The sequence below is a fragment of the Ectobacillus ponti genome (assembly GCF_024294785.1).
Taxonomy (GTDB): domain Bacteria; phylum Bacillota; class Bacilli; order Bacillales; family Bacillaceae_G; genus Ectobacillus; species Ectobacillus ponti.
In genome coordinates this window covers 55733-104952 of the sequence record NZ_JANCLT010000014.1, presented here as the reverse complement: position 1 = coordinate 104952, position 49220 = coordinate 55733, and the positions used below count along the sequence as shown (strand labels likewise).

The 49220-nt window shown below is 50.6% G+C and carries 48 protein-coding genes (1 of these 48 cut by a window edge); 10 read left to right on the top strand and 38 right to left on the bottom strand.

Annotation, left to right across the window (positions count from 1 at the left end):
• Positions 1–147: 147 nt before the first annotated feature.
• From NK662_RS19985 to NK662_RS19975, 4 genes are all read left to right on the top strand, one after another.
• Positions 148–1401: a YopA family protein gene (locus NK662_RS19985; RefSeq protein ID WP_254760724.1), complete on the top strand. Its 1254-nt coding sequence runs from the start codon at positions 148–150 to the stop codon at positions 1399–1401.
• Positions 1402–1779: 378 nt separating this feature from the next.
• On the top strand, positions 1780–2988 hold the full coding sequence (locus tag NK662_RS19980) for an IS256 family transposase (protein WP_254760723.1): 1209 nt from the start codon (positions 1780–1782) through the stop codon (positions 2986–2988).
• A 79-nt stretch (positions 2989–3067) separates the two neighbouring features.
• A complete protein-coding gene (locus tag NK662_RS23800; protein ID WP_368736084.1) occupies positions 3068–3364 on the top strand; it encodes a tyrosine-type recombinase/integrase in 297 nt (98 codons plus the stop codon).
• A 23-nt stretch (positions 3365–3387) separates the two neighbouring features.
• On the top strand, positions 3388–3708 hold the full coding sequence (locus tag NK662_RS19975; protein WP_254760722.1) for a hypothetical protein: 321 nt from the start codon (positions 3388–3390) through the stop codon (positions 3706–3708).
• A gap of 49 nt (positions 3709–3757) precedes the next feature.
• Here NK662_RS19975 and NK662_RS19970 read toward each other — a convergent pair whose 3' ends face one another.
• Complete coding sequence (locus tag NK662_RS19970) at positions 3758–4663, bottom strand: tyrosine-type recombinase/integrase (protein ID WP_254760721.1); 906 nt, start codon at positions 4661–4663, stop codon at positions 3758–3760.
• Between the two features lie 826 nt (positions 4664–5489).
• Between NK662_RS19970 and NK662_RS19965 the strand changes: the two genes are divergently transcribed.
• Entirely contained in the window at positions 5490–6188 is a 699-nt protein-coding gene (locus NK662_RS19965; RefSeq protein ID WP_254760720.1) for a hypothetical protein, read from the top strand.
• 27 nt (positions 6189–6215) lie between these two features.
• Here NK662_RS19965 and rbsK read toward each other — a convergent pair whose 3' ends face one another.
• From rbsK to NK662_RS19950, 3 genes are all read right to left on the bottom strand, one after another.
• Complete coding sequence (gene rbsK, locus NK662_RS19960) at positions 6216–7106, bottom strand: ribokinase (protein WP_254760719.1); 891 nt, start codon at positions 7104–7106, stop codon at positions 6216–6218.
• Positions 7103–7780: a YwaF family protein gene (locus tag NK662_RS19955; protein ID WP_279665315.1), complete on the bottom strand. Its 678-nt coding sequence runs from the start codon at positions 7778–7780 to the stop codon at positions 7103–7105. The genes rbsK and NK662_RS19955 overlap by 4 nt, the downstream gene beginning before the upstream one ends.
• A 189-nt stretch (positions 7781–7969) precedes the next feature.
• Positions 7970–8266 (bottom strand): ArsR/SmtB family transcription factor, encoded by a 297-nt coding sequence (locus NK662_RS19950; RefSeq protein WP_254760718.1) that lies wholly within the window; start codon positions 8264–8266, stop codon positions 7970–7972.
• 233 nt (positions 8267–8499) lie between these two features.
• Between NK662_RS19950 and NK662_RS19945 the strand changes: the two genes are divergently transcribed.
• Positions 8500–8937: a hypothetical protein gene (locus NK662_RS19945; protein WP_254760717.1), complete on the top strand. Its 438-nt coding sequence runs from the start codon at positions 8500–8502 to the stop codon at positions 8935–8937.
• 107 nt (positions 8938–9044) lie between these two features.
• Complete coding sequence (locus tag NK662_RS19940; protein ID WP_254760716.1) at positions 9045–10298, top strand: cysteine desulfurase-like protein; 1254 nt, start codon at positions 9045–9047, stop codon at positions 10296–10298.
• A 32-nt stretch (positions 10299–10330) separates the two neighbouring features.
• Here the strand turns inward: NK662_RS19940 and NK662_RS19935 are convergent, their stop codons facing one another.
• The 11 genes from NK662_RS19935 to NK662_RS19885 form a co-directional block, all read right to left on the bottom strand.
• Positions 10331–10945: an NUDIX hydrolase gene (locus NK662_RS19935; protein ID WP_254760715.1), complete on the bottom strand. Its 615-nt coding sequence runs from the start codon at positions 10943–10945 to the stop codon at positions 10331–10333.
• Positions 10946–11047: 102 nt separating this feature from the next.
• On the bottom strand, positions 11048–11194 hold the full coding sequence (locus NK662_RS19930; protein WP_254760714.1) for a YjcZ family sporulation protein: 147 nt from the start codon (positions 11192–11194) through the stop codon (positions 11048–11050).
• Positions 11195–11305: 111 nt separating this feature from the next.
• Complete coding sequence (locus tag NK662_RS19925; RefSeq protein WP_254760713.1) at positions 11306–12352, bottom strand: M42 family metallopeptidase; 1047 nt, start codon at positions 12350–12352, stop codon at positions 11306–11308.
• Between the two features lie 80 nt (positions 12353–12432).
• Positions 12433–13230 (bottom strand): VOC family protein, encoded by a 798-nt coding sequence (locus NK662_RS19920; RefSeq protein WP_254760712.1) that lies wholly within the window; start codon positions 13228–13230, stop codon positions 12433–12435.
• A gap of 16 nt (positions 13231–13246) precedes the next feature.
• The gene (locus tag NK662_RS19915; RefSeq protein ID WP_254760711.1) at positions 13247–13435 is read right to left on the bottom strand and encodes a DUF5370 family protein; all 189 of its coding nucleotides are present in this window, start codon (positions 13433–13435) and stop codon (positions 13247–13249) included.
• 51 nt (positions 13436–13486) lie between these two features.
• Entirely contained in the window at positions 13487–14308 is an 822-nt protein-coding gene (locus NK662_RS19910) for a cobalamin-binding protein (protein WP_254760710.1), read from the bottom strand.
• Entirely contained in the window at positions 14305–14850 is a 546-nt protein-coding gene (locus NK662_RS19905) for a histidine phosphatase family protein (protein ID WP_254760709.1), read from the bottom strand. Before NK662_RS19905 ends, NK662_RS19910 begins: the two co-directional genes overlap by 4 nt.
• Positions 14851–14946: 96 nt before the next feature.
• A complete protein-coding gene (locus NK662_RS19900; protein WP_254760708.1) occupies positions 14947–15543 on the bottom strand; it encodes a YhcN/YlaJ family sporulation lipoprotein in 597 nt (198 codons plus the stop codon).
• A 13-nt stretch (positions 15544–15556) separates the two neighbouring features.
• Positions 15557–16897, bottom strand: a complete 1341-nt coding sequence (gene ypeB, locus NK662_RS19895; RefSeq protein ID WP_254760707.1) for a germination protein YpeB — start codon at positions 16895–16897, stop codon at positions 15557–15559.
• Positions 16898–16915: 18 nt separating this feature from the next.
• Positions 16916–17755: a spore cortex-lytic enzyme gene (sleB, locus tag NK662_RS19890; protein WP_254760706.1), complete on the bottom strand. Its 840-nt coding sequence runs from the start codon at positions 17753–17755 to the stop codon at positions 16916–16918.
• Positions 17756–17942: 187 nt separating this feature from the next.
• The gene (locus tag NK662_RS19885; RefSeq protein ID WP_254760705.1) at positions 17943–18836 is read right to left on the bottom strand and encodes a glucosaminidase domain-containing protein; all 894 of its coding nucleotides are present in this window, start codon (positions 18834–18836) and stop codon (positions 17943–17945) included.
• A gap of 218 nt (positions 18837–19054) precedes the next feature.
• Between NK662_RS19885 and NK662_RS19880 the strand changes: the two genes are divergently transcribed.
• Positions 19055–19234, top strand: coding sequence for an aspartyl-phosphate phosphatase Spo0E family protein (locus NK662_RS19880; protein ID WP_254760704.1), 180 nt, complete (start codon positions 19055–19057; stop codon positions 19232–19234).
• Between the two features lie 33 nt (positions 19235–19267).
• Here NK662_RS19880 and NK662_RS19875 read toward each other — a convergent pair whose 3' ends face one another.
• From NK662_RS19875 to NK662_RS19865, 3 genes are read right to left on the bottom strand one after another with little or no spacing between them, the layout of a single operon-like run.
• A complete protein-coding gene (locus tag NK662_RS19875) occupies positions 19268–20164 on the bottom strand; it encodes a serine hydrolase domain-containing protein (RefSeq protein WP_254760703.1) in 897 nt (298 codons plus the stop codon).
• Positions 20165–20220: 56 nt separating this feature from the next.
• On the bottom strand, positions 20221–22032 hold the full coding sequence (locus tag NK662_RS19870; protein WP_254760702.1) for an ABC transporter ATP-binding protein: 1812 nt from the start codon (positions 22030–22032) through the stop codon (positions 20221–20223).
• Entirely contained in the window at positions 22029–23777 is a 1749-nt protein-coding gene (locus NK662_RS19865) for an ABC transporter ATP-binding protein (RefSeq protein WP_254760701.1), read from the bottom strand. The genes NK662_RS19870 and NK662_RS19865 overlap by 4 nt, the downstream gene beginning before the upstream one ends.
• A 492-nt stretch (positions 23778–24269) precedes the next feature.
• Here NK662_RS19865 and NK662_RS19860 point away from each other — a divergent pair, with 492 nt between their 5' ends.
• On the top strand, positions 24270–24566 hold the full coding sequence (locus NK662_RS19860) for a hypothetical protein (protein WP_254760700.1): 297 nt from the start codon (positions 24270–24272) through the stop codon (positions 24564–24566).
• 51 nt (positions 24567–24617) lie between these two features.
• Here the strand turns inward: NK662_RS19860 and NK662_RS19855 are convergent, their stop codons facing one another.
• The 3 genes from NK662_RS19855 to hmpA all read right to left on the bottom strand — a co-directional run bounded on the left by NK662_RS19855 (position 24618) and on the right by hmpA (position 29271).
• The gene (locus tag NK662_RS19855) at positions 24618–25562 is read right to left on the bottom strand and encodes an aldo/keto reductase family protein (protein WP_254760699.1); all 945 of its coding nucleotides are present in this window, start codon (positions 25560–25562) and stop codon (positions 24618–24620) included.
• A gap of 141 nt (positions 25563–25703) precedes the next feature.
• Positions 25704–27809 carry an ATP-dependent Clp protease ATP-binding subunit gene (locus tag NK662_RS19850; protein ID WP_254760698.1) on the bottom strand — a complete coding sequence of 702 codons (2106 nt, stop codon included), beginning with the start codon at positions 27807–27809 and terminating at the stop codon, positions 25704–25706.
• A 187-nt stretch (positions 27810–27996) separates the two neighbouring features.
• On the bottom strand, positions 27997–29271 hold the full coding sequence (hmpA, locus tag NK662_RS19845; protein WP_254760697.1) for an NO-inducible flavohemoprotein: 1275 nt from the start codon (positions 29269–29271) through the stop codon (positions 27997–27999).
• 143 nt (positions 29272–29414) lie between these two features.
• On the opposite strand from hmpA, the gene NK662_RS19840 reads away from it, so the two are divergent.
• On the top strand, positions 29415–29699 hold the full coding sequence (locus NK662_RS19840; RefSeq protein WP_254760696.1) for a hypothetical protein: 285 nt from the start codon (positions 29415–29417) through the stop codon (positions 29697–29699).
• A 44-nt stretch (positions 29700–29743) separates the two neighbouring features.
• Here NK662_RS19840 and NK662_RS19835 read toward each other — a convergent pair whose 3' ends face one another.
• The 17 genes from NK662_RS19835 to NK662_RS19755 form a co-directional block, all read right to left on the bottom strand.
• Positions 29744–32041: a thiamine pyrophosphate-dependent enzyme gene (locus NK662_RS19835; protein ID WP_254760695.1), complete on the bottom strand. Its 2298-nt coding sequence runs from the start codon at positions 32039–32041 to the stop codon at positions 29744–29746.
• Positions 32041–33051 (bottom strand): 2-oxoacid:acceptor oxidoreductase family protein, encoded by a 1011-nt coding sequence (locus NK662_RS19830; protein WP_254760694.1) that lies wholly within the window; start codon positions 33049–33051, stop codon positions 32041–32043. Before NK662_RS19830 ends, NK662_RS19835 begins: the two co-directional genes overlap by 1 nt.
• Before the next feature lie 246 nt (positions 33052–33297).
• Positions 33298–33870, bottom strand: a complete 573-nt coding sequence (locus NK662_RS19825) for a cysteine hydrolase family protein (RefSeq protein ID WP_254760693.1) — start codon at positions 33868–33870, stop codon at positions 33298–33300.
• 19 nt (positions 33871–33889) lie between these two features.
• Positions 33890–34819: a PD-(D/E)XK nuclease family protein gene (locus NK662_RS19820; protein ID WP_254760692.1), complete on the bottom strand. Its 930-nt coding sequence runs from the start codon at positions 34817–34819 to the stop codon at positions 33890–33892.
• 109 nt (positions 34820–34928) lie between these two features.
• Positions 34929–35294: a carboxymuconolactone decarboxylase family protein gene (locus NK662_RS19815; protein WP_254760691.1), complete on the bottom strand. Its 366-nt coding sequence runs from the start codon at positions 35292–35294 to the stop codon at positions 34929–34931.
• Positions 35295–35422: 128 nt separating this feature from the next.
• On the bottom strand, positions 35423–37573 hold the full coding sequence (locus NK662_RS19810; protein WP_254760690.1) for a PAS domain S-box protein: 2151 nt from the start codon (positions 37571–37573) through the stop codon (positions 35423–35425).
• Positions 37574–37703: 130 nt separating this feature from the next.
• Positions 37704–40376 carry a tetratricopeptide repeat protein gene (locus NK662_RS19805; RefSeq protein WP_254760689.1) on the bottom strand — a complete coding sequence of 891 codons (2673 nt, stop codon included), beginning with the start codon at positions 40374–40376 and terminating at the stop codon, positions 37704–37706.
• Positions 40377–40542: 166 nt separating this feature from the next.
• Positions 40543–40995, bottom strand: a complete 453-nt coding sequence (locus NK662_RS19800) for a hypothetical protein (protein ID WP_254760688.1) — start codon at positions 40993–40995, stop codon at positions 40543–40545.
• A gap of 118 nt (positions 40996–41113) precedes the next feature.
• The gene (locus tag NK662_RS19795) at positions 41114–42520 is read right to left on the bottom strand and encodes a sigma-54 interaction domain-containing protein (RefSeq protein WP_306470935.1); all 1407 of its coding nucleotides are present in this window, start codon (positions 42518–42520) and stop codon (positions 41114–41116) included.
• A gap of 32 nt (positions 42521–42552) precedes the next feature.
• Positions 42553–43407: a putative beta-lysine N-acetyltransferase gene (ablB, locus tag NK662_RS19790; protein WP_254760686.1), complete on the bottom strand. Its 855-nt coding sequence runs from the start codon at positions 43405–43407 to the stop codon at positions 42553–42555.
• Positions 43394–44683: a peptidase gene (locus tag NK662_RS19785; protein WP_254760685.1), complete on the bottom strand. Its 1290-nt coding sequence runs from the start codon at positions 44681–44683 to the stop codon at positions 43394–43396. The genes ablB and NK662_RS19785 overlap by 14 nt, the downstream gene beginning before the upstream one ends.
• A gap of 11 nt (positions 44684–44694) precedes the next feature.
• The gene (locus NK662_RS19780; RefSeq protein WP_254760684.1) at positions 44695–45357 is read right to left on the bottom strand and encodes a 3-oxoacid CoA-transferase subunit B; all 663 of its coding nucleotides are present in this window, start codon (positions 45355–45357) and stop codon (positions 44695–44697) included.
• Positions 45342–46010, bottom strand: coding sequence for a CoA transferase subunit A (locus tag NK662_RS19775; protein ID WP_368736083.1), 669 nt, complete (start codon positions 46008–46010; stop codon positions 45342–45344). Before NK662_RS19775 ends, NK662_RS19780 begins: the two co-directional genes overlap by 16 nt.
• 25 nt (positions 46011–46035) lie before the next feature.
• Positions 46036–47352 (bottom strand): aspartate aminotransferase family protein, encoded by a 1317-nt coding sequence (locus NK662_RS19770; protein ID WP_254760683.1) that lies wholly within the window; start codon positions 47350–47352, stop codon positions 46036–46038.
• 223 nt (positions 47353–47575) lie between these two features.
• On the bottom strand, positions 47576–48454 hold the full coding sequence (locus NK662_RS19765) for an alpha/beta hydrolase (protein ID WP_254760682.1): 879 nt from the start codon (positions 48452–48454) through the stop codon (positions 47576–47578).
• A gap of 101 nt (positions 48455–48555) precedes the next feature.
• On the bottom strand, positions 48556–48855 hold the full coding sequence (locus NK662_RS19760) for a YxcD family protein (protein WP_254760681.1): 300 nt from the start codon (positions 48853–48855) through the stop codon (positions 48556–48558).
• Positions 48843–49220, bottom strand: partial view of a hypothetical protein gene (locus NK662_RS19755; protein ID WP_254760680.1) — the 3' portion only. 42 nt of this gene lie beyond the right edge of the window; 378 of the gene's 420 nt are visible here — the last part of the coding sequence; its start codon lies beyond the right edge, outside the window — the gene reads right to left on this strand; the stop codon is at positions 48843–48845. The genes NK662_RS19760 and NK662_RS19755 overlap by 13 nt, the downstream gene beginning before the upstream one ends.

Below are 49220 nucleotides of genomic sequence, written 5' to 3'. Positions count from 1 at the left end.
TGGCAAGCCTTTTTTTATGCACTCGTACTATGTACAAATCCCTTGCAATAGTCTGTACTTTTATTTTGCATTAAACATGCTATAGAATCACCTATTTCAAAAGGAACAACTAATCAAGAAGTACAGATTTATAAGGGCGATTATACTTTGGAACAAGAAGATAAAAAATTTTATGTAAATGGGAGAGTATATTTAAATTGGTTACCGGCACCTAGCATAAACTTTGAGGCCGAGATGGTAGATGACGTCAATATTGACATGGTTATAAACAAGATTTTGGGTGGGAGTTATAGATTAACTACACGTGATGGATATAGCTGTTCTGTTATGGTGACCAATATAAAATATGGAGACAAGTTCGCCGTTACAGGAATTGTTTTAAACTTTATAGAAAGGCCTGGGAGCGAGACGCATCAGCTAGTGTTCTCTGTAGTGAATTTTATTAATGATTTTGGTTCGCCGATACAACATGAGAGAACGATGTATCTTGGTCGAAGTTGGTTTAAATATGGTGCTTTTAGAATAGTCTTAGACAAGCAACCTGACTATAAAACTAAGTACGATGAATTGACTAAAACAGGCGGGTATGCAATTACTCATGCAGGTATGATAGAGCATATTGAGGGAGAACTCTTTAGTTATGACGAAGTGGCAGACCTTTTAGAGTCTCTAATGTGGTTGTTGTCATTTGCCAGTGGCAGGAAAGTTGGAATTTGTTCTGTGCATGGGTATATCGGTGAAGAGTTAGTATTAGAGAGGTATCAAGCACCAATCATATTTAAGTGGAAAAAAGTGAACAACTGGTTTCCAAAAACTGATCCCGATAGTTATTTGCAACTACAAAATGTGTATCCTTCGCTAGTGAAGCAGCTAAAAGATGACCTGTGGGGAGACGTTCTAAAGCGAACACTTTCATGGTATTTTGACAGTAACGATGCTAGATACGTGGAGAATAAAATAGTAGCAGTTCAAATAGCATTAGAAACGCTTGCTTGGACCTTTTTGGTTGAAGAGCATGAAATTGTAGCCAGAAGTGTCTTTGATAAAAAACTAAGAGCATCAGATAAGTTGGTGCGATTGCTGCACGAGCTTTCTATCCCTCAAGTCCTACCGGATACTGGCACTTTTGCTGCAGCTCAGAAGTTTTATGAAAATGGGCCTCATCTACTTACGGACTTTAGAAATGAAATAGTTCACCCCTCTAAGAAGGCTAAGAAGAATGGTCAAACGATAGCAGTGCCTAAGCATCGTGTTCTTGAATTAGGAAAGCAATACCTGGAGTTGAGTATATTGAGAATTTTAAATTACAAAGGCAAATATCAAAATTTGTTGAAAGAGGTACAAATGGTTGGCGAGACTGTGGAAAATGTGCCTTGGTGTTCTAAAAAGAGTGAAACATAAACCCTGTTTAAAATTTAATGTTGACAATTCTCTAGTATTAGGGGGAACTCCATTGTTTATGGGTTCCCCCTTTAGTTCAATAGGCAAAGCCACTTTTAGAAATTACTTTATGATGCTTAGTAAAATATATCTTTGGAGTAAGAGATTTTTTAATTGCGGTCAAAACACACAATAAGAAGTAGCTGCTAAATACCTGACCATATAAATGGAACTCCCAATTGTTGAGTCGCTTGAGGCAGCATAGAAGCTACAATTGTCTGCAATTAGTGTATTAATGGGTACGCCGAGCAGGACAACAGTCAGGCCGATGGTGTTCTTAGAGAATGTAAAAAATTTTGTGTAAATGGCTAGACTGACTACCAAAGGACCTGGTCGTTTATGCAAAATGCAAGAAAGCAGTTAGTAGAGGATTTGGCAAGAGAATGTCGTACGGTTGAGGACATTCAAGCGATGATGAAGAGCTTATTTCGCGACACCATTCAACAGGTGTTTGAGGCTGAGATGGAGGACCATCTTGGCTATGGGAAGCACAGTAGTGAAGGTACCCGCTCAGGCAACAGCCGGAATGGCTACAGTAAGAAAACAGTGAAAACAAAGTTTGGTAACGCAGATTTACAAGTTCCTAGAGATCGGAATGGTGAGTATGAACCACAGATTATCAAGAAATATGAGACGACTGTAAACGGCTTGGAGGACCAGATTATTGGTCTGTACGCCAAGGGTATGTCCACCCGAGACATTGAGGATCACATGAAGGACCTGTATGGCATTGATGTGTCTCCCACACTGGTAAGCAAGGTGACAGATAAAGTCATGCCGGCCATCACGGAGTGGCAGTCCCGTCCGTTGGACGCTGTGTACCCAATTGTTTTTCTGGATTCCATTCACTTCAAGGTCCGCAAGGATAACCGCATCATCAATAAGGCTGCGTACAGCGTTCTTGGCATCTCTCTGTCCGGCCACAAGGAGATTCTCGGCATCTGGATTGGGGAGAACGAGAGTGCTTCCTTCTGGCTGAGTGTGTGTACAGACCTCAAGAACAGAGGGATACAGGACATCCTAATCGCCTGTAAGGACGGGCTTTCTGGCTTCTCTGAGGCCATTCATGCCGTGTTCCCGCGTACAAGCATCCAGCTCTGTGTTATTCACCAAATCCGGAACTGGCTGAAGTACGTTGTGTTTAAAGACCAGAAGGCTGTCTATCAGGCACTTACTCTGGAGGAAGCTGAATTAGCCTTCTCGCGGTTCTCTGACAAGTGGGGAAGCAAGTATCCTCTTGTCATCCGTTCTTGGGGGAATAACTGGACTGAGCTGACTTCCTTCTTCAGCTGCCCAGCTGAAATTCGAAAGCTTATCTATACAACTAACACCATTGAGGGGTACCACCGCCAGCTGAGAAAGGTGACCAAAACGAAGACTGCCTATCCATCAGATGACGCTCTCCGTAAAATCATCTATCTCGCTACTGTGGAAATTTCGAAGAAATGGACTATGCCTTTGCGGAGCTGGAAACAATGTATATCGCAATTGGCCATCTTTTTCGAGGGGCGCTTGGACAAGGGCTTGGACAAGGAATTATTGTCCTAATGTTTGGCTAGTCCGGCTTGACAGGGAGCCTCTGGGGGCATGCCCCCCTCTCCCAATCAAGCCGGGTCTCATTATATAGCTGGAAAACCATTTACACAAAAATATTTACGCTCCCCTTCTAGAGGAATTGAAAAGCCATATAGAAACGTATGACTTGCAGAGCGAAGACCGTTTGCTATATAGATTAAAAGGAGAGCCGCTTCAAAACAAGCAGCTAAACCGAATTGTAGATCGTGTTTGCACTGAATTCGGTTGGGATGGGAAAGATGTACAGAAACTGACTCCTCATGGTTTTCGGTACACGATTGCCACATTGATGCATGAGCGAGGAGAAGAGGCTTCAACTATTCAGAAACTACTAGGCAGAAACTACTAGGTCATGAGGTGTCTGCAAATGGTATGAGTGCAAGCATCAAGCACTATATCTTAAAATCAAAAAAGGACATCCATCTTATCCGAAAGCAATTAAACCGGTTGGAGACTGAATTAATAGAATACCGGCTATCGGAGACACAGCGTAAGACTACCGAACAACATTCAGTCGATTTGCCAGCTTCATGTCCAGTGGAACCTACGGTGGCATCCGAAGCTCTTGCAGCATTAGCAAGCGCCGCTAAAAATAATCCAGCGCTTCTAAATGCGGTGGGTCAAGATGTTCAGAGTGCAATTATCAGCTATTGGATTTCGCAGGGAGAGCTAGAAGCAGGTGAACTGGCTTGAACATACATAGACAGACACCAGCCGGATTTGCTGGTGTCTTAATTGTTATTTAGATTTTAAATGTGCCTATGGCTTTTCGCTTCTGTTCAAAGTCAATGTGTGTGTACACCTGTGTGGAGCTGAGGTTTTCATGGCCGAGCAGTTCCTGCAGAAGACGCAAGTCCACATTTTCTTTATTTTCCTGCAACAGCAACGTCGCAAACGTGTGCCGCAAATGGTGCAAAGAGAAGCGGGTAGGAGGGAGACCAGCCTTTTCTAGGATATTCTTGAATAGCACGTGCAGCCCGCGAGGATTCATCACTTTTTTATTCTTGCTCAAAAATACGGGCTGCGATGAATGTTTTTGATATTCATCCAGCGTTTCCATATATGTCTGGAAAAGAGGAAGCACAATTGGGTGAAGAGGGAGGAGGCGCTCCTTTTTTCCTTTTCCTTTAATGCGGATCGTCTGATTGTCTAAATTGAGCTGGTCCCAGTTTAAATCGACGAGCTCTTGACGGCGCATGCCAGTAGTTGCTAAGAGCTTAAAAATGAGCTCATTGCGGAGAGCAAGCGGACGTGTGTCACTTTCCAAGAAACGAAAGAGCTTTTGCAGTTCTTCTAGGGTCATATATACAGGCAGATTTTGTTCAATTTTCGGAACTTCAATTCCAACTGTGAAGTCCTGGTCGATGAAGCGTTCACGGACACAGAAGCGACTTAGTGCTTTTAGACAGGAAATGCGGCGCTGCATTGTTCGTGGACTTGCGCCAGCTTCACGAACTTGCTCTTGTACGAAGCGACGGATGTTCACTGGGCGAATTTCTTCAATTTCCATCATGCTGCGGCGGCTATTGCGCAGGAACCCTTCAAACAGCATGAGATCGTATGCATAGGCACGAATGGTGTTTTCGGCGTAGTTTCGTTCAACTTCGAGGTACATGAGGAACTCATCGATCGTTTCTGTAATTAACATAGGTAGACAACCTCCAAATTATTTTATTATAGTGTCGGACCAGGATTTTACCGGTCGACCTTGCAAGTTATCAGTCATGTCCTATACGTTACAGATGCGTCCTCATTTATTATCGTCACATTGCAGACCGCGATGTTCCCATAAGTTTTTTTATGGGAAGTGGGGGAAGCCAGTTATGGCGCGGTCTCCCGTTTACTAGTTAACATAATACTTATTATAGGAAGTCGAAGAGGAAATCTTATTCAGTCTCAAATCTATAGTTTACTACATGTTTTGAGACGGGAGAGACGAGGAATTCTACCAGGTCGCTATAGACTGGACACGTTTTTTCCATTTACAGATTTTCCTTTGCTTTTTGCAGCCAGCCAATCACAATTCGCAGACATACATATTGGATTCTTGTGGATCTTTGTTCCAATCTTTGCAAGAACCGCAGCTGCTTGTCCATTTCTTGCAGATTCTCTGTTGTATCTTGCTGTAAAGTGGTATATAATAGAAATAATATTAAATGACTGAAATTCCTCGTTAAGGAGTGAAAATACATGAATATTACGATTTATTTTGGAAGTCACGAAGACAAAGAAGTTCGGACAATGGATTGCTATATTGATGTTGAAGATGCTGAGGAAGTCGCACCAGCCTCCTAAGTGATGATACATAAGGGCCTCTTCCCTGCCCTGCTTGAAAAAAGATGTCTCATATGAGACATCTTTTTTCTTGGAAAGATTTACTTTTTCTTGATTTCATAGTAAGATAACTTTAGAACAAATGTTCGATACCTCTCCCCTTTTTGGTTGGGATGTACATATAGGAAGGACGGTTTGTCATGGCAGTACAAAAGCGCAGAGGAAAAGCAAAGCAAGCCCCTACGATCTCCAATACTGGATTTATCGGCTCTGTCTTCGTCGATACGTCAGAGCTGCGCCGGAAGCAATATTACTTCTCACGCAAGAAGCTGCATGTGGCCCATCATGTGCTGGACGGCCTGGCGCAAGCGGCAAGTCATTTGTTTGTCAGCCACGGAGTCTTGGCTTACCTGTCTTGTGTCTATATGGAAGATCAGCAGAAAATCGGATTTGTGCTTTCTTCCAAGCCCTTTCAGCCGCAGGAAGGCAGGGCTTATTTCAAGAACTATCTGCTGGAGCGGAACTTCTACGCGGGAGCTGCAGAGGTTGATTTTGAGGAAGTATTCAACACCGGATTTCTTGGTGTGGTGTTCGCTGATTTATCAGGTATGCTGCGCTATACGTTTGATATTGAAATGAATATTTTGGTGAAGCTGATGAAGGATATGATGATTCCGGTAAAAGAACTGTTTTTGCGGAATCGGATTACAGCGTACCTATCCAGTGTAGAGCTGGAGGATCAGGAAAAGCTTGGTTTCGTTCTGTCAGTCAAACCGTATGACGAGAAGGCGGAAGCAGAGCTGTATTTTCAGGAGTACTTACGGGAGCGCGGTTTTTACCTCGAGGAGGAAGATGAATTGGAGCAAATTGTCATACGCCGAAAAATCGAGCTGCTGTGAGAAACCGGGACATGTGTCCCGGTTTTTTTATGTGTGCAGCAATAGCTGGACCTCCCTGTCTGTCGGCATGCCGCTTTGCGCTCCGTGCTTTGTGATGGAAAGCGCGGCTGCGGCATTGGCATACATAATTGCTTCAGGCAAAGCTGCCCCGCGCGCGAGCATGACAGCCAAAGCGCCATTAAAGGTGTCGCCGGCACCGGTTGTATCCACGGCTTCGACTGTAAATCCGGGCTGATGCTGTATGATGCCGTCCTGCGCATAGGAGACCCCGTCTTTTCCCTTCGTCATAACAATCTTTCCGGGATAGTCCAGCAGTGATTGCTCGGCCGCTTGCGGAATCACAATGGGAAGCTCATGCTGATTTGGTGTCAGCAATGAGATACGGGCCAGGTCTTCCTTTGACAGCGAAACAGCGGGAGCCGGATTGAGAATAACAGATACACCATGCTGATACGCCAGGTCCATAGCCGCACGCACGCTGTCCAAAGGAATCTCCAGCTGCATCAGAACGATGTCCGCTTGACGAATGACACCCGCAGCTGTTTGTATATGTGCGGGTGTCATTCCGTGATTGGCCCCCGGCACGACAATAATCCGGTTCTCCCCGCCCTCCTCCAGCAAAATGGTTGCCACACCGGTGCTTTGCTTTGGCAAGCGGGAGATATGGGAAGTGTGGACGCCCTGCCTCTCCATATTTTGTACGGCTGCTTCTCCGAAGGCATCCTGCCCGACACACCCAATCATATGTACAGATGCACCCAATCTGGCGCATGCCACTGCCTGGTTCGCGCCCTTGCCGCCATGAAAGGTGGCGAAGCTGTCTCCCATCCGTGTTTCTCCCGCTTGCGGCAGCTGCTTCACTCCCGTTACGAGATCCATATTAACGCTGCCGACTACAACAATGTTCGGTTTCTTCACGATGCATCCCCCTTTGGTTGTTTTTCTCGAAACAGCAGCCAAAGCACAAAAAACATACCGGCTGCCACAAACTCCAGACTCAGCATATACCATGGATGCGGCCCGAGCCAATCCAGCAAGCTTTGACTGGACGGCTTGCGCATCAGAAACATGTAATTCCCATCCGTCATCCAGTTGACCAGCCACACAACAGGAAGCAGCATATTCAAAACCAGCATCGTCCTCCAAAGCGCCCGCAGCGTTGGCCGATACCCCTTCACCCATGTGAAATAGAGAGACGTCCATATAATCATAAGGTGCACGAAGAAAAAGTGCAGATAGCGAAAATGCGGAAAGCCAAAGGATAAGACCGGTGTCAGCACAGCTTGCAAGGCGCCTGCAATGCCGATGAAAAAGACAAGATCATATAGAAAACGATTTCCTGTCAAGAGAAGGACTGCGCTCAACAGAATGCTGAGGCTGCATAATTCCAGCGGCAGCGCGTGGTCCACACTCCAAAAGCCGTTGGATACCAGCCATGCATGATAGCCTCCTTCTGCTGCCAGCAGCAAAAAGCCACATACCTGTTCCCAACGGTAAAGCGTCATGCTTCTCCATTGCCTCCTATAATGGAAAATCAGCCAACTCCCGATTACACCTGCGGCTATGGCCGCCCAATGGCTCATATGAAACATGTGAAACGGATAATCATCCGCATTCCCTCCAAACCAAGACAAGCTTCCCGTCACCTCTCCCCTGTTTATGCGCTGTATGTATGTCTCTCTTTTATCATACTGTATAATCTCCAAACTTATAAAGGACGAGAGCACAAAAAGGGAGACCACACCGATACATATCAATGAGGGTCTCCCATGAAAACAGAATTATCTTGCCGCTGCGCCAAAAGCTTCAATCATGCTTTGTGCACGGGGGTCTACCACTTCGTAGTAGATCTCCAAGCCATTGCGCGTTCCGCTGATAACCCGGTGCTGCTTCAGTTTAGCCAAATGCTGGCTGATTGTGGATTGCGGCATTTCAAAGCCTTCGTACAGGCTGGTCACGTTTGTTGGACCGCTTTCCAGCATAACCTTAATGAGAGCCAGCCGAACTGGATGTGCCAATACCTTTAGAATTTCAGCACCCTCAACAAATTCTTCTACATACAATGCGCACGGTTTCATAATCGTAACATCCTCCCAGGGGGCTTTCTCTCCTTCATTATAATGAAAAGTTCCTTATATTTAAATTAATAAATTGTCAAAACACCAAATATAGACTGCTAAATTTTTTCCAATTTTCGTCGTGCGCAATTCCGCGAGAGAGATTTCGTCTAAATGGAGGCAGACAAGCATATGGTAGAAGGAGGACTGTCCTTCTCCTCTAGGGACTCATATCAAAAGGAGGAATGAAACAATTGAAGCAATCAGAAACAATCGTCAGCAAACGTCTGCGCCAGCTGAAAGTACTTGTTGTGCTGCTGCTTTTGCTTACAGCAGCCCGGGTGGGATACATGAAGCTGCTGTATACGAGCGAATTTGCTGTAAAGCAAAAGCAAACCATTGAGGCATCGGGCACTTCTATTTTGGCAAACTTCAGGAACGCCCCCAACCTGGCCGGATTTCATGCCGTCACCAGAGAAGAAATCATTCAAAACAGCAAGGATGATCCGAGTCTTCTGTCTGTCTTGGCTGCAGTCAATCAATTTTGCCAAAAAGGATGTGAAGGCGCACCTATGCTGTTTTTTAAGGAACACACAGCAATTGTCCTGTATCAGAATAAGGATGGCGAACAGCATGCGGCCCAGCTGCAAAAAAGCCAAAATGAATGGGTGAATGCCGGCAAGGCAGACTAAAGAATATCCGCTGCCCTCTTGCCTATCCCAACTTCTTCCTTCTATAATATATACAGAATATTCTTTCGTCTTCAGTCACCACCTGTATGGAAAAAGGAGAGGTGTGTATGTATCCAATTGAAGCTGTACGACGGCAATTCCCCGCTTTAACACGTACATATAATGGAAAGCCGGCTGCCTATATGGATGGCCCGGGCGGTTCACAGGTGGTACAAGGAGTCATTGATGCGATGGTCTCTTACATGTCCCGCGGCGGCGCCAATTTGCACGGGGAATTTCCGACAAGCCGGGAAACAGAACAGCATATTGCAGATGCGAGACAAGCCATTGCCGATTTGGTGGGAGCCAAGCCGCAGGAGGTTGCGTTTGGCCAAAACTCCACCTCGCTGATGTTTGCCATTGCCCGCTCCCTCAGCAAGTCTTGGAATCAAGGGGATAATATCGTTACAACGGAAATCGACCATCGCTCGAATGTCGATTCCTGGGCTACAGCAGCTGCGGACCGCGGGACAGATGTGCGGATGATCTCGGTGGATACAGACATCATGATGCTGGATACAACCAATTTGCAGGAGCTGATCGACTCCCGCACACGGCTTGTATGTGTGACACTTGCCTCCAATGCGGTTGGCACGATCACGAACCTCTCCCCCATCGTCCGGCGGGCCCGGGAAGTAGGGGCGTTGGTGGCAGTCGATGCCGTTCATGCCGTACCACACTTTTGCGTAGACCGTGATGCGTTGGATGCCGATATTGTATTGTGCTCTGCTTACAAGTTCTTTGGTCCGCATGTAGGTATTGCTGTCATCCGCGAGACATTGTTTCAATCGCTGCCGGTCTATAAGCTGCAGCCGGCTCCAGTCTATATTCCCGACAAACTGGAAACCGGAACGCAAAACCACGAAGCCATTTCGGCGCTCCCCGCAGCTGTAGACTTTATCGCAAGCCTGGGCGAAGGCGATTCCCGCCGCGAGCGGCTGTACAGTGCCTTCAGACGGATTGAAGCATATGAAAACCAGCTTGCCCAGAAGCTGCGCCAGGCGTTGGCCGAACTCCCTCAAGTGCAGGTGTATCAAGCGCCGGAGGATACAGCCAAAACACCGACTGTCGCGTTCCGTATTAAACAGGCACCTCCTGAAGAGGTATGCCGATGGATGGCGGAGAACCATTCTATTTTTATCGCCAGCGGAGACTTCTATGCATCGACACTGGCCGAGAAGCTCGGTATTGGGCAGAACGGCGGCTGGATTCGGGCGGGGCTGGCTCCTTACAGCACAGAAGCAGAAATTGACCGGCTGATTGCTGCAGTAAAGGCATATATCCACTCGTTCCAACCGGAAGCTGCATCTTCCTCTCTATAACGAAAAACCCGGTGCTTCACAGCGCCGGGTTTTTATGTATGAATAATTTCCAAAAAGTGCTGTAAAATACGGGCCGTCAGACCCCAGATCACTTTGTCTTCATAGTGGTAAAAGTACTCCTCCATTGAACGTGTTTGCCAGTTATAGTTTTCTCCGCCCGGAATGAGATGGAACGGAAAGCCCGGTTCCGGAACCGGCTTCAGGTGCAAAAGGTGCACGTCCGGCTGTGTCTGTTGAAAATGCGAAAGGGGTACGGTAAACACCTCCTCCACCTCACCGGGATTTGGCGTCATGCCTTCTGCCTGCACTTGTCCCACAAAGGGGTAAATGATGGTGCCGGAAGCAGACACAAGATAGTCCAGCGGCAGAACGTGAGTCACACAGCCTGCGGTGATGCCAAGCTCTTCTGTTGTTTCCCGGATGGCTGTATACCGCTCATCGGGATCGCTGCGGTCAACCTTCCCGCCCGGAAAACAAATTTCTCCCGGCTGCCGGCGCATCCGGCGCGCCCGTACTTCAAATAAGATATGTACCTCTCCCTCACGCTCTACCAGCGGAAGAAGTATGGCAAAATGCGGAGTCCGCCGGCTGCCCAATACAGCAGGGGTATGCTGTTGCAGTTTCTGATACATGCTCTCCAGGTTCATCTGTATGCCTCTCCTTCCATAGGGAATACGGGAAAGAGCCCCTGCCTTTACAGAGACTCTCATAGTTTTTAAATTAGTCGCTATCGCCTGCACCAATTATAATCAACAAGCGCCGCCATAGCCGATAAAGCTGGCACCGATAATAATCAGCAAGATAAACAGGACAACGAGAAGCGCGAATCCGCCATAAGCGCCGCCGAATCCACCGCCGTAACCATATCCATAGCCAGGGTATCCATAACCATACATAACTTTCTGCCTCCTTTATATTCCGCGATGCCTAACTAAAGCTGCTGCACGGATGATGTATACTATGGCAGATTCTTTGGCAAGGTGTCAGACCCCTGAAAAAATAGGCTGTTATCCGCTTACAAGCTCACTCTGGACATAATACCACAGCAAGGCTGCCGTATGCTCCAGTGATTGCACATGCGTACGTTCAAAAGCATGTGACGCATCAATGCCCGGACCGATCAGACCGTGCATCACATCATAGCCGGCCCGGATGGCGGCAGACGCATCTGAGCTGTAATACGGGTAAATATCAACGCGGTAATCAATCCCGTGCTGCTTCGCCAAGGAAACCAGATACTGCCTCAGTTGATAATGATACGGTCCGCTGGAGTCCTTGGCGCAAATGGACACGCTGTGCTCATTTGTCGCCTGCGTATCGCCGATGGCTCCCATATCCACCGCCAGGTATTCCACCGTTTCTGCCGGAATGTTGGAGTTGCCGCCATAGCCAATCTCTTCGTTATTAGAAATGAGGAAATGGGTGGTATAAGGAAGTGCCGTGCCTTCTTCCTTCAGCTTTTTTGCTAAATACAGAAGGATGCCCACACTGGCCTTGTCATCCAAATGCCTCGATTTGATAAAGCCGCTGTCAGATACAGAAAAACGCGGCGCAAAGGAAACAAAGTCACCGACCGAAATGCCAAGCTGCTCCGTTTCAGCTTTGGAGGCAGACATAGCGTCGATGCGGACTTCTATATTCTCTTCATCACGCTTCGCATCTCCGGCATTTTTGTACACATGCACCGAGGTTTGATGCATGAGGATGGTGCCTGTATAGGTCTTTCCATCAGCCGCATGGATGGTGCAATACTCCCCTTCCACTGAGTTCCAGCGGAATCCGCCGACTGTAGTCAGACGCAGACGGCCGTTTCCTTTGATTTCTTTCACCATAGCCCCCAGCGTATCCACGTGGGCCGTCAGTAAACGATGCTTGCGGGTGTCTGTGCCGGGAATCGTAGCCAACAATGCGCCTTTGCGCGTACGCTCATACGAAATGCCGTGCTGCTCCATGAAAGCAGCCACATATGCGATCGCTTCCTCTGTATAGCCGGACGGACTTGGAATGGAGACAAGCTCCTGTATGTATTGGACAATTTCTGTTGTTTGAATCAATCTGCTCTCTCCTATCTGTTCAAATCTCTACTTCTCTATGTTAGCGCCTCTGGCGGCTGTTCTCAAGGAAAAAGCCTGTTTCACCATATGTAGGTGCTGCCGTATATCTGTGCCTGCCCCGGTATATTTTTCCCTTGATATCGAACAAGAAACGGGCGCTCCCCCCGGGTTTCCAGGGCCTGTTGTGCCAACCCGTCCCCGCTTGGCTTACAAAAGAGAATGTTTAGATTGGCAAAGGAAACAGCACGGCAAACACCTTGCAGATCGTCGGACTGGAACGCTTCTGTTGCTTCTGCATCAAACCAATGCGCCCACAAATCCGCAATCTCAAGAGATCGGACAGCATATACAACAGACTCGATGCCGGTGACCCCGTTTGGATGCGGTGCAAGAAGGCCTCGCCGCATTAAATCCTCCTGCCGCTCTGTATCTGCTTGCTTCCAATCAATGAAAAACGGCAGCGGCACTTCTGTTTCTGCACTGTCCACAAACAGCATGCTCCACTGAATCATTGAACCGTCCGGCCGCCTCCGCATGCCTGGCGCGATGCTCTGTATGGACAGGCCGCGCTGCTGTAAAAGGCTGGCGGTCTCTTCCGCTGACGATGTGCGGAGGGCAATCTGACAAAGCCCCTCTCCATATTCCCGGTCTTGCACAAGCTGGCGGATCAGGGCATTTTCAGATTGCTCTGCAACAGGCCCATGCTCAATTCCAATCCATTCTATATAGGTCAGATCCATGTAGCACAGGCTGTTCCATGTTCCCCAATTCGTATGGCTGCCGCCGCCGGCCGTATGAAAGCCAAGCTGCCGCATATGCTCCGCGGCCGATGCCGGCGTTGTCTCGATATAATGGACAAGATGGTCGACATTCCACATCCTCCGGCTCCCCCCTTTACTGATGCGCTTCTACGTAAGAAGACACAAGCTCCCCGATTTGCTCCGGGTCTGGCTGCTGTCCTTGAAAGTCAAAAGACAGCTCTTCGATAAACTCCCCGTTCCTGTATACATGCAGCGCCCCCCGTTGCAGCAGAACGCTGTATTCCATATCAAACCGATAGCCGCCTTGCTCAATTGCACCCATATGCACCCTCCTTATTCGGTATATGGACTAGTATGCCTTGCGGGCATCTGGTCATGCCCGCAGCAGGGAAAGCAAGGGATCTTCTCCTGTCGGTGGCGGAAATACGCCTGGATGAAGCAAATAAGCAAGCTGCTGCAACCCAAGCAATAAACGCGGTGATGGCCGGCAATAGAGAGCTTCCTCCAGAATATGGACACGTCCGCTCTGCAGGGCAGGCAGTTCCAGCCAATTCTGCCGTTTTTTCAGAACAGCCGGCTGGACCTTGTCTTGTCTCACTCCTACCCAGGCGAGGCAAATGTGATCAGGATTTCGCCGGCGCACCTCATCCCAATCCGTTTGTACACTGGCTTCCGGACAATCGGCAAAGATATTTTCTGCCCCGGCCAGCCTGCTCATTTCTGTCAGCCAGTTCGCACGTCCCGGCGTAAATACCGGCTTTGGCCACCATTCCCAGTACAGGCGGGGCTTTGACGCCAAAGCAGCCGCTGTTTCCCGGTACATACGAAGAAACGCATGATAAGCGGCAGCCGCTTGGTTTGCTTCCGTTTCCCGCCCGGTTGCCGTCCCAACCCGCAGCAAATCCTCTCCGATTTCCGCAAATGAATGAGGGTTTAACACCAAGTGGGGAATTCCTCGCTGCTCCAGCTCCCGGACGTTGCGCTCCATGCCGGGCACACTTAAGGATGCCAATACCAAATCCGGCTGCAGCCGCTCGACGTGATGCATATCAATGGACAAGTCCGGGCCCACCCGGGGCAGCTGCCTTACCCCCTCGGGCCAATCTGAATAATTGTCCACCCCAACGAGATGTTCACAAGCACCTATATAGACAAGCAGCTCTGTATTACTCGGACACAAAGAAACAATCCTCATGCTTCTCTCCAGATGCGCTGGACCGAAGTCCCGCTCTGCCCCATTTGAATTTCATAGACATCAGGATTCGACAAACTGCGCCATGCCTCAAATCCGGACACACCATCAAAATGCCGCAGCAAAAGCGCCATCAGATTTCCGTGTGTGACCACCGCAGCTGTTTGCCACTCTCTTTGAAGCAGTGCAGCAACAGCCGAAGCTGCCCGGTCCATCGCGGCTTGACTGGATTCTCCGCCAGGCAACGCCAAATGAAAATCCTGAAAAGTCTGTTCCAGTCTAACCAGCCAGTCCTCCAGAGGTCCGGCGCACAAAATCCGTTCCTCCAAGCGGGCATCTGTATGAATGGCAGCACTCCTTGCATTGGCATATGGAGCAATAGACTGCACCGTACGCACAAACGGACTGGATAAAATGACATCGATAGGTTTTGCAAGCAGAAAATCCGCCAATTGCTGCGCCTGTTGCCGGCCAAGAGCCGTAAGTTCCGCCTCGGCCTCTTGGCCGGAAGCCTGGCAATGGCGGATCAGGTAGATGGTTCTCATGAAGATGGCCTCCTCTCGCTTGTTTTCCCTTATGTATTCTGGATACCACACAGGCTTTCCTCTTTTTCGCATGCAAAAGCCCGGCTGATGCCGGGCTTAGCGGTTCATATGGTAATTAGACTGCTTCTCTTGCTCGTTGCGCAGCTGTGTTTTTTCGTCAGAGTCCAACTGATTGTCATATTGCTTCGGCAGCTTCTCATCCGGATTTTGCAGAATATCGTTTGGAAGCTGGGGCATGACCCTTCCCACAATAGCCGCCAGCTCATTCAGAATGCCGGAAACCGGCCGGCCATGGCGGATTTCGGTTCCCATTTGCCGCAGGCGTTGGACTGTATCCGGATCCGCGATGACAACGGCCTTTGCGCCGCGGGGGTCCGTTTTCATCGTTTCAGCTACTGTATACTTGATGACCTCCACCCGGGAACGCTCCAGCCGATCCTTGACGTCAATGCCCACCACTGCATACGGGCCAATGACAAGCGCGGTGGCATCCTGTACGTTCGGCACACTCTTGGCAAGCTGGACAAGATGGCGGGACGTGCTGTGATCAGCTTGATATGTTTTGTTTTTCATAACCGTATCATTTACAGAAATGAGCTTTTTGCTTGTATCTGACTGCGCTGTTTCCTTTTCCCTTGTACTGCAGGCTGCCAACAGGCATAACAGCAGCAAAGCAACCCAGGCACCTCTCATCACAGTCCCCTCCTTAATCATATACCGGCTCTACGTTCTGCAATTTCTTTACCTTTTCCTCCATGCCGGTTGCTGCATTGATGAAGATTTGATACGTGTTGCTTTTGAATGTCCCCATAAACTCATAGCACAGTACTTCCTTCTTGAGGTCATTCACAATAATGGCTTTCCGTTCTTCCTGGATTTGAACATTTTGATTGATTTTCTTTCTCGCTTCTTCGACAGAAATAGCCGGCTTTGGAATTTGCCGCACCTGGTAAGAAGAGAGATAATCTCTCGCAGAAAAGCCAATCATGGATCCATCGTCCAAAGCTATCTTCATTTGAATGGATTCAGGATACACCCGGACACCATCCTGATTTGTCACGAAAGTCAATGCAGCGGCAGAGTCATACTGGGAGCTGTCATACAGCTCCATATGCTGAAAACCATGCTCTTTTAAAAACTGTGCTCCTTTATCGGCCGCTTCACTCAGGCTCAGCTTTCGCTCCCCGATTTCACGGTTGTTGATTACAAAAATGGGGTATCCGCCTTTTGCGGCAACGTCCATATACGTGTCACTCTTCGTCTGCGGATGATGGATGCGGAGACTGTAAAAGCGATTGTTGGCCCCTTTGCCGCTTTTCTCTGCCGTGATGCGCTCTCCGGTACGCAAGCCCAAGAAGCTGAGGGCCTTCTCTTTCGCCTGCTCCTCGGTAATAAAATCTCCTTTGAGGCGGGAGAAGCCTTGCTTCGGTTTCTCCAGGCTGGTGGCGGTCGGGCCGAAATCTGTTTCGGCATAGGCTTCCACATTCCGTTCTACCGTGCGAAATCCATCAATGATGGTATTGTCTGCCGGGCGTTTGTTGGTGGACAAGGCAAGCTCCACATCCATCCAGCGCAAATTATTCTTGATGACAAGATGCTGCACGCGGCGCATCTCTTTTTGAATTTCGCTTGCATGCTGATACAGTTGCTGCAGCTTTTGGTATTCCGCATCGCTTAACGGTTCCTTGTCGAGATCCCGGATCGCGGTGCGGTAGCTGAAGTCTCCAATTTTGGAGAGAAAATCTTCTGTCTTGTTGAACGGCAGAATCGTTAGTGGCAGCTGCCCCACATCCGAGTGTGCTTTTGAGGTGAGGCGCCATACTTCTGCAAGCGCCGGCGATAAGGACGTACGGGAGTTCATGGCCAATGTCGTGCCAATTTTGTCCTGCAGCAGATCTAAGTTATAGGTTAAATCATGAAAGGCGCGCTGATAGTTGTTTTCCGCCCGAATGAGGACAGCATTCTTCTCTTGATGCTCCCGATACCCCCAGTATGCGGTGCTGATGACCACAATGGACAGGATACCGACCAGTAAGGATCGTATCATAGCATGCTCTCCTCTCCTTTATTTGCAAAAGATGTGCTTGCCGATCTTCTTAATTTGCGGACGGCTCCAAATCCACTTGCTGGTGGCGGTAGCCGGATTGAAGTAATAGGTGGCTCCCTGGCTTGGATCCCAGCCATTCATCGCATCTGTAACAGCCTTTCTGGCAGAATCATTTGGCGTCAGATTAATTTGGCCGTCAGCGACGCAGGTAAATGCCAGCGGTTCGTAAATCACACCCGCGATGGTATTGGGAAAGGAAGGGCTGCTGATACGGTTCAAAATCACCGCCGCTATGGCAACCTGTCCTTCGTAAGGCTCCCCTCGCGCTTCTCCGTAAACTGCACGTGCCAGCAGTTGCAAGTCGCTTTGCGAAAAGCCATTGGGCACATTTGCGGCAGTTGGTTTGACGGATTGACTCGGGGAAGCTTGTTTTGCAGGTGCACTGCCGCCCCCTTTGCCTTTTACTTGGCTGGCCAAGGAACGGCCGCCGTAATACGTGAAATCATTGCCCTGGCGAATTTGCCCCTTTACCCAAGCCGCATCATATTTAGAGGCATTCGTCAGCTTTTGCTTCGTTGTCGCCCCGGCCACACCATCAACAGGCAGGCCAAACTTGCTTTGGAAATTCCGCAGCGCCCAATATGTGCTCCAGCCGAAGGCACCGTCGATCTTGCCGCTATAAAAGCCGATATATTGAAGGCGTGCCTGCAGTTCAATGACATCATCCCCGGTTGCCCCTTTCCGGATGGCGGCCGCCGAGAATGCCATCGTGTTCCCAGCCTGCCCCGGGCTGCTCCATACAGCTGCTGCAAGCAAGATACTGCAAAGCAGCATTCTGCAGAATGTGTTACAAAACATACTGAAACCTCCCTGAATCTTTCCGTAATGTCACTTATATTCTTTGTAAATGTTTCCGTTTTATGTAAGGGGAGGGGACGTTGGGAGATATTGAAGGGGGTGAGACAGGAATTCTTCGTTTCGTTGTTCAGTCCTAAAAAAACACCTCCCCGTTATAGGAGAGGTGTTTGGGCGAAGCAGATCCCATTTACGTCGGGATGAACCGGACGTACTGCGTACCGGCTGAACACCACTGATTGCCCCCCAGATTGTACCAGCCATTGCTGCTGGTAAACACGACATAACGTTCACCAGGACGCAGGATACGAATAATGTCAAATTGTGTGCCGGGACCGCGGCGCAGATTTAAGTCCGTGAGAATTTCAACAATACCTATGCTCTTGGGGGCGGAGGGGGCGGGCGGAGAGGGGGAAAAGGATACATAAGCAGCGCCGGCTGAACACCACTGGTCTCCTCCAAGATTGTACCAGCCATGAACCGGACTTCCATACACCTTCCATCTTGTGCCCTTTGCCAGTGTGCGCAATACAGGATACTGCAACCCGGGGCCGCTGCGCAGATTCAACGCATCAACCAGTACAGTAACAACCCCTGTCTCCTGCTGTGTTGCAGGCCCTGCAGATACACGCGGCGCATCATAGCGGGACAGTTGATATTGTTCAATCAATCTGATGAGGTTGTCTGGATAAGCTGGATCGGTTGTGTATCCGGCAGTTTGCATCTTCCGCGCCGCTGTCTTGTAGTCTGCCTCTCCGATGATTGCCTGATAGCGCGGTGCTTGGAGGAACTTGGCATGGTCCTCTATGCTTTCCTGCCAGGAGTTGTACTTGCGAAATACCGCTGTATCCTGATAAGGCTGCCCATCCCGATAGTCTGTTGTTTCAATAGTAAAGCTGCCTGCCGGACCTGTCCCCTTAATTCCAAACAAATTATTTGCTTGCGTGGCCAAAACAGAGCGGCCCCATCCGCTTTCCAAAATCGCCTGCGCGATGGTCAAGGAAGCGAGGATGCCGTATTTGTTCTGGTTCTCCACAGCAAAAGGAGCGATCCGGTCAATAAATGCCTGTGTCTCTGTTGCCATGCCATCCCTCCATCTCTGGTATTCCTTCCTCACCATCTTATGAGTGCGGCAGGATATGTAGGCCTATCCCTTCTGCCGCAGAACCAATCAAAATAGGGCGTTCAAGTACTTTACATGTTAAACTTTGTCTTTTTTGGATTTTATCTTGTTGTATATATATGAATATGTTAACTTTATATAGGGAAAAACAGATTTTTGAAATTAGGGGATTCGGAAAGATGAAGGATGAAAACTTAAGCTTTTTGTATGAGGAGATTGAGCGGCTGCGCGAAAGCATGCATGAAACAGCCAAAAGAAACGGACTGTTTCATGAGGAGACAGTCCGGATCAGCCAAATCTTGGACTATCTCATTGTGCAATATCAGAGGCGTATCTATCACATTCCATTTGATTCGTAAAGGCAGCCTGCATCCTGCAGCTGCCTTTTGTATTTACGAAAAGCTGTCCAGCAGCATTCGCAGCACAGCAATCCCCCGGCGCGGCATATGGCCGCATGTGACAGCAGCCAGCTCCAGTTCCGGGACAAGCAAAACGTACTGTCCCCCATAGCCCAGCGCAAAATAGGTGTGAAAACGCACATCGAAGGCTTCCTTGCGAAGGACCCACCAGTGATACCCATAAGACCCGATATGGCGGTAGGTCGTATAGTGCGGCTGCCATGCTTCCGCAATCCAATTCGCAGACAGCAGTTGCGTTCCTTCCCATTGCCCACCGTGCAGATACAGCAAACCCAGCTTCAGGAGATCCTCCGCCCGCAGCTGCAGGTGAAACCCGCCGATCGGAATGCCCTGCGGGTCTGTCCCCCATTTATACTCCCTAATGCCCATTGGATGGAACAGATGCTGCTCGGCAAAAGCAGCCGTGGACATGCCGGTTGCTTGCTGGAGTACAGCGCTTAATAGATGCGAAGAACCGGAGTTGTAGTTCATCCGTGTGCCCGGCTTGTCAGCAAGCGGCTGGCGGAGAATGTATTGGATCCAATCCGCCGACTTTGTCAGCTCTGACGGGTACGTGACGCCCCGGCCAAATTCCGGCCAACGCTCCCCGGTTGTCATGGTCAGCAGATGATATAGGGTGAGCTGCTGCTTTTCAGGAGGGAGCGGAAAAAAGAAACGAAGCGGTGTATGCACACCGGAAATGGCCCCTTGGTCCATGGCCATCCCGATTAATGTTGCCATAACGCTTTTGGTGATGGAATTCAGCTTGAAGAGACGGGACCGGTCTCCCTCCTCGCGATAATAATCCAGTGTGGTCTGTCCCCGTTGATGCACCAGCAAAGCGTGCAGCTTCTCCCGTTGCAAGCGGCGTTGCAAGGCCGTTATGTTCATCTAATCCCTCCCTCCATAGCTTACCCATACATAAAAAAGAGCGGAAGCATCCGCTCTTACATTTGCATGGCTGAGAACTGCGCTTGCACCAGCCGGTAGTATTCCCCTTGCTGCCGGAGCAGCTCTTCATGACTCCCCTGTTCGAGCAACCGCCCCTGCTGCAGGACAAAGATACGATCTGCATCTCTGATAGTGGACAAGCGGTGGGCAATGATGATGGCGGTTCTGCCTTGCAGCAGCGTACGCAAGGCTTGTTGAATCTGCTGCTCTGTCTCGGTATCGATGCTGGCCGTGGCTTCATCCAGGATGATGATGCGCGGGTCGGCCAGCAGCGCCCGGGCGAAGGACAGCAGCTGCCGTTCCCCGACGGAGAGGATATTGCCGCGCTCCTCCACCTCTGTGTGATATCCGTTTTTCAGCTTATGGATGAAGCTGTCGGCTCCCACTGTCCGGGCTGCTTTCATCACCTCTTCATCCGTTGCATCCGGACGTCCGAAGCGGATATTCTCCATAATCGTGCCGGAGAAGATAAACGTATCCTGCAGGACGATGCTGATGCGCGAACGCAGGCTTTCTACCGTTACATCCTTTACGTCCCGCCCGTCAATCCGGATGGTGCCGTCCGTCACATCATAAAAACGGGTGATCAGGTTCGCGATGGAGGTTTTGCCGGAGCCTGTATGTCCAACCAAAGCCGCAGTTTGCCCCTGTTGGATGGTGAGCGAAAGATCGTCAAGCGCCGTGCGCGTCCCATCATAGGAAAACGTAACATGGTCAAATTCGATGTGGCCCTGAATATCCGGCAAGGCAATGGCGTTCTCGCTGTTGGCCACAAGCGGCTTCTCATCGAGAAACTCGAAAATCCGTTCAGAAGAAGCCATGCCGATCAGCAGCTGATTGTATACCTGCCCGAGGCGGGAAATCGGCTCCCAGAACATACCAAGATAAAAAGCAAAAGAAACAAATACACCGAGCGTCAGCCTCTCGTCTTGGATCAATACTGCCCCGAACCAGATCAGGATGACGGTGCCGATTGTATTGGACAGCTCTACAAACGGGCGGAATATCGCATTTTTTTGCGTGGCGTTGCGCCAGCTCTCATAGTTTTCCTGATTGATGCCATCAAAAAACAGCATGTTTTCCTGCTCTTGCGTGAAGGATTGGGTGATGCGGATGCCCTGAATGCTCTCATTCAGATGTGAATTCAGCTTCGCCTGCTTCATCCGTACCAGCTGCCAGGCCAAACGGATCTTCTTCCGCAGGCTGGTGGAGATCAAAAACATGAGAGGCAGTACGAGAATGATCGCCACCGTCAGCGACGGGCTCAAGGTGAATAGAATGAACACAATCCCGACCAGCAGCAGCAGATCCATCAGCAAATTGATGACACCGCTTGTGAACAGCTCCTGCAGGGAATTGATATCATTCATAATCCGCACCAGAATGGACCCGGCGGAGCGGGACTCGAAGAAACGGTGCGACAATCTTTGTATATGGCGGAATAGATGCTTGCGCAGGTCGTAAATAATATTTTGTCCCAGTTGATTCATATACCGGATGCGGAAGGAGTTTGCAAGATAAGAGACAAGATACAGAATGCCAATGACAATCACCAGCTGCGTCAGCAGCGCTCCATCCTTGTTCCGCACCGCATAGTCCAGCGTATATTTTCCGATTAAAATCGGAGTCACGAGCCGGATGATGGTCGTGATGGTGACCATAAGGAAAGCAGCCGGAAGCAGGCTTTTTCGATAGGGCTTAATATAGCCAAGCAGACGCATCATCTGTTTCCAGTTGAACGGCATATCAATCACGGCATCTGTTTTATAGTAAAAGCGGTCTAAAATATGTTGTTTTTCCTGCTTCAATACAATCCCTCCTTCGCTTCTATTGCCTGGTCGCGGTACTGCAGATCAAAAATCCGTTTGTATGCTCCCCTAAGCGCCAGCAGCTCCTCGTGTGTTCCCCGCTCCACAATACGGCCTTCGTCAAACACCAAAATTTCATCCGCATGACGCAGGGAGGAAATACGGTGGGCGATGATGAAGGTGGTCCGGTCCTGCATCACTTCGCGCAGAGCAAGCTGGATGCGGTGCTCGGTTTCCATGTCCACCGCACTCGTAGCATCGTCGAGCACAAGGATGCTTGGATCCAGCAGAAGCGCCCGGGCAATGGCCAAGCGTTGCTTTTGCCCGCCTGACAAGCCGAGGCCGCGTTCACCAAGCATGGTGTTGTAGCCGTCCGGCAGCGCCATAATAAAGTCATGTGCCTGGGCCCGCTTTGCAGCTTCAATGATTTTCCGCATCGGAATGTCGGGACGCCCATAAGCAATATTCGCTTTAATCGTGGTCGAAAACAGGAACGTTTCCTGCAGCACAAAGCCGATATGATAGCGGAGCTGCTCCAGGGAATAGCGGGAGATGTCCTGATCGTCAATCAGGATTTGGCCGGAAGTTGGCTCGTAAAAGCGGGTAATCAGCTGCGTCAAGCTTGTTTTGCCGGAGCCTGTTGCCCCGATCAAGCCAATGATATGCCCCTGTTCCGCCTGAAACGACACGGACTCCAGCGCTGCTTTGTTCTCGCCGGGATATATCAGCGTTACGTCCCGGAATGCAACGCTTCCGCGCAGCCGTTGTCCCTTATGGTTTACCTTGTGAACCTTTTCCTGTTCATCCAAAATCTCCAGCAGGCGCTCGCCGGATGCCTTCGCCTGGGAAAACATATTCATCACAAACCCGAGGTTCATGATTGGCCAAATCAAGTACGCAGTCAGGCTGAAGAAAGCAACCAGTTCTCCCGGCAGCAGCTCTCCCTGCATCACCAGCCAGCCTCCGTAGGCCAGAAGGATCACTGTGGACACGTTGCCGATCAACTCCATAAGCGGAAAGTATTTCGCCCAAAGCAGCGAGGTTTCCATATTCCGTTCCCTGTAGTCGTGGTTGGAATCGTTGAACTTTCCGGTTTGGAAGCTTTCGCGGGACAGTGCCTTTACCGTTGTGATGCCGCTTAGGTTTTCCTGCACATTTGTATTCAGTTTCCCAAAGGATGTACGGATGTTCCGGAAAGCCGGGTGAATCCGCTTGTCAAACTGATAGACAGATGCACACAAAAAGGGCAGAATGGCCATGACCGCAAACGTCAGCGGGGCGGAATAGAAAAACATGACAGAAAAGCTTGCAACAATTAGGACAAGCAGGCGGAGAAATTCCGAAAAGCCAAAAGACAGGAAGAACCGGAAGCCTTCTACATCCGAGGTCAAACGGGACATCAAATCGCCTGTTTTGGCATTGTCATAGTAGGAAAACGGCAGAAATTGCAGCTTGCGGTACAGCTCGTTGCGCAAAGTGTAGACAGAGCGGATGCCAAACATGTCGCCGACATACTGCTGGAAATAGGTAGCCGCGGCTTTAATCAGCATCAGGCCGGCGAACAGAGACAGCATATACGGCACAAAATGATACTCGGCTTTTGTAATGATGGTATCAATCGTATACTGCAGCACAATGGGGTAAATCACCGTAATACAGGTCGCCAAAAACATGCAAAGGAGCGACCACCAGAAGTATGCTTGGTAAGGAAGATAAAACTGCTTTAGCTTTTTAAAGGTTTCCATACAATCTCCTCTCTTTGAAAAGATAAAAAAAGACACATTTCTAAATATATCCTAATTAGAGCCCGATTTCCATATGTTTTTTAGAAAATTCTAAACAATTAAAAGGAAATCGGGGGTGCCGAGTCCTGTTTAACCGGAGCCTGTCTCCTCGCTCAGAGAAGACCATGCTGCACCAATGACAGCCGCAGTCCGCTTTCCCAGAAAGGAATTTCCGATTTACACCGAATATGGATGGCGATGCAACAAGAATAGGAGGTGGCTGCTGTGCTTTTTCACTATCATTTTTGGACTCCATATGTCGAGGAAACGGAATTGTTTTATATAAGAAATGGATTTCGTGTATCGCAGCGCATTGGAAAATACAATGGGGAATTTCAGCTGTTCAATCCTCCTCTCACGTGAGAGAATTTTCGTGAAAAAAAGATTCTGTTCCGGATCATAGAGGTGAAAAAAGGGGCCGTAAACCTTACCTTTGGGCTTGGAAAGAAAACGATGCTCGATTATATTGGATTTCTTGTGTCGGAAGAAGAAAAGAACACAATATGTGAAAACGCCGAAAGGATGCGTTGGAAGGTTGAACAAAGCGAACGCAGAACATTCATCGCAACACCCTATCGTTTTCGGACAGAACTCCAAACCGTATGGGATGCCATAGACTCTTTGGAAGAGGGAACAACACTGGAGAGGATTACAGTCACAACAAGAACAGAGGGATTGGACAAGAATTTGGTTCAACTGTTCGGCCAAGCGCTCCCCTCCTTCATTTCTGGAGCTGATACTGAATTGTAAGCAATAAGAAGAAGAAACCGGGCAGATCAAACTCTCCCCGGTTTCTTCTTCTTATTGCAAAATGCCTTCAATTTGCGCCCAAACTTCTGCAGGCAGCTCCAGGCCGGAAGCTCTGCAGTTCAGTTCAATCTGCTCGGGCTTTGTTGCTCCGACAAGGGCACTTGCCACGTTTGGCTGGCGCAGTACCCATGCCAATGCCAGCTCTGTCAGTGTTACACCAAGAGACGCAGCAACCTGCTCAAGCTGTTCGACTTTTCCGGCCACACCTTGAGACAACGTCTGCTTCACCCAATGGTTGACGGACTCATTTGCCGCGCGGCTGTCAGCCGGGATCTGGCCGCCCTTGTATTTCCCTGTCAGCACACCTTGTGCCAATGGGGAGAATACAACCTGAGAGATGCCATTTTTTTTCGATACGGAGAGAATATCTGTTTCGATGTAGCGCTGGAACATGTTATACTGCGGCTGGTTGACTACAATACGGTCAAGGAGATACTTGTCCGCTGTTGCGACCGCTTCTTGAATTTGCGCAGCTGTCCATTCGCTTACACCCGCATACAGGATTTTACCCTGACGGATCAGATCATCAATCGTGCGCAGCGTTTCGTCTACCGGTGTTTCCGGATCATAGCGGTGGCAGTAAAACACATCCACATAATCCAGGTTCATGCGTTTCAGGCTCCCATGCACCTGTTCAAACACATGCTTACGGGACAGGCCGCGGTCATTTGGCCCCTCGCCCATCGGCCAGAAGGCTTTCGTTGTGATCACGTACGACTCGCGCGGGAATTCCTTCAGCGCTGCTGCCAGCACGCGCTCTCCTTCGCCGCGTTCGTAAACGTTTGCAGAATCAAAGAAGTTCACGCCAAGCTCATATGCCTTATGTACCGTTTGCACCGCGAGATTTTCATCCACGGTCTTTCCGTATGTCAGCCAGCTGCCGAGGCTGATTTCACTTACCTTGAGGCCGGAGCGGCCCAGACGACGATATTTCATAACGTTCTCCTCCAATTGGGAAAAATATGTACATATTCAATGTATAACATGGTGAAGGAACTGTAAAGAAACTCAGCTTCCAAACTATACATATACAAACGCGCCAGGCATAGCCTGACGCGCATAGGGTGGGTGTCAATCTTACATGCTTGCAGTCTGCAGCTGGCCATTCTCTGCATAGACGCGTACCTTGTGGACTGCGCCTTCCAGCAGCAAGTCAGCGATTACATCTTCTACCTTCTCTTGGATGACACGGCGCAGCGGACGTGCGCCGAAGGCTGGATGGTATCCCATCTCCGCAATGATTTCCTTCGCTCCTTCTTCCACGACAAGCTCGATGTGCTGTTCAGCCAGGTTTCCGCGCAGTTCGGCAAACAGCAGGTCCACAATTCGGACGAGGTCACCGTGCTCCAAGTGGTTGAACGGAATGATGGCATCAAAGCGGTTCAGAAATTCCGGCTTGAAATAAGCTGTGAGGGAATCCAGGAGGCTGCTTTGCTCCTGTTCTGCAGAGACGCCAAAGCCGACTGTTTTCTTCTTTTCCGCCACTCCGGCGTTGCTTGTCATGATAATAATCGTATCCTTAAAGCTTACGGTGCGTCCCTGGCTGTCTGTCAGACGGCCGTCCTCCAGAATTTGCAGGAACATATGCTGTACATCCGGATGTGCTTTTTCCACTTCATCCAGCAAAAGGAGGCTGTACGGATTGCGGCGCACTTTTTCCGTAAGTTGCCCCGCTTCCTCGTGGCCGACGTAGCCCGGAGGAGAACCGATCAGCTTGGAAACGGAATGCTTCTCCATATATTCACTCATGTCCAGGCGAATCATGGCTTCGCGGTCTCCAAACACTTCCTCGGCCAATGTCTTGGCGAGCTCTGTCTTACCCACGCCTGTCGGACCGGCGAACAGGAAGGAGGCAGTTGGTCTCGTTTTGGACTTCAGGCCGGCGCGGCCGCGGCGGACAGCTTTGGCCACCTTTTCTACCGCTTGGGCCTGGCCGATCACCTTTTCCGCAAGGCGCTGCTGCAGGTTCTGCAGGTTTTGCTGCTCCTGCTGCTGCAGCTTGCTGACCGGAATGCCGGTTTTCTCCTCAATTATGCTCTCAATATCCTGCACAGAAACATGCGCTGCAGGCACTTCCTTCTCCAATTGCTCCAAGAGTGTTTTCTCTTTATCACGCAGCTGGGCTGCTGTTTCATATTGCTCCGCCGCGGTTGCTGCCGCCTTTTCTGCCTGGATGCGCTTCAGCTTTGCCTGTAGCTCTCCCGGCTCTTGCTGGCTTGCGCGCAGATTTACCTTGGAGCCGGCTTCATCCAACAGGTCAATCGCTTTGTCCGGCAGATAACGGTCCTGAATATAGCGGTGTGACAGGGTGACACAAGCACGAACCACTTCATCCGGAATTTGCACACCATGATAGGCCTCGTAGTGCGCCTTCAGCCCCTGCAAAATTTGCACAGCTTCGTCTACAGATGGTTCCTGCACCAAGACCGGCTGGAAGCGGCGTTCAAGTGCAGCATCCTTCTCAATGATGCGGTATTCCTTTAGTGTTGTGGCGCCAATCACCTGCAGATCGCCGCGGGCCAATGCCGGCTTCAGAATGTTGCCTGCATCCATGGAGCCTTGTGCAGAGCCTGCGCCAACGATGGTATGAATTTCATCAATGAATAGGATGATGTTCTCATGCTGCTGCAGTTCTTCCAACAGGTCCTTCATCCGCTGCTCAAACTGGCCGCGGATGCCGGTATCAGAGACAAGAGAGGCAACATCCAGCACATAAATCTCTTTGTTTGCCAGCTTTGCCGGCACCTTGCCTTCCACAATGCGAAGTGCAAAGCCTTCCGCAATGGCTGTCTTGCCGACACCAGGCTCCCCGATCAGTACAGGATTATTTTTATTGCGGCGATTTAAAATTTCAATCACACGCTCGATTTCTTTATCACGGCCGATCACCGGATCGATACGGCCTTCCTTGGCTGCATCATTCAGGTTGCGGGCCAATTGGCTGAGCAGCTCCAGCTTCCCATTTCGTTGCTTCTTGACAGGATGCAGCTCTGGTATGTCCGGCTGCTTTTGTCCCTGAAGCATATTGAAAAATCCATGGAACGGCGAGCCGCCCATCGGGAATACGTTTTGTTTTTCTCTCTCATAGCAAGCATGACAGAGATGCTTGTCGACCATCTGTCCGTTCATACGGATATTCAATCGTACAGTTGCTTGCTGTTGTTGGCATGCTTGGCATTTCATATCATGCAACTCCTTTTCCGTAATATTCGTCAAAGTTTGATATTTGACTTTGACTTTCTTTGACCTTATGTAAATCATTCTACTCTTTTTAGAATGATTCTCAAGTGGTAAATTCTTCATGAGAAAGAGCTGCTGTCGATTGCGGACAGCAGCTCTTTCTGTTGTAAATGACACTTCGAATCGGGCTTCAGCTTTCGAGATCACCTGCTGAGCCAAAGAATTCGTAGTGAATATGCTCCTGCGGGACGCCCCACTCCTTCAAGGCTTTGTTGACGGCCTTCATAAACGGCGTAGGACCGCAGAAGTAAAACTGCGCTTGATTGGATGGAAGAGTCTCCTTGAGCCAATCCAATGTGATGTATCCTTCCTTGTCAAAGCGATGTTCTTGGCGATCCTCATCAGTCGGCGTCTGGTAAATCACATAAGAGCGGACATTATCGTGTGTTGCCGCGACATCCTTTACATGCTCACGGAACGCATGCACCTTCCCGTTCATCGCTGCATGGATGTAAGTGACCTTCCGGCTCGGCTGCTTCTCGATGATGGTATTCAGCATACTCATCATCGGCGTAAGGCCGACACCGCCGCTGATGAGCACAACTGGCTCTTCGCTGTTCACGTCCAAATAGAAGTCCCCAGCCGGTGAGGTAATTGGCAGAATGTCCTCCTCCTGATACACGTTATGCAGAGAGGTAGACACAATGCCGGCTGGGTCGCCTTCTTCCAGGGAGTCCTCACGCTTCACACTGATGCGGAAATACTCCAGCCCCGGGCGGTCAGACAGGCTGTACTGTCTGACATGTGTATACTCTTCCTGCGGGAGGTCCACCTTGATGGTAATGTACTGGCCCGGCAGATAGGACGGCAGCCTTGCCCCGTCCTTCGGTTTGAGGTAGAACGAGGTGATAACCTCACTTTCCTGCACTTTCCGGTCAATGACAAAATCCTTGAAGCCCGCCCAGCCGCCCGGCTGATTTTCAGATGTTTTATACAGCACATCCTCCATCCGGATAAAAACATCAGAGATGACCTCATACGCATCCGCCCAGGCATCCAGAATTTCGTCTGTCGCAGCGTCTCCCAGCGTTTCTTTGATGGCTGCAAGCAGATTTTCGCCGACAATTGGATATTGCTCCGGTTTGATCTGCAAACTTCTATGCTTTTGGCCGATCCGTTCAAGCGCCGGCATAATGCCGCTCATATCTTCAATGTGCGCGGCAGCCGCATACACTGCATTTGCCAGCGCCTTGGGTTGATGTCCGGTGCGCTGGTGTGTTTGATTGAATACATTGCGCAGCTCCGGGTGATTTTCGAACATGCGTTGATAAAATCTTGTGGTAATGGCTTCTCCATGCTCGAGTACAATGGGCAGTGTCGCTTTTACGACCTCCAGCTTTTTGGGATCCAGCTTTTTAATGGTGTGAATCACATCTTCCCATACATACTTCTTGTTGTTTTCCATTCTTCTCACCAGCATCCTTTTCATGAAATAAATTCCAAAGGTTAATATGCACTCTCCAATGGACTTTATACACGGGCAGGCTGCATGAATCACCCTCCCAGTTGGGATGCTAGTTCTATAGCAATCAGAAGAGGAGTTTTCCTATGTACACCTATAATCTCTATGATGCCGATGCCTCCTTTGGCATCAACAAGTCCTATCATATTCAATGCGACATCCCGCCGCACCGCTTCCGCTCGATTATGATGGAGTTTCGCCGAAATGAGTCTGTCGGCAGCCAGATCAGCGCGTTCATTCAATTTATGCAGCAGGAATTTGGCGACAGCTTCCGTCTGTTTGAGTATGATGACATCGTCCAATTTGATGCCGACCAGGAAAACAGCATGATTCTTGCCAATCTGCTCAGTCAAACGGACAACCATGTATAAACAAAAAGCCGGCACATTGCCGGCTTTTGACATAACGCGTTTTGTTACAGCCCTGGATGCTCGTGCTTTGCCTTCAGGCGCAGCCATCTGCGTTCGACCTCTTGCTCGAAGCCGCCCAGCAGCTCTGCATGTTCTTCCTGCAGCAGATGCCTCGTTTTGCCCATCCACTTCAGCCAGTCGCTGAGCGGAATCCGCTTGTTCTTCTCTTCCGGATTGTAGGTGATGGTTGTCACGCCGCGCTCCACCTCATACAGCGGGAAGAAGCAGGACTCTACAGCAGCTTTCATAATGGTTTCTCCGTAGCGGTCTTCAGACTTCCAGTTCAGCGGGCACGTGATGAGAAGCTTGCCGTATACGGTGCCTACATGCTGTGCGTACCACTGCGCTTTCGCCGCCTTCTTCACCAAATCCTGCGGGAATGCTTCGGTCGCGGTGAACACATACGGGATATTGGTTGCCGCCATGATTTGCGCTGTGTCTTTATGATGAAATGCCTTGCCGTGCTGCTCCTTGCCGATGGAGGAGGTGCTGGTCATATGGCCGATCGGTGTGGAGTACGACATTTGCGAGCCGGTGTTCATGTAGCCCTCATTGTCATATTCGAGCATGATGAGCTTATGGTTCCGCAGTGCGGTCCCGATGGCGGATCCCATGCCGATATCCATGCCGCCGTCACCTGTCACCATGACGAAGGTCGCATCATCAGATACGCTGATTTCTCCGCGGCGCTTCATTTCCAGGAAAGCCTCCACTGTTCCGGAGAGCGTAGCCGGACCGTTTTGGAACAGGTTGTGAATCATGGTTTGCTTGTGGGAGCTGTACGGATACGCCGTTGTGACGACATAAGCGCAGCCTGTTTGGAACAAAACGACGATATCGCCTTCAATGCCTTTAAAGAACAGCTCAAGCCCGGAGAAGATGCCGCAGCCCGGGCAGGCACCATGCCCGGCAGCCAGGCGCTTCGGCTTTTCCGTCAGTGCCCGCAGCGGCGGAATTTTCACCTGCAGCTTGTTCTTCCCGGCATCCTCGGTAACCTGGATGAGCCCTGTTTTATAGGTATCCCCATGATGCGGTTCAAGCACCGGCACCTGCCGTTTTTCTTCTGTGCCCGGTGTGATGCCATAGTAGTCAAACGGCTTTTCTGCGTAGCCGAGTTCCGCGGCCTCCAACGCCAGACGGAAGAATTCTTCTGCATCATCCGGATAGAAGTCCTTGCCGCCGAGCCCAAATACACGGCTGAGGACAATCGTCGCGTTTAGCGGATCAGCCTGCAAGGCTGCTTTTACCTCCTGCGTCATGTTTGCCCCATGTGCGCCGTAGGAATCTGCACGTTCCCCCACTAAAACAGCTTTCACACCGCGCAGTGCCTCACGGATTTGTGCAGCCGGAAACGGACGAATCATATTTGGGCGGACCACTCCGGCTTTGATGCCCTGCCGGCGAAGCTGATCTACAACATCCTTTGCGGATTCTGCCGCCGAGTTCAGCAGGAACAGGGCGACCTCCGCATCCTCCATGCCATATAAATCAAGCATCGGGTAAGAGCGGCTGGACAGCTCCTCATACTCCTTTGCCACTTCCTCAAACACACCGGCTGCTTTGTACATGGCTTCTGATTGCTGATAGTGGTTGTTCAGCAAATCATGGCCGTCCATGTGTGCCCCGATGGTAACCGGATTGGCAAGGTCGGAAGCGGTTGGATAGTCTGTCGGACGCCCCCCCACAAATTCCTGCACCGCGCGGCGGTCCTTGAAGGACAGCACCTTGCGCTTTTGGTGGGAGGTGAAGAAGCCGTCATACGCCACAATAACCGGAAGGCGGACATCGCTGTGCTCTGCAATCTTCAGCGCCATAATGTTCATATCATAAACAGCCTGCGGTGTGCTGGCCGTCAAAATTACCCAGCCTGTATTGAGGGCAAAATATAAATCCGAATGATCGCCGCGAATGTCAAGCGGGCCGCTGATGGAGCGTGTCACCAGATTCATGACCATCGGGAAACGGGTCCCGGATTGTACGGGCAGCTGCTCGAGCATATACATGAGACCGTTTGCGCTCGTTGCGTTGAACACGCGTGCCCCGGCTGCCGCCGCACCGTAGCAAATCCCCGCGGAGCCATGTTCGCCGTCAGCTGGAATCAGCTTCATGTCATGCAGACCGCGCGCCTTCATCATATCAAGGTATTGTGCAATTTCTGTGGACGGAGTGATCGGGAAGTATCCCATAATATGATAGTTGATTTGGGCTGCAGCCTTAGCTGACATTTCGTTTCCGGATTCAAAGGAAACGACCTGCTCAGCCGTCTGCACTTCCATATTTTTCAAGTCACGTTCTAGCAGCATCAGAGTGCACCTCCTGCGTAAGGAAAATTATGGGCAACACGGTTGTCTTGGGCAAAGCCCCGTTCTTCAAAGAGCTCCGTCAAGGCGGACGTCGGGCAAGCCTCAATACATTTCAGGCATCCTTTGCAATACTGATAATCAATGCCTTGTAAGAACATCTGCTTGCGGCCGCGCTTATCCTCTCCCGCTTCCCATACGAAGCAAAGATCCGGGCATACGGTATCGCAGGCAGCGCAATGGATGCAAGCCGCCGCATCCAGTTGCGGCAGAAACCCTTGCCGGGAGCCGCTCATATCCTTCAGGACACTGTTTCCGTTTGCTGTAATGACGCCGCCGATTGTTTGCGTTTCGTAGCCGAGTTGGGGCTGCGGCCGCGTGAAGGCTTTTCCTGCCGCTTCTGCCGGCACTTCATATGTACGAAGCTGCACCTCTTCATACCCCCGGTTGAAGGTGCGGAGATTTGGTTCCACGAGATGCGGATATTTTTTTTCAAAGGTACGACGGATTACATCCCGCATCGCTTCCGGATCCAGAAAATCGCAAATGCGGAACAGAGCACCAAGCATTGCAGTGTTGACCTTTGTTTTTTCCTCTACGGCAATGCCAAGTGCATCAACAGTTGCAACTGTACCATAAGAGATATGCAGGTCTTCCTTAATGTCGGCAAAATCCCGTTTCGTGTTGACAAGCACGATGCCATCCGGCTGCAGGCCGCTTACAACATCCACCATTTTATACAGCGCTTCATGAAAGACGCCGATGACGTGCGGCTGTTCAATGGGACTGTGGTCACGGATCTCAACCTCCGGCTCGCAAAAGCGGACAAAGCTTTTCACCGGAGATCCTTTCTTTTCAGAGCCGTAGGAAGAAAAGTTGGACCCGTTCAGCCCCAGCCCGAGTACACCTGCTTCTGCCAGCATCTTTCCAGCCAGATTGGCGCCCAATCCCCCGATGGACTCCAGCCGGATTTCGTAAAATCCAAGGTCATTCTGCTTCGGTAACAATGACATGCCCTCCTTCAGTTGCTGTAGCTATCCCTATTGTAAAAGGAAATAAAGAGAGAAAAGGGTCATAAAAATTGTATTTTTGTGAATTCTTCTCAATCTTCCCTCTATTTCTCTCCATTCTAGCAAGTGAACTTGGGAAAAAGTGTGAGATTCATCATAGAGGGGGCAGAGGTTTTTGTCAAAATCGTGACAATGCAAGAGGCAAATCTGCATGCAGCATAAAAAACCTGACTCCCAATAGGTGCCAGGTTATAAAGCCGTCAGCCGCCGCAGCAGTTCTTCCGTCGTGATGACCTCGGCAAACTCCCGATGCAGGGTAGCGAGCGAAACGTCATGAACTGTGTCAGCAGGATAATATACACCGTTTGGGCCTGTTACGTCAAAGGCAGCCGTTGCATCAGACACGACAAAGGTGTGAAAGCCGAGATTTCCGCTCATCCGTGTTGTCGTGGATATGCAATGCTGCGTTGAAAAGCCAATGATTACCACGCTTTCAATGCTTTGTGCACGAAGCTTTTGCTCCAGGTTTGTGCCGATGAACGCACTGTTTACATTCTTTTGCACGATGTCCTCGTCTGGCTGAAGCCCCATACAATCCATAAAGGCAATGCCCTCCGGCTTTTGATAGTACAGCGGCGATTCCGGCTGCAGGGACAGGTGCTGCACATGGAAAATTGGCAAATTCCGTTGGCGCCAGGCTGCCAATAGAGCGGCAATCTGTCCCTCCGCCTGCGGATTGCTGCGCTTGCCCCAGTACGAATCGTGGAATCCTTGCTGGACATCAATGGTGATAAGTGCTGGCCGGGCTGATAACTGCTTCATCCTGTCTCTTCCCTTCTTATTAGCCTCTCATGCACAGCTCTTGAAAATTGCAACGGCGGCAGGTGGCCTCGTGGATGGTTTGCTCGAAGTCCGCAAGATCAATTGGCTGGTTTTTATTGCTGTCTGCCACATACTTTTGCATTTCCTGCACACTGACGCCCAATACAAGCTGGACATCCCGCACATCCTTGGAGGTCAAGGCATATTCCTGGTGTACGCCGCTCAGCAAATATTCGTTCCGGATGCGAATCTGTTCCAGCGGAATGGCATACTTTTGCTGCACATAAATGGCATACAAGGCAAGCTGATGGCGGTCTTCCATCGTTTCCCGCCCTGTCTTCCAATCCACGATCGTGTAAATGCCGGTCGTGTTGTCCCGGTAGAGGAAATCCAGTACAACCCAGACCTTTACTCCGCTCATATACATAGAACGGAATTTCTCAGCCTCTACAAAATGAAGGGTTTTGGTTTCCAAAATCTCCTGCACGGTGCGGCTTTGCATAAAGTTTCGGACACACGCGGCAAGACGCTCCCGGATTTCTGCCGTTTTCTCCTCGGGCAGGACTCCTTCGTAATACATCTCATGCAGCATATGAATCGATTTTGGATTCTCGCGCCATTGCTCCATTTTATGCTTCGAATCCAGGAAAGACTGATTGAGCCGGCGCCGTACTTCCTGCGTGAGCAATTCCTCGCCCGGCATCGGCAACCCGCGCCGCAGCTGCTGCAGCACTTCTTCAATGACTTGATGGACCGCTTCTCCAAACATCATTTCCACATGCTTCATCTGCTTCAAACGATACGCATGCCGCGATAACGGAGCAGCAGTCGGCTTCCAGCCGAGGTGGGAAGCATAATAGGAATAGGCATACTTCCTGGCGCAATCCATCAGCGTTTTATGCCGGGACAGCGACCAGGAGAACTCCGGGAACGATAGCGGCTGGGGCATGGCTCCACCTCCTCGCACAATGTCTTTTTCTCTATCTTACGCCCTTTTTTTCTTTGTTTCCAGTACACGCAAAAAAAGGATGTTGCACGAACATCCTTTTTTTTGCTGTTCAGTGCTTTTGCTGCTGCAGCTCTTGCATGCATTCCTGAACGAGCGTAACAGCCTGGCTCATGGCGGCCCCGCCGGCAAAGGCTGCGGCTACACCGCACGCCTCCAACACTTCGGTGTCACTGCAGCCCTGGTCTATGCAGCCCTTTGTGTGGTAGATCGTGCAATACTCATCCTGCATGGCCAAGCTGATGCCAAGGGCAATAAGCTGCTTTTCCCGCTTGGAAAGTGCGCCTTCTTGAAAGCAAGCTTCTGTGAATGCATTGTAGGCTTGGGCAATGTCCGGTGCCTTTTTGGTAAACTCGCCGAGTCCTGCTTTGTACTGGTAGAGAGATTGCTCCGTGGAGCTTTGGAATTCACGTTGCATATGTATGTCTCCTTTTCTCGCATATTGGTATAGGGATAGTATGTGTCAAAGCGAAAACCGTACACCTATTATTTTTTAAAACAAGCAGCTAGAGCAAAACGGGCACACGCTTGTGCACCCGTTTTGCTCTAGGAAGCGGCCTTTACTGGAAGCACCACATTGAAGGTCGTTCCCTTATCCACTTCACTTTCAATATAAATTTTGCCATGATGGCTTTCGATGATTTTAAAACTGACCATCAAGCCAAGCCCATTGCCGTTCTTCTTTGTCGTGAAAAACGGTTCGCCAATTTGGTTCAGCTTCTCCTCTGGAATGCCTACTCCTGTATCCTGAACCGAAATCTGCACCTGCTGCCCGACATCCATCATTCTCACATACAGGTCGCCGCCATTCGGCATCGCCTCAATGCCGTTCTTGATCAAATTCAGGAACACTTGCTTCAGCCTGTCTTCATCACATTCCACCTGAATGACATCACAATTGTGGTCAAAGTGAAGGCGAACCTGCCTCTTTCTGGCTTCGAATTCCAGCAGTGACACTACATTTCCAATAATCGGAACAACATTTTGCTCGCGCAGCTGTACAATTTTCGGCTTCGCCAGCACGAGGAACTCTTCCACAATTGAATTGATCCGGTCCGCCTCATCCAAAATAATATTCAAATATTCCTGCCGTTCAGGATTTGTCTCATCCAGCTGCAGAAATTCCGCATATCCTTTCATGGAAGTGAGCGGATTGCGGATTTCATGGGCAATGCCCGCCGCCATTTGTCCCACAGCCGCCAGCTTATCCTGACGCCGCAGCTGTTCTTCTGCTTCCTTCCGCTCCGTGATATCGTTGCGGATGGCCAGGTACTGGTAGGGCTTGCCGCTCTCATCCAGAAACGGCACAATCGTAGTATCCACCCAATAGTGGGTGCCGTCTTTCGCGCGGTTGCGGATTTCTCCCTTCCATACCTTGCCGCTCCCGATGGTTCGCCACATCTGGCGGAAAAATTCCTTTGGGTGGTAGCCGGAGTTCAGAATGCTGTGATTTTGGCCGATGAGTTCCTCACGTGTATACTTAGAAATTTGGCAAAATGTATCGTTTACGGCGGTGATGGTCCCCTGTGTATCCGTAAAGGCGACGATGGAGGATTGGTCGATGGCAAATTTGATGTCGCTCATTTCCCTCAGCGCTGCCCGAAGCTCCTCCTCCGCCTGCTTCCGCTTTGTCACGTCTGTGCGGATGGATACATACTGGTAGGGCCTTCCTGTACGATCTAAGAACGGCACAATCGTGGTATCGACCCAATAGTAGGTGCCGTCCTTCGCGCGGTTGCGGATTTCTCCCTTCCATATCCTGCCGCTCCCGATGGTTCGCCACATCTGGCGGAAAAACTCTTTTGAATGATATTTAGAATTTAAGATGTTGTGATTGCGGCCAATCAGCTCTTCCTCATTGTACCCGGAAATTTCCACAAACTTATCATTCACATACGTAATGGTGCCTTTGGGGTCTGTAATGGCCACGATGCTGGATTCATCCAAGGCTGCGGTAATATCCTTGGCATAGGAATCACTCGCTGCCAGGCGCTTGCTGATGAAGGCGCTCGAGCCAATCAATCCGGCAAGAAGCACAACGGAAATCCCCAACAGCAAATACATAATAAATACTTCGTGCGCCGCCTCGGCCCCGGCATGGACTGCTATGTCACTGAAGGAGGAAGCCCTCATCAAAAGAAAGTGATTCTGTATGATTGCTGCAGTCATAACCAGTGTGCTGACCGGCTTCGTCCATGCCTGCAGCCCATGGTTGGCACACAACAACCAGAAAGCAAAAAAGAAGGCGACGCAAAGAATCAGTGCGGCAACCGCTATAATGGGCCACTGATAGGCTATATGCTGATACATGCCATGTATGCTGATAATATGAATACATAATACTGCCACCATCAACAGCACGCTTGCTGCCGCTTTCGTCTGTCTCGTGCTTGCCTGCCGGCTCATCATCCGAAAGGCAAGAGCAGTGAAGCAAAGCCCTGTCAGAAAAGCCAGAACAAGGATGGGAAAATGATAAGATTGCAGTTCATTCATGTCGATGGCCAACAATCCCAAAAAGCTCATAATCCAGATTCCCATCGTCATGGAAAGGACGCTTCCCCAAAAAAGAAACCTTTTATTTTGCTCAGTAGAGCGCAGAAGGGTGAACAAGTCGGCTGTTGTATAAGAAGCCATGATCGTCAAAATAATGGCCACGAAAATAAACACCGGGTTGACAATTTCCTTCAAGCTATGCACCTTCTTTCAATCAGCTGTATGTCATAATTGTAATAGAAAATTCATTTTTAGGGAAGAAGAGGAAATGCAAACAGAAAAAAGAAGGTGTTTCCCCTATATAAAGAAACACCTTCTTTTTCGGTCATCCCCTCTACTGCGCTTGCATCCGGCTTCGATAAGAATTGCAAAGCATTTCATATTGGCGCAGCCGTACTTCAAACAGCAGCAGGGGCTCTTCGTACAGTTCCGGTTTTGCCTTCATGTCTCCATATGCTTGGCGGCTTTCCTGCAGTCGGAGATGGGTTTCCTCGTTCATGCGCTTGAGCACCCCGATAGGATCACGGAAATATTGCTCCAGCTGCTCTTCCGCCATTCGGGCAAACTGCTCAAACGGCTGCAGCAGCGCGGCAATGGCCTGCTCGACAACAGCTTCATAATCCTCGCCTTCAATGTATTTCTTGTATTGGCTGTACAGCAGCGCATTTCCCTGCCGGCCTCCCAAGAGCTTTCCGGCGCCCTTTAACAACAGCTGTCCAGGCGTCGAGCGCAGCAAAATGTTTATATGCTCTGCCTGCACCTCATAGGGCAAACGGGAAGCCTCCTGCTCCCACCTGCTGAAAATGCCGATATAGGTTTCCAGATTGAGACAATCTTCTCCGCAAAGATTTTGAATGGTTTTTCGCAGCCCTCTTAATATGCTTGTCTGCTCTCTCATGCGCTGGCGCTGCTCTTCAATCCAGTTCTGCATCTGCATCTGCAGTTTGCCTGCGGCTGTCTGCGTGATGTAGAGCTGTACCCGTTCATTCATCGCTTCATTCAGCATCATGTGAACGCTGCGGAAATCACTGTCCGGCTGCAGAAGATTGGCGCAGCCGCGCAAAAGAGCAGGGAGGCGCTTCTTGGCATCACGTTTGACAGCATCGCGGATTTGCTCGAGCGAAGCGCGCAATGCCTGCAGCTGTCCGCGCTCGCACACAGCCAGCTCATTCTCCATTTCCCCCATGCTCAGAAGCAAATCGCCGTTTGTTTTAATGCTGGCATTCATCATCCTTTCGCGTTCCCGCAGCTCTTCTGCCAGTGCATATAAGGTTTTTCGGACAACCGGCAATAAGCTGCGGCTGCGCACCTGCCGGTTGTCCGGCTGCAGCCGATCCGCCGCCTCGCCGATTTGCCGCTTCAAATCGCGGGACTCTTGCATGCACAACAGCTCCTCCGGCACGATCGTCTGTATAAGCTGCAGTTGCCTTGCCAGCTCATCCTCTGTTACAGCTGCTGTGCCGTACAGAAGCACCAGCACCGGCAGTCCGGCATACGTACAAATGTAGCGGAGGCTTGCAGCTGTCTCTCTGCTTACTCCTGCAGCCGCATCAATCGGGAATAGAACACAATCCGCCAAGGAAAGGCAGCTGTTCCATTTCTCCTCTTCCTGCCACCAGTTGGAAGAAGCGATAATAGAGAGATTGTGCTGCTGAAGAAAACGGCTCGGCATCGTCATTTCCACCAGCGCATGGCCGGGCACCTCCAATAGCTCTGCTGCAGAAATATCCCGTATGGCGTCAGGCTCAATTAGCTGGATTCGGGTATGGTCATGCTCTGTACATACAGTAGTACAGTGCGACAGCATGTCCGCTGTCAGCCGGTGCCCCAGCAGCTCCTGCAGGGCCGACCAGCTCGCTTCGCCTGCCAACGCTATATGCAGCTCCTGTTTTTGCAGATAATGCAATTGCCACCGCAAACCTGCTTTGGCGGAGAACTGATTTCGATCCGCCCAGTCCTGAATTTGCTGAAGAATGCAGAAAACCTGTTCCAACAGCACTGCTTCGCCCGCATCAGCATCTTCCCGCAACAGCTGCTGCGCAGCTTCCATCAGCTTGGCGGGAAGCGTGAACGGAAACAGCTCCGACCAGGCAACTACAGCAGCTGCCGCCCGATGCAGGCAGGAAGTCTGCCGTGCGGCAAACAGCCAGTTCTCTAAATAGACCGGCACCAGCGGCTTTAACTCTTGCACTGTGCATAGCCCTGTTAACAGCTCATCAAAGGTCTGCTCAAACAGTGGAAGCAGAGTTGTCCAGTCTCTGCAGGCGCGCACCTCCGCGGAATACAGCACATCCTGAATGGTTTGCAGCCACGCCTTGTAAAACGAACTATTCCTATATCCATCCCAAAGGGCAGCTGTCAAGTCCTGAAACAAAACGGCATTGCTCCGGTACGCAGCGGCCAAAGCCTCTGCAAACATCGCCGGTTTCCAGCTCAATGTATATTTGCTGCGGGCATATTGCTGCAGCGCCTGTACCCAAAGCTCCTGCTCCGTTCTTACAAGCTCGTCCACCGCCAGCAGCACAGCCCGGTGCCAATCCTCCTGCTGTTCATAGAAGTGGCGGGCCAACGCAGTCAGTCCGGGATAATCGGGAGAAAGCCGCACTGCCTGTTCTATCACTTGAAACGCATCTGCTGTGCGGTCCTGCTGTGTGTACAGTTCAAACAATTGCAGAGCAATCTCGATAGCCAACGCTTCCGACTTTGTTTGAATGGACTGATACATCTGTTCGGCATCTCTCAGCAGCTCCAGCTCCATATAAGCATCGCCCATATTTTTTTGCGCCCATGGTCGAAGATGATTTTGAACCTGCTCCCATTTGTAAATCGCAGCCTCGTAATCTCCAAAGCTAAAATATAATTCTCCCTGCGCAAATCGAATGTAAGGCAGTTCCTCCGCATTGCAAGTGGCAGCCATCGCCCCCAACTGCTGTCCCGGCGGCAATGCCGCTGTTCCCAGCATACCTGTGTAATAGGTCTTATCTATCAACCTCTGCTCATATTCCATCTCTCTCACTCACTATCCGGATACTTGTTAATTTCCATTCTAATACAGCGGCTGCCGTAGAATCAAATAAGATTTTGCAAGAATGGATGGGTGTTGTTTTTTAGTATATGAAATTAAAAATCTGCTTGCAGCAGCCGCTCTGATGACCAGAGCGGCTGCCCCTCATTCAGTCTTTACGCCGCACTTGCTTTTGAAAATAGATAAAAATTGGCAGCGGAATGATAATCCATCCGAGGGACTTGATAATGCCATTAATGGCGCCGTCCTTTGTTCTCTGTATTTCAGCCTTCACCATGGCATCGTAGGATTGGCGCAGTTCTTCCTGAGACACGGCTCCCCCTTCTTTCACTGCCCGTTCCCCGGTGTTGAGTTTGTACTGCTCAAAGGATTCATAATACGGACGCGGAGACACATAATCTGCGGCAGACATAAATACACCGACAGACCCGCCGATTGACATCATTAACGTGGCAAATAAAACGAGATAATAATACAGGCTTTTCATCGTCATATCCGTTTCCCCTCCCGCCGGGTTGGCTGATTCCTTCTGCCTGGCCAATACAAACATTCCGCAGCCAATCACAAACAAACCCAAGATGATAAGCAACAGCATGCTCATCAAAAATAACCGCCTCCTTGCCCCTAAACAAAAAGCGCGGGTAATCATCGCCGCGCCGTTTCGTTTTGGAGACATTGATGCCCACATATTTCTTCTACTATTATATCATGTTTCCAGATTATGTTTCTATGTATTTCCGCCCGGAAAGATGCTCGTGTATATGATGCTTCTGTATTTTGTATTGCAGCGTCTGCCTCGGAATATCCAATATGGCTGCTGCCTGCTGTACATTGCCGCCCGTTTGCAGCAGCGCGTCTTGTATTATCCTTCTTTCCGTCTCCTGCAAGGCTATACGCAACGGCTGCAGCGCAGCAGATGGGGTATACGTGTTTTGCTGCCGCAGAGGCAGCGGCAAATGCTCGATCAACAGCACAGGGCCATCTGCCATAATCATGGCATGCTCAATCGTATGACGAAGCTCCCGTACATTGCCTGGCCAGTTATAGTCATGCAGCAGCTTCCTGACATTTGCCTCGACCATGTGAACCTGCTTCTGCAGCTGCCTGTTGAACAGCTCCATAAAATGGTCGGTCAACAGCACAATATCGTCCCGCCGCTCCCGCAACGGCGGGATGTACAAGGAAAGTACATTAAGACGATAGTATAGATCCGGCCGCAGCATACCCTTGGACACACAATCCAGCGGCGCTTCATTCATGGCGGTGATGACGCGCACATCCACCATCCGCGTCCGCTGGTCACCGATGCGCCGGACAATCCCATCCTCGAGCACCCGCAGCAGCTTCGCCTGCAGTTCAAGCGGCATGGAATTCAGTTCATCCAAAAACAGCGTGCCGCCATCAGCCAGTTCAAACAGCCCTGGCCGGTCCACCGCACCCGTATAGCTGCCCTTTGCCGTCCCGAACAATAAGCTTTCCAGCAGGGATTCCGGCAAGGCCGCGCAATTTTGGGCAATAAACGGCTGCCTGCCGCGCAGAGACAAATGATGAATCGCTTGTACGAACAGCTCTTTTCCTGTTCCTGTTTCTCCATATACAAGAACAGGAGAAGGGATGGCCGCTGCTTTTTCCGCATAACGCTTCACCTCAAGCAGAACAGGATCATTTGTCAGGATATCCTCCAGCACATAGCTCCTGCCGCGCTTTTTCGTGGTCCCCTTTTGTGAAATTTGTGCCTGCAGCTCCAGCAGCCGTTCACTTAAATGCTTCACTGTTGAATAGTTTTTTGCAATCTCTACTGCACCGACAAGCTCCCGGCCAATCATAATGGGGATTGTCGTATTAATGGTATCAATATATAATCCATTCAGATTCTGATAGCGCTGTGCTTTTCGGACAATGGGCCGCCTGGTCCGCAGTACCTGCAGCAGCGTACTCGTTTCTTCTGTCAACGAGGGGAATGCCTTCAGTACATGCTTTCCGAGAACATCGGCCACTGCCAGGCCATCCAAGCCTGCCGCCACCTCGTTATAGAAGACGGTGATCCCGCTGTGGTCCACTGCATGAATTGCCTCATCAATACTATTTAGAATCGCCATTATCATTTCCTGCGTCTGCACCGTCATCTCCACCACTTCCTTCCTGGCCGCCCATTCAACTACTGTGATAAGTCCTTTGCCCATACGTTCATATCCTCCAGCTTGTCGAAAATATAACAGTTATTCACAAGCCTTCCTGTATACGTGTAGCCAAGCTGGCGAAAAGCAGCATTCATTCCGTAAGACAGGGCTCTGGCAATGGTATAGGCACAATAGATGCCATCTGTGCGCAGGTCTTCCTCCAGCTGAACCAGCAGCTCTTTCACCAGCCCGTAAGCGCGATGCTCCTCAAGCGTCGCGCAATTTGTCAGCTCCGCATTTCTCTGGAACGGGTCCACCTCAGCCGAGGCAGCGCTGACAATTTGGCCGTTCTGCTCATACACATAATACAGGGTTCCCTCATCCATGGTGGCCCACACATACTCTTGCTGGTTTAAGGGAGTCGGATACACCTGAAATACCTTTCCATACAGCTCCGCCAAGCGCGGGGCATCCTCATGGCCGGCCTTTCGCAGCCGATAGGCGGCAGGCACATGCTTCCGCTTCAGCACATCATTTCCTAGAATAGAAGATAGGATTGTTTCCTCCTGCATCCAGACCATACTGTTCCGCCGCTCGGCACTCCGGTATTTGGTGACAAGGCAGGCGGTTCCACCCTGAAAATATCCCGGAATGACTGCCTCCAACGTGTATCCATGCTGCAGACAGGCAGACAAATGCTCATGCCTTGCTTTTACAATTAGTTTCGTATAGTGATAGCGTTCCGCCAGTTCCTCTGTTTCCTGCAAAACAGCAGACAAATTGCCTGTGTACAGGTCCACTCGAATTCTTTCATTAAAATGGTCCAGCACAGCTTCCATCCTGAAGTCTCTTCCCTGTACCTGCAACGGCTCATAATACTTATTTGCCCCCATGTTCTTCCTCCAGATGAACGCCGCACCAATCCAGCAGGGTGCACGCGATAATCTCAGCCGCCAGCAGCAGCTTTTCAATCTCAATGTATTCATCAGGATAGTGCGCCACCTTTGTCTCGCCCGGCCCAAACACAATCATAGGAATATTCGCAATCTGGGTGAATAAACCGCCGTCTGTCCCCCACGGGGCCGCTTCCATAATGGGCTCCTGTGCCGCCACCAGTTGGAAATTCCGCCGCAGCATTTGTACAAGCTCATGTTCCGCTTCAATAGAGCCTGGGACCCATCTCGCGCCAAACCACTCCACCTCCACAGGATGTGCGGCAAACCATTCATCCTGCAGGGATAAAGCTTGCAGCCACTCCATGAACTCCTGTTGGGCATCTTCCATTCTTTCGTGCGGCGCCACGCCAAACCGTCCTTCCAATATGACAAGGTCAGCTACAGAGGAAGGCCATGTCCCGCCTTGTATGGTTCCGACATTGATCGGGATCGGGATGGGAATTCCAGCATATAACGGGTCCATTATCCTGCTGTTGCGCAGCTGTTCCAGATCCCGGATATGCTCCAGCACCAGCATGCTTTTTTCAATGGCGCTGACTCCTTCGTACCGTGTCCCGCCATGCGCGACCCGTCCCTTCACCTTCGCCCGGAACCACATGGAGCCCTGCTGTTTCACAAACAGCTTCATATTTGTCGGCTCGGGAATGATCACGCCATCGGCCTTATAGCCGCGCAGAATGGCCGACAGAGTGCCGGCCCCGCCGCTTTCTTCTTCTATTACACTTTGAAAATAAACATCTCCCTTGAGAGAAATCCCACTGTGCCGAATCGCTTCTAGCGCCAGCAGGAGGGCCGTATTGCCGCCCTTCATATCAGTTGTGCCGCGTCCATACACTCGGCCGTTTTCAACTTTTCCCCCGTACGGATCCTGTGTCCATTGCTTCCGTTCCCCTTCAGGGACCACATCAATGTGGCCGTTTACAATCATCGACCGGCCGCCGCCAACGCCGCGCAGAATACCGACAACATTCGGGCTTCCGTGAAAATCCGGCCGGGCTGAGATAAAATACGGGTGGTGCTCCAGTTCTTCCCGTGCCGGCTCCCATACATCCACTTCCAGGTTCATATCCTGTAATTGTTCGATGACAATTTGCTGGGCCCGCTTCTCTGCCCCGGATACGCTGCGCTCCGCTGTCAGTCGCTGCAGCAGGGCAACCGCTTCACGTTCGTGGGTTCGTATATACTGCCGGATGGTTTGCTTGTATGCCTCCATGCTTCTCCTCCTTACAGGATAGTGGTCAGCCTGCTGCTGATTTGCAGCTTGGCCCCGGTCTGAGCCGACACCTGTTCCGCTGTGAACGGGTGCATAACTTCCTGAAGCAGCAATCCTTCAGCTGTGACTTCCATGACGCCCATTTCTGTGATGATCAGATTGACGCACCGCTTTGAGGTGAGCGGCAGTGTACAGTTTTCCACAATTTTCGGGCTACCATTTTTATCTGTATGATTCATGACAACAATGACGCGTTTTGCCTTTTGCGCAAGATCCATGGCTCCGCCGATGCCGGGCACCCGTTTGCCGGGGACAATCCAATTGGCCAAATCTCCGGCCGCACTGACCTGCAATGCTCCCAGTACAGTCAAATCCAACAGCCCCTTACGGATCATGGCAAAGGCAAGGGCGCTGTCGCAATAGCTGCCGCCCTGCAGCAGGGTGACCGGGAAGCCGCCGGCATTGCAGAGGTTTTCATCCTCATGTCCCTTGGCCGGGCTTGGCCCCATGCCCAAAATTCCGTTTTCCGCATGGAACATAACCCGCAAATCCGCCGGCAGGTAGTCTGGGATAAGCGAGGGAATGCCAATTCCAAGGTTGACAATCATGCCAGTTTGAATTTCCTGGGCGGCACGCTTGGCGATGCGCTGCCGCACTTCTACTCCCATGCCCATGTCCAGTCCACTCCCTTCGACGGTACGATATAATCAACAAAGATGCCGGGCACCGCAATTCCCTCAGGATCCAGCCCGCCAAGCGGGACAATCTCCTCCGCCTCTACAATTGTTATGTCACCGGCCATGGCCATAAGCGGATTCATATTGCGGGCGCTCTTGTCAAACACAAGATTGCCAAAGGCATCAGCTTGTTTGGCAAACACAAGGCTGATTTCAGCCGTCAAAGCTTCTTCTACCAGATAATCCTTGCCGCCCACCTGCACCCGCTGCTTGCCGCCGTCAATGATGCTGTCCAGGCCCACATCCAGCAGGATGCCGCCCAAGCCGGCACCGCCTGCACGAATCCGTTCAGCCAATGTGCCCTGGGGTGAAAACTCGACCTGCAGTTGCCCCTCTGTCATCAGCTTGCCGGCAAAGGGATTGGAGCCAATATGCGAGGTGACCAAGGAGCGGATCCGGCCTTGCCTGACAAGCCGGCCGACGCCGATATCGGGAAATCCCGTATCGTTGCTGATCAGGTGAAGCTCCGTCGCGCCGGATTCCAGCAGCGCCCGCAATAAGGAAGGGGGAGACCCGACTCCCCCGAATCCCCCGACCATCAGTGTCATGCCGCTGCGGAAATGGGTTTGAATTTGCTGTATGTCTGTTATTTTACTATATGGATTTCGTACTTTGTTACTTTCCTTGTTTGCCCGCAATATACTCCGCCTCCAATTCCAGAATGCTTTCCTGCAGAATTTCCAGCAGCTCATCCATCTCATCCTTTGTAATGGTAAGCGGCGGGGCAATCAGCAATGCGGTTTCATCGCGTCCGCTGCGGCCCGCTACAGCAGGGTACAGCAGCAGCCCTTTATCGGCAGCGATCTGCAGCAAACGTGCCGATGGAATGCTGTAGAGCTCCATGCCAAGCAGCAGCCCTTTGCCTCTCACATCGGCGATGATATGGCTGTTTTGCTGGATACTCTGAAGCTTCTCCAGCAGGTAGGCACCCTTTTGCGCTGCCTCCTGCACAAGGCCATGCTTCTCAATGTATTCCAAAACGGCCAGTGAAACGGCTGCTGAAAGCGGGTTGGCGCTGAAGGTATGCCCGCTCATCACAGAACGGGATCCGTTAATAATCGGCTCCATCACCCGGTCGCTCGCCATTGTCGCTGCCATTGGCGTGTAGCCGGCCGTCATGCCCTTTCCAAGTGCCACAATATCAGGCTGCACCCCCCAATGCTCCATTGCAAACATGGCTCCCGTGCGCCCCAGGCCTGTCATGACCTCATCGGCAATAAACAGGATATCATGGGCATCGCAAATGCTGCGGATCTGCTCATAATACCCGTCAGGCGGCGTAATGGCTCCACCAGCCGCCCCGATAATCGGCTCGGCGATAAAGGCCGCGATATGATCCGCACCGACTTTTTCAATGACACGCTCCAATTCGTGGGCGCATGCAACGCCGCAGGAAGGATAGGACGAGTGAAATGGGCAACGATAGCAATATGGCGGGGACACAGACGGATAATCCTCGAGCAGCGGCACGAAACGCTGCCGGCGAAGCGGGTGTCCGGACATGGAGAGCGCCCCGATGGTAATGCCATGATAACTCATCCAACGCGAAAGAATCTTTTGTTTTCCCTTTTTCCCTTTTTCCTGATAATGCTGAATGGCCAGCTTCATGGCTGTTTCGGTTGCTTCCGTACCGCTGTTGACAAAGAATGTCCAATTCATGTCGCCTGGCGCCAAATCCGCGAGCTTGCGGGCCAGGTTTTCGGCTGCTTCACTTGTGAACTGTGACCGGTAAACAAAGGCAACCTGCTCTGCCTGTTTTGTCATGGCTGCAATGATTTCCGGCACTCCGTGGCCGATTCCGGCTGTGATGGCGCCCGATGAGCCATCAATGTATCTTTTTCCTGCTTTATCATAGAGATAAACTCCTTTTCCGTGCGATATAACCGGATAGGAGTGGCCGACGAGCGGTTTGATCAGATGTTCTCTGGCCACATGGATTCCCCTTTCCTATAAAAGGTGTATAGTAAAGGATATTGCTTATATTCGTTCGGGAGTACAAACTTCCTTTTTTTAGCAACAAATTCTTCCTTGTTTTAGTTTGTGTTTTCAAAAAATTTATTTACGGTGAGTGAAATTAAGTGTTTATGTGATAAAAAACGGCGTATGACGCATGCCGTTTTTTTATCTACAGAACCTATAGACCAGATGAGATTGCTCAGCGGTTGTGCTGATTCAGGAAGGCCAGCACCGCTTTTGACATTTCTTTCGCTTCTCTCGACGCCGCATTGTCTCCTAAAAGTGTATTTACCTCACTGTGGGACAACGATCCGATCTTATCATATACGTCAATTTCGTTTCCTTGTTTTTGGGCGGTTTCCGCCAGCTGCTGGTAGACCGGATTTTTCCGGCGTGTGGCAATGAATATCGGTGCCCTTTGGGCATTGCTGCGCAAATACGTAATTGGCGATGCCTGCTTCAAATCTGCTTCCTTATCGCCAAAGACCTCCTTGTATGTAGGCAGCATCCGCACAAAGGACACAAGGTCCAAGGGCCCGTCCAGGACAACAAGCGAATGAATGGCATCTGCCGGCAGCCCAGCCTGCTGCAGATATACGGGATTCGCCGCGAGAAGTCCGGCCAAATGTCCGCCGGCTGAATGCCCCATCATATTGATGCGTGTCTGGTCCATGCCATATTGGTCGGCGTTTTCATACACCCACTTGATGACAGTTGCCGCGTCCTGCACCATCTCTTCATAGGAGGCATCGGGATGCAGCCTATAGTTTGCCGAAATAAAAACATACCCGTTTCCGGTAAAGAACGCCGGCTTGGCAGACACATTCTGCTTGCTGCCGCCGCCCCAGCCGCCACCGTGCAGATGAATGACCACAGGCATTCGTTCTGTCCGCTTCTCCGGCAGGTACAAGTCCAGCTTTTGCTTGCCTGATGCCCTGCCGTAAGCAAGGTCTTCCTGCTTCACATAGTGAACAGCTTGATTCACGGATTTCACTTCTTCCTGTCCGCGCAGCATCCAGACGGCCGTGCCGATGCAAAGCGCCAAAAGCGCCAGCAAGGTCATGGTTTTTCGCTTCACAACACTTCCACTCCTCTGTCTGAAATCGTGCTCCTGCTCCTCATTATAAAGGTTGTGCCGACAAATACCAAAAAAAGGAGCGCATACACGCTCCTCCTCCCTTATCCGCCAAAACGGGCAAATGCCACGATTCCTTCTTCTTCATCCACATGCAGCTGCAACCGGGCTGCGAACGGATCTTTGCCCCATTCTTGATCAATCCACATACGCAGCGCCTCCATCATGTTTGCCTGCACGAGAATTTGCCTGCGTTCTCCGGCGAACACTTCCGCTGAGTAGCCATACTCGTCATCATACATCAGCTCGACTGCCACCTCATACGGCGAAACCTGCCGCTTGCCAGCTATATATAGGCAAATCGCATTGACAATTTGCTGCTCTGTCATTTTTATGCTCTCCATGCCGTTTCACGCTCCCGCTTCTTTTTGTGCTTGTAATGCTTGTACACAGCCCGTCCCATCATGACAATCCCGATGAGAAGCAGGGTGTTGCACACAAACGCCAAGATTGGCGCCAGCGGGCCGAAGCCGGTGAACAGTCCCATCAGCAAGCCGCCCAACAGAAGGCCTTTAAAGAAGCTGCCGGCACTGCTTTTTTTCTTAGCCGGCTGCACCGCAGGCTTTGATTCCGGTGCTGTCTTCTTTGCCTGTACAGTGGAATCCTGCTGTTTATTTACGGTCTGGCCAGAGCTTGGACTGAAAGACTTGCGCCCTGATTTGTATCCTTTCGCATCCACATCGGCCGCCAAGCTGAAGGCAGTAAACAT

Bases quoted from the DNA above. Each gene is read 5' to 3' on its own strand.
- NK662_RS19980 (WP_254760723.1), top strand. From the start codon at position 1,780: ATGCAAAATGCAAGAAAGCAGTTAGTAGAGGATTTGGCAAGAGAATGT.
- NK662_RS19975 (WP_254760722.1), top strand. From the start codon at position 3,388: ATGAGTGCAAGCATCAAGCACTATATCTTAAAATCAAAAAAGGACATC.
- NK662_RS19970 (WP_254760721.1), bottom strand. From the start codon at position 4,663: ATGTTAATTACAGAAACGATCGATGAGTTCCTCATGTACCTCGAAGTT.
- NK662_RS19965 (WP_254760720.1), top strand. From the start codon at position 5,490: ATGGCAGTACAAAAGCGCAGAGGAAAAGCAAAGCAAGCCCCTACGATC.
- NK662_RS19955 (WP_279665315.1), bottom strand. From the start codon at position 7,780: ATGTTTCATATGAGCCATTGGGCGGCCATAGCCGCAGGTGTAATCGGG.
- NK662_RS19950 (WP_254760718.1), bottom strand. From the start codon at position 8,266: ATGAAACCGTGCGCATTGTATGTAGAAGAATTTGTTGAGGGTGCTGAA.
- NK662_RS19940 (WP_254760716.1), top strand. From the start codon at position 9,045: ATGTATCCAATTGAAGCTGTACGACGGCAATTCCCCGCTTTAACACGT.
- NK662_RS19935 (WP_254760715.1), bottom strand. From the start codon at position 10,945: ATGAACCTGGAGAGCATGTATCAGAAACTGCAACAGCATACCCCTGCT.
- NK662_RS19930 (WP_254760714.1), bottom strand. From the start codon at position 11,194: ATGTATGGTTATGGATACCCTGGCTATGGATATGGTTACGGCGGTGGA.
- NK662_RS19920 (WP_254760712.1), bottom strand. From the start codon at position 13,230: ATGTGGAATGTCGACCATCTTGTCCATTATATCGAGACAACGCCGGCA.
- NK662_RS19915 (WP_254760711.1), bottom strand. From the start codon at position 13,435: ATGGGTGCAATTGAGCAAGGCGGCTATCGGTTTGATATGGAATACAGC.
- NK662_RS19910 (WP_254760710.1), bottom strand. From the start codon at position 14,308: ATGAGGATTGTTTCTTTGTGTCCGAGTAATACAGAGCTGCTTGTCTAT.
- NK662_RS19905 (WP_254760709.1), bottom strand. From the start codon at position 14,850: ATGAGAACCATCTACCTGATCCGCCATTGCCAGGCTTCCGGCCAAGAG.
- NK662_RS19900 (WP_254760708.1), bottom strand. From the start codon at position 15,543: ATGAGAGGTGCCTGGGTTGCTTTGCTGCTGTTATGCCTGTTGGCAGCC.
- ypeB (WP_254760707.1), bottom strand. From the start codon at position 16,897: ATGATACGATCCTTACTGGTCGGTATCCTGTCCATTGTGGTCATCAGC.
- sleB (WP_254760706.1), bottom strand. From the start codon at position 17,755: ATGTTTTGTAACACATTCTGCAGAATGCTGCTTTGCAGTATCTTGCTT.
- NK662_RS19885 (WP_254760705.1), bottom strand. From the start codon at position 18,836: ATGGCAACAGAGACACAGGCATTTATTGACCGGATCGCTCCTTTTGCT.
- NK662_RS19880 (WP_254760704.1), top strand. From the start codon at position 19,055: ATGAAGGATGAAAACTTAAGCTTTTTGTATGAGGAGATTGAGCGGCTG.
- NK662_RS19875 (WP_254760703.1), bottom strand. From the start codon at position 20,164: ATGAACATAACGGCCTTGCAACGCCGCTTGCAACGGGAGAAGCTGCAC.
- NK662_RS19865 (WP_254760701.1), bottom strand. From the start codon at position 23,777: ATGGAAACCTTTAAAAAGCTAAAGCAGTTTTATCTTCCTTACCAAGCA.
- NK662_RS19860 (WP_254760700.1), top strand. From the start codon at position 24,270: ATGCTCGATTATATTGGATTTCTTGTGTCGGAAGAAGAAAAGAACACA.
- NK662_RS19855 (WP_254760699.1), bottom strand. From the start codon at position 25,562: ATGAAATATCGTCGTCTGGGCCGCTCCGGCCTCAAGGTAAGTGAAATC.
- NK662_RS19850 (WP_254760698.1), bottom strand. From the start codon at position 27,809: ATGAAATGCCAAGCATGCCAACAACAGCAAGCAACTGTACGATTGAAT.
- hmpA (WP_254760697.1), bottom strand. From the start codon at position 29,271: ATGGAAAACAACAAGAAGTATGTATGGGAAGATGTGATTCACACCATT.
- NK662_RS19840 (WP_254760696.1), top strand. From the start codon at position 29,415: ATGTACACCTATAATCTCTATGATGCCGATGCCTCCTTTGGCATCAAC.
- NK662_RS19835 (WP_254760695.1), bottom strand. From the start codon at position 32,041: ATGCTGCTAGAACGTGACTTGAAAAATATGGAAGTGCAGACGGCTGAG.
- NK662_RS19830 (WP_254760694.1), bottom strand. From the start codon at position 33,051: ATGTCATTGTTACCGAAGCAGAATGACCTTGGATTTTACGAAATCCGG.
- NK662_RS19825 (WP_254760693.1), bottom strand. From the start codon at position 33,870: ATGAAGCAGTTATCAGCCCGGCCAGCACTTATCACCATTGATGTCCAG.
- NK662_RS19820 (WP_254760692.1), bottom strand. From the start codon at position 34,819: ATGCCCCAGCCGCTATCGTTCCCGGAGTTCTCCTGGTCGCTGTCCCGG.
- NK662_RS19815 (WP_254760691.1), bottom strand. From the start codon at position 35,294: ATGCAACGTGAATTCCAAAGCTCCACGGAGCAATCTCTCTACCAGTAC.
- NK662_RS19805 (WP_254760689.1), bottom strand. From the start codon at position 40,376: ATGGAATATGAGCAGAGGTTGATAGATAAGACCTATTACACAGGTATG.
- NK662_RS19800 (WP_254760688.1), bottom strand. From the start codon at position 40,995: ATGAGCATGCTGTTGCTTATCATCTTGGGTTTGTTTGTGATTGGCTGC.
- NK662_RS19795 (WP_306470935.1), bottom strand. From the start codon at position 42,520: ATGACGGTGCAGACGCAGGAAATGATAATGGCGATTCTAAATAGTATT.
- ablB (WP_254760686.1), bottom strand. From the start codon at position 43,407: ATGGGGGCAAATAAGTATTATGAGCCGTTGCAGGTACAGGGAAGAGAC.
- NK662_RS19785 (WP_254760685.1), bottom strand. From the start codon at position 44,683: ATGGAGGCATACAAGCAAACCATCCGGCAGTATATACGAACCCACGAA.
- NK662_RS19780 (WP_254760684.1), bottom strand. From the start codon at position 45,357: ATGGGCATGGGAGTAGAAGTGCGGCAGCGCATCGCCAAGCGTGCCGCC.
- NK662_RS19760 (WP_254760681.1), bottom strand. From the start codon at position 48,855: ATGGAGAGCATAAAAATGACAGAGCAGCAAATTGTCAATGCGATTTGC.